The sequence below is a fragment of the Sagittula salina genome (assembly GCF_017813235.1).
In the GTDB taxonomy this organism is placed as follows: Bacteria; Pseudomonadota; Alphaproteobacteria; order Rhodobacterales; family Rhodobacteraceae; genus Sagittula; species Sagittula salina.
The window spans coordinates 1-45,990 of sequence record NZ_JAGISH010000022.1; the positions used below are offsets into that span (position 1 = coordinate 1).

40 protein-coding genes and 3 pseudogenes are annotated in these 45,990 nt (G+C 65.1%); 28 read left to right on the forward strand and 15 right to left on the reverse strand.

What is annotated here, in order from left to right; translation table 11 throughout:
- Positions 1-396: 396 nt before the first annotated feature.
- The 5 genes from J5474_RS21475 to J5474_RS21495 all read right to left on the reverse strand — a co-directional run bounded on the left by J5474_RS21475 (position 397) and on the right by J5474_RS21495 (position 7,214).
- A complete protein-coding gene (locus tag J5474_RS21475) occupies positions 397-1,050 on the reverse strand; it encodes a class I SAM-dependent methyltransferase (RefSeq protein ID WP_209363947.1) in 654 nt (217 codons plus the stop codon).
- A gap of 210 nt (positions 1,051-1,260) precedes the next feature.
- Entirely contained in the window at positions 1,261-1,995 is a 735-nt protein-coding gene (locus tag J5474_RS21480; protein WP_209363949.1) for a hypothetical protein, read from the reverse strand.
- Positions 1,996-2,078: 83 nt separating this feature from the next.
- Positions 2,079-4,031, reverse strand: a complete 1,953-nt coding sequence (locus J5474_RS21485; protein WP_209363951.1) for a glycosyltransferase family protein — start codon at positions 4,029-4,031, stop codon at positions 2,079-2,081.
- A 26-nt stretch (positions 4,032-4,057) separates the two neighbouring features.
- Positions 4,058-4,855, reverse strand: a complete 798-nt coding sequence (locus J5474_RS21490; RefSeq protein ID WP_209363953.1) for a class I SAM-dependent methyltransferase — start codon at positions 4,853-4,855, stop codon at positions 4,058-4,060.
- A 241-nt stretch (positions 4,856-5,096) separates the two neighbouring features.
- Positions 5,097-7,214: an ATP-binding protein gene (locus J5474_RS21495; RefSeq protein WP_209363955.1), complete on the reverse strand. Its 2,118-nt coding sequence runs from the start codon at positions 7,212-7,214 to the stop codon at positions 5,097-5,099.
- A 303-nt stretch (positions 7,215-7,517) separates the two neighbouring features.
- Between J5474_RS21495 and J5474_RS21500 the strand changes: the two genes are divergently transcribed.
- From J5474_RS21500 to J5474_RS21585, 18 genes are all read left to right on the forward strand, one after another.
- Positions 7,518-8,372: an SDR family oxidoreductase gene (locus J5474_RS21500; RefSeq protein ID WP_209363957.1), complete on the forward strand. Its 855-nt coding sequence runs from the start codon at positions 7,518-7,520 to the stop codon at positions 8,370-8,372.
- 206 nt (positions 8,373-8,578) lie between these two features.
- A complete protein-coding gene (locus J5474_RS21505; RefSeq protein WP_209363959.1) occupies positions 8,579-9,403 on the forward strand; it encodes a manganese catalase family protein in 825 nt (274 codons plus the stop codon).
- Between the two features lie 27 nt (positions 9,404-9,430).
- The gene (locus J5474_RS21510) at positions 9,431-9,874 is read left to right on the forward strand and encodes a DUF892 family protein (protein ID WP_209363960.1); all 444 of its coding nucleotides are present in this window, start codon (positions 9,431-9,433) and stop codon (positions 9,872-9,874) included.
- Between the two features lie 112 nt (positions 9,875-9,986).
- Positions 9,987-10,595: an exopolysaccharide biosynthesis protein gene (locus J5474_RS21515; protein WP_209363961.1), complete on the forward strand. Its 609-nt coding sequence runs from the start codon at positions 9,987-9,989 to the stop codon at positions 10,593-10,595.
- Between the two features lie 688 nt (positions 10,596-11,283).
- A complete protein-coding gene (locus J5474_RS21520) occupies positions 11,284-12,633 on the forward strand; it encodes an ABC transporter substrate-binding protein (RefSeq protein WP_209363962.1) in 1,350 nt (449 codons plus the stop codon).
- Between the two features lie 60 nt (positions 12,634-12,693).
- The gene (locus J5474_RS21525; protein WP_209363963.1) at positions 12,694-13,998 is read left to right on the forward strand and encodes a carbohydrate ABC transporter permease; all 1,305 of its coding nucleotides are present in this window, start codon (positions 12,694-12,696) and stop codon (positions 13,996-13,998) included.
- On the forward strand, positions 13,995-15,209 hold the full coding sequence (locus tag J5474_RS21530; RefSeq protein ID WP_209363964.1) for a carbohydrate ABC transporter permease: 1,215 nt from the start codon (positions 13,995-13,997) through the stop codon (positions 15,207-15,209). Before J5474_RS21525 ends, J5474_RS21530 begins: the two co-directional genes overlap by 4 nt.
- A gap of 136 nt (positions 15,210-15,345) precedes the next feature.
- Entirely contained in the window at positions 15,346-16,611 is a 1,266-nt protein-coding gene (locus tag J5474_RS21535; protein ID WP_209363965.1) for an MGH1-like glycoside hydrolase domain-containing protein, read from the forward strand.
- A complete protein-coding gene (locus J5474_RS21540) occupies positions 16,593-17,615 on the forward strand; it encodes an ABC transporter ATP-binding protein (RefSeq protein WP_209363966.1) in 1,023 nt (340 codons plus the stop codon). Before J5474_RS21535 ends, J5474_RS21540 begins: the two co-directional genes overlap by 19 nt.
- 762 nt (positions 17,616-18,377) lie before the next feature.
- Positions 18,378-19,781 (forward strand): F0F1 ATP synthase subunit beta, encoded by a 1,404-nt coding sequence (gene atpD / locus J5474_RS21545; RefSeq protein WP_209363968.1) that lies wholly within the window; start codon positions 18,378-18,380, stop codon positions 19,779-19,781.
- Complete coding sequence (locus J5474_RS21550) at positions 19,778-20,233, forward strand: F0F1 ATP synthase subunit epsilon (protein WP_209363970.1); 456 nt, start codon at positions 19,778-19,780, stop codon at positions 20,231-20,233. Before atpD ends, J5474_RS21550 begins: the two co-directional genes overlap by 4 nt.
- Entirely contained in the window at positions 20,230-20,499 is a 270-nt protein-coding gene (locus tag J5474_RS21555) for an AtpZ/AtpI family protein (protein ID WP_209363972.1), read from the forward strand. Before J5474_RS21550 ends, J5474_RS21555 begins: the two co-directional genes overlap by 4 nt.
- The gene (locus J5474_RS21560) at positions 20,496-20,759 is read left to right on the forward strand and encodes an N-ATPase subunit AtpR (RefSeq protein ID WP_209363974.1); all 264 of its coding nucleotides are present in this window, start codon (positions 20,496-20,498) and stop codon (positions 20,757-20,759) included. The genes J5474_RS21555 and J5474_RS21560 overlap by 4 nt, the downstream gene beginning before the upstream one ends.
- Positions 20,744-21,427, forward strand: coding sequence for a F0F1 ATP synthase subunit A (locus tag J5474_RS21565; protein WP_209363976.1), 684 nt, complete (start codon positions 20,744-20,746; stop codon positions 21,425-21,427). The genes J5474_RS21560 and J5474_RS21565 overlap by 16 nt, the downstream gene beginning before the upstream one ends.
- On the forward strand, positions 21,424-21,672 hold the full coding sequence (locus J5474_RS21570; RefSeq protein WP_209363979.1) for a F0F1 ATP synthase subunit C: 249 nt from the start codon (positions 21,424-21,426) through the stop codon (positions 21,670-21,672). The genes J5474_RS21565 and J5474_RS21570 overlap by 4 nt, the downstream gene beginning before the upstream one ends.
- A complete protein-coding gene (locus tag J5474_RS21575) occupies positions 21,669-22,388 on the forward strand; it encodes a F0F1 ATP synthase subunit B family protein (protein WP_209363981.1) in 720 nt (239 codons plus the stop codon). Before J5474_RS21570 ends, J5474_RS21575 begins: the two co-directional genes overlap by 4 nt.
- The gene (locus J5474_RS21580) at positions 22,375-23,919 is read left to right on the forward strand and encodes a F0F1 ATP synthase subunit alpha (RefSeq protein ID WP_209363983.1); all 1,545 of its coding nucleotides are present in this window, start codon (positions 22,375-22,377) and stop codon (positions 23,917-23,919) included. Before J5474_RS21575 ends, J5474_RS21580 begins: the two co-directional genes overlap by 14 nt.
- Positions 23,916-24,767: a F0F1 ATP synthase subunit gamma gene (locus J5474_RS21585; protein WP_209363986.1), complete on the forward strand. Its 852-nt coding sequence runs from the start codon at positions 23,916-23,918 to the stop codon at positions 24,765-24,767. Before J5474_RS21580 ends, J5474_RS21585 begins: the two co-directional genes overlap by 4 nt.
- 22 nt (positions 24,768-24,789) lie before the next feature.
- Here J5474_RS21585 and acuI read toward each other — a convergent pair whose 3' ends face one another.
- The 5 genes from acuI to J5474_RS21610 all read right to left on the reverse strand — a co-directional run bounded on the left by acuI (position 24,790) and on the right by J5474_RS21610 (position 29,411).
- Positions 24,790-25,782, reverse strand: coding sequence for an acrylyl-CoA reductase (NADPH) (gene acuI, locus J5474_RS21590; protein WP_209363988.1), 993 nt, complete (start codon positions 25,780-25,782; stop codon positions 24,790-24,792).
- Between the two features lies 1 nt (position 25,783).
- A complete protein-coding gene (locus J5474_RS21595; protein ID WP_342454081.1) occupies positions 25,784-26,389 on the reverse strand; it encodes a TetR/AcrR family transcriptional regulator in 606 nt (201 codons plus the stop codon).
- A gap of 114 nt (positions 26,390-26,503) precedes the next feature.
- Entirely contained in the window at positions 26,504-27,160 is a 657-nt protein-coding gene (locus tag J5474_RS21600; protein WP_209363991.1) for an alpha/beta family hydrolase, read from the reverse strand.
- A complete protein-coding gene (locus J5474_RS21605; protein WP_209363992.1) occupies positions 27,153-27,932 on the reverse strand; it encodes a TIM barrel protein in 780 nt (259 codons plus the stop codon). The genes J5474_RS21600 and J5474_RS21605 overlap by 8 nt, the downstream gene beginning before the upstream one ends.
- Positions 27,933-28,175: 243 nt before the next feature.
- Positions 28,176-29,411: a Tm-1-like ATP-binding domain-containing protein gene (locus tag J5474_RS21610; protein ID WP_425342910.1), complete on the reverse strand. Its 1,236-nt coding sequence runs from the start codon at positions 29,409-29,411 to the stop codon at positions 28,176-28,178.
- Positions 29,412-29,624: 213 nt separating this feature from the next.
- On the opposite strand from J5474_RS21610, the gene J5474_RS21615 reads away from it, so the two are divergent.
- From J5474_RS21615 to J5474_RS21650, 8 genes are read left to right on the forward strand one after another with little or no spacing between them, the layout of a single operon-like run.
- Positions 29,625-30,560, forward strand: coding sequence for a tripartite tricarboxylate transporter substrate-binding protein (locus J5474_RS21615; RefSeq protein ID WP_209363993.1), 936 nt, complete (start codon positions 29,625-29,627; stop codon positions 30,558-30,560).
- A 49-nt stretch (positions 30,561-30,609) separates the two neighbouring features.
- Positions 30,610-31,143: a tripartite tricarboxylate transporter TctB family protein gene (locus tag J5474_RS21620; RefSeq protein ID WP_209363994.1), complete on the forward strand. Its 534-nt coding sequence runs from the start codon at positions 30,610-30,612 to the stop codon at positions 31,141-31,143.
- 7 nt (positions 31,144-31,150) lie between these two features.
- Positions 31,151-32,755: a tripartite tricarboxylate transporter permease gene (locus tag J5474_RS21625; RefSeq protein WP_209363995.1), complete on the forward strand. Its 1,605-nt coding sequence runs from the start codon at positions 31,151-31,153 to the stop codon at positions 32,753-32,755.
- On the forward strand, positions 32,736-33,992 hold the full coding sequence (locus tag J5474_RS21630; RefSeq protein ID WP_209363997.1) for a cytochrome P450: 1,257 nt from the start codon (positions 32,736-32,738) through the stop codon (positions 33,990-33,992). Before J5474_RS21625 ends, J5474_RS21630 begins: the two co-directional genes overlap by 20 nt.
- Before the next feature lie 12 nt (positions 33,993-34,004).
- Positions 34,005-35,294, forward strand: coding sequence for a type I glutamate--ammonia ligase (locus tag J5474_RS21635; protein WP_209363999.1), 1,290 nt, complete (start codon positions 34,005-34,007; stop codon positions 35,292-35,294).
- A complete protein-coding gene (locus J5474_RS21640) occupies positions 35,294-35,998 on the forward strand; it encodes a type 1 glutamine amidotransferase (protein ID WP_209364001.1) in 705 nt (234 codons plus the stop codon). Before J5474_RS21635 ends, J5474_RS21640 begins: the two co-directional genes overlap by 1 nt.
- The gene (locus tag J5474_RS21645) at positions 35,998-36,753 is read left to right on the forward strand and encodes an IclR family transcriptional regulator (protein WP_209364003.1); all 756 of its coding nucleotides are present in this window, start codon (positions 35,998-36,000) and stop codon (positions 36,751-36,753) included. The genes J5474_RS21640 and J5474_RS21645 overlap by 1 nt, the downstream gene beginning before the upstream one ends.
- A gap of 38 nt (positions 36,754-36,791) precedes the next feature.
- Positions 36,792-38,144 (forward strand): aspartate aminotransferase family protein, encoded by a 1,353-nt coding sequence (locus tag J5474_RS21650; RefSeq protein WP_209364005.1) that lies wholly within the window; start codon positions 36,792-36,794, stop codon positions 38,142-38,144.
- A 127-nt stretch (positions 38,145-38,271) separates the two neighbouring features.
- Here the strand turns inward: J5474_RS21650 and J5474_RS21655 are convergent.
- Positions 38,272-38,574 (reverse strand): annotated as a pseudogene (locus J5474_RS21655) (integrase core domain-containing protein); the annotation flags it as partial.
- 141 nt (positions 38,575-38,715) lie between these two features.
- On the opposite strand from J5474_RS21655, the gene J5474_RS21660 reads away from it, so the two are divergent.
- Entirely contained in the window at positions 38,716-41,229 is a 2,514-nt protein-coding gene (locus tag J5474_RS21660; protein ID WP_209364007.1) for a cation:proton antiporter, read from the forward strand.
- Between the two features lie 316 nt (positions 41,230-41,545).
- Positions 41,546-42,047, forward strand: a pseudogene (locus tag J5474_RS21665) (transposase); the annotation flags it as partial.
- Between the two features lie 255 nt (positions 42,048-42,302).
- Here the strand turns inward: J5474_RS21665 and J5474_RS21670 are convergent.
- The 4 genes and pseudogenes from J5474_RS21670 to J5474_RS21680 form a co-directional block, all read right to left on the reverse strand.
- A pseudogene (locus J5474_RS21670) lies at positions 42,303-43,154 on the reverse strand (acetyl-CoA C-acyltransferase); the annotation flags it as partial.
- Between the two features lie 86 nt (positions 43,155-43,240).
- A complete protein-coding gene (locus J5474_RS21675; protein WP_209364009.1) occupies positions 43,241-43,978 on the reverse strand; it encodes an RNA polymerase factor sigma-54 in 738 nt (245 codons plus the stop codon).
- A 601-nt stretch (positions 43,979-44,579) separates the two neighbouring features.
- Positions 44,580-44,774, reverse strand: a complete 195-nt coding sequence (locus J5474_RS23210) for a DUF6538 domain-containing protein (RefSeq protein ID WP_342454082.1) — start codon at positions 44,772-44,774, stop codon at positions 44,580-44,582.
- A 465-nt stretch (positions 44,775-45,239) separates the two neighbouring features.
- Positions 45,240-45,990: IS3 family transposase (locus J5474_RS21680; protein WP_245216645.1), on the reverse strand; the 751-nt coding region annotated here is incomplete at its 5' end.

Here is a 45,990-nt window from a genome sequence, read left to right on the forward strand (position 1 = left end):
CAGCACCTCAGCGCCGCCGGTGAAGGCGTATCTACGACCACCAAACAAAAGGCGCAAGCGATTTCTTCCAGAAACGCGGACTTCGCGTCTTAGCCCCAGTAAACCAAGCGCAAAATCATAAGCTTAGCCGAAGACTTTTTTCATCGCATGGCGCAGCAAGCGGATCTCATCCGAGGATCGGCGCTCCACACGATGGGAATCGGCCATCTTTCGGTGGTCCGAGAAGATTCCGTGAACGCCGGGCTACGCCTCCCGAGGCCCGGACGGGAAGACCTGCGCTTCCACTTCCCTGGCCAGGACTACGAATGAATGGGGCTCCCCTCCCCTCGCCGCGCCTGCGCAATGGGCGTCCGACGTTTTGCACCCCGTCGGCATCCCGTGGACGCAGCGCGCGGTTCAACCACGCTTCCGGAAGTGGAATACCTGGTTGAAGACGAAGTACTTCCGCCGGTCCCGCAGGAAAAGAAGCAGAAGATGCAGGGCGCCATCGGTTCGCCACCCTTCGTCGTAGTCGACGAGGTCGAAACCATGCTCCGCGGCCTTGCGATTCAGCCAAGCCTTGTTGTCGTCATAGTAGGTGATCCAACGATGACGATCCATTCCGTCTTCGACGTCAAAGACGAACTGCTTTGACATGCCTCCGCGAAAGAGACCCTTCAGATAGATGAAGTGTTGGGTATTGGGCAGTGAGATGACGACATCGCCACGGCAGTTACCGAAGATGTCATCAACCAGCCGCTGCTTGTTTTCGACATGTTCGATCACATCATTGGCGATGACAAGATCCCAACCTCCGGTTCCCTCCGGCTTCGGGAGTCCGTGCTCTAGGTTGTGGTACAGCGTATCGCCGCTGAACTTCGGGTCCGCCGCGTTGTGGAAATCGAGTATGTACTTGCGGTCCACGGCCAGCTTGTCCAGCAGAACAGACCGACGGCCGCCCACATCGATCCCGTGGTTCCAATGGCCGCCGCTCAAAAACCGAAGCGTCATTTGATGACGGTCTATTTCCTTCGGCAGCCATGGCCGAACGTATTTCTTGAAAAAACGCATGTGCCTCCCGTACCCCCGGGCACCCCCCTGTCCCGGGCGCCTCGGTGTCCTCCAACGCTGAAGCGAGAAATGCACGGTTCTCAAGGCAATGCAACATCGCATCCCCGTGTTTGCCCGAACGCGCCCTACCTGCATGAAGTTGCAGGGGCAAGTCCGATGGGCCGCTTGGTATGGGGGCAGCGCCGCTATGAACCTGCCCCCATACCAATCTCAGACCGTGGACCTGGTCTCTTCGAGCGCGCGTAGCCACAGATCGCCGTAGTCCACGTCCTCCCAGCCCTCCATCCACGGGCCGCCCCGGGTGTAATGGATGACGCGCGGCACGTCGCCGGTTTTCGGGCTGTGGCCCTCGAGCCAGTTCCAGTCCTTCGACACGCCGCCGATCTCGTCGTCTTCCAGCCAGCAGAAGCGATGCAGATCGCGACCGGGGACAGAATTCAGCAGCTCCACCGTCAGTTTCTTGTTCGACGGATGATTGCGGTTGAAGACCATCATGCTCGACCAATTCTTGCGCGCGTAGAGCAATTGCAGCTGACCGTCCATCTTGGTGGATTCGACAGGCGCGTGGTTGTGCTTCACGCACATAACCGCCTTGGTCGGATCCAGTTCGGCGACCAGTTCGGCCACATCTCCAGTCCAGAGGAAGTCGCAATCGCAGAACAGCACCCAGTCGCTTTCGATGCTGTCTCGGTCCGCCAGAAGCGGCGCGAAGAACCGGGTGATCGCGAATTCCGTGGCCATCGGGGCTTCCGATATTGCATCCCAGAGACGCCCGTCGCGTGTCTCCGTCTCGCGATCATAAAGCCCGTCCTTACGCAGATCCGCGAGCTTCAGGGCGCGTACATCGAGGTCTATGGAGCTGTTCTTCCGAATGGAATGCACACAGACATTGTAGGCATCCACTTCGCGCGGGTCCCAACCCACGTAAACCGCGAGAGACGTCATGTTCAAAATCCTTTCGAGATTGCATCAACATTTGTGCCCGTAGCGCCGGATCCCTTTCCGGTCCACCGATAAGGGCGATTTTCTCAAAGCCGGGCTTTTTTCCGCGCCTTCCTGCGATCCGCAACCCACTTGGCGAAACGATCTGGAAGCCCGGCCAGCTTCCCGCGTTCGGTCCGTTTGGCCCGCTCTTCTTTCAGCATGTGGGCAAGTGTTGCAGAAATTGCCACGCCCCGGTCCAGACGTGGGGGCGTGCGTTGTGCGAGTTCCTGTCCGAACTGCGCATAAAAGGTCTCGTCGACGGCTTCCGCATAGGTCTCCCGCAGACGCGCCGATTGGGTTTGGAAAGGCGCCAGACCCTCTGGCTCCGCCAGGGCCGCGTTGACCGCATCGAGCGGCCGCGCCTCGATCCCCTTCAGTTCTACCGGCTGGCCCGTGTCATAGACGAATACCGGCTTATCCGCGGCGGCGGCATCAATCACGAAACTCGACGGCGAAGTGACCAGCAGGTCGATCCCGGGGACGATCCGGTTCAACGGCATGTCGGCAATGGCGCTGATGGTCTCGTCCAGAAGGCGGGTATTCTCTAGCCCAAGTTCTGCATAAGGCAGAATACTGTCAGCCGGATGCGGGCGAACAATAAACATCGTGCGTGGATTGCGCTCACACAGGCGCTGCAGGGCGGCGATGAATCCGCCCGTACCGTCCGCAAGCCCCCACCGCCCGCGCAGGTTCTTCGATCCCAGCATGACGACCCGATCATAGGACTCCTGCGGGAAACCGAACTTCAGATCGAGCGACGCGAAAGCGCCCAGCAATTGGTCACAGAACTTCGGGCTGCCGAACAATGCGTTCTGAGCATCGTCCAGAACGCCCCAGGGCAATTCCATTCCGAAAACCGAATGGCGGCTGTCATGCAAACGGCTCTGCTCTTCGCGCCCCCAGGTCACGACCCTTTCAGAGGCGAAGGCAACCATGTGATCGGGGAACGGTCGCGGCCAGATCCCGTGTTGCAACAGATACGTGGGGCAACCATGCATTCGTGCGCGAGTGACGAGGTCGAAGGCCTGAAGATGTTTGCCCCTGAGGTTCGATTCCCCGCCCGAGATGAAAACGCTCCCGGCGATATCCTGCCACGGCAGTTCCTCGGCATGCTTGTAACGGATGACCGGCACATTGCACCGGCGCAGGAAAGCGCAGACCGCCGTCTCCAGCAGCGGATCAAGCCCACCGCGACGGATCAGCACCCGCGCCCTGTGGCGGGGAACCACGTCCAGCAAGGGCCGGATCAGGGACCATTCCTGCGAAAAGTGCATGCTGAACGTAATATCCAGATCGCCAGCGGGCGCGAAGTCCCGCCTTTTGGCCGCGCGGTAGGCCACATCGACCACCGCGCCGATGGCAGCAATGGCTCCTTCAGGGAACGGCCCCGACTTCTCCAGAAGCAACAGATGCTTCGAATGAGGGTCGCGAAAGATATCCGCCTTGCGCCAGTAGGCTGCACAAGCACCTTCCCCCTCCGTGGTGTCCCCGCGCACGGGCAAGCTTTGCTCCAGTCGAAAACCCGCTGTGCCGAAGGCCTGCAGCCACGTATTCAGCGGCAATAGCGAAGCACAGTCATCAGTCTTTCCCGAACCGGGGCTTGTCGACACGGAGACCAACACGTACCGCTCCGTCAGCGCCGAGAGGTTCGCCAAAGCTGCCGGCAGGTGCTCGCGATCGATGCGGTGAAGGGTATCAAGGCACGTTGTCAGCCATGCCCCCTGACCTTCACGGCGCTGCCGGAGCCTGCCTGTCACCCCCGGATCCACTCGCGTCAGGTCAAGGTGATCACCTTCCGGCCCCGCACCGTTGCGGATCGGGACGTGCTGCGTGTCGACCCCCTGCGCCCCCGGATCGCAGCCCGATCCCACCGAGAGGTCGAGGCAATGGCCCAACCCCCGCGCAGAGCATAGGGCCGCGATGCGCGCATGGGTCTCCGGGTCCGCAGGCCTTGTCTCGTTCCCGGCCAGGGAATAATCGGTCACGCTGGCATACATGTGGCGGCCTTCGCTTTCGACGGTGGTCAGGGCTTCGCCTGCACGCGGGAATGCGTGGGAGACGTCTGCGGGAACTTTTCGAAGACACACACGGAGTCGTAAACGTGCACCGAGTTGCACGCCAGCGACACCTGCGGGTGGCGCGGTGGGGTCACGTGATACCAGCGATGCATGTCGTCGATTACGTCACGGACATAGTTGAAGAAGTTCGCCTTGCGATGAAAACCGCCGCCGAAGGATTTCCAATACGCGGTGTGCAGGTCCTCGATCATGTAGCAGCCGTCATCGACCAGCAGCGGAAACAGCGTCTCGAGGGAAACTTCGATATGTTTCATGACGTGGCTGCCGTCGTCGAGGATGATATCGACGCCGCCCATCTCCTCCACCACGCCGCGCAGGAAATCGGGATCGTCCTGCGATCCGATCCGCACCTGCCCGTCGATGCCGTCGAACCGCGCGCAGGCCGGGTCGATGTCGACGCCGTAGATGATCGCATCGTCTCCGAGGTATCGCCGCCACATCGACAGCGATCCCCCCTGCGAAACGCCGATTTCCAGAAAGCGGACCTGCTTGCCGCGCCAACGCGCGAAATAGCGTTCGTAGATCGGCAGATAGTGGTGCCATTTGTGGATGAGCTGCGCGCTGCCCGCCACGTAAATATCCAGCAGGTCACCGGAATACCCGTAGCGTTCTTCGACATCGCGCCGGATATCGTCACCATCAAAGGCAAGGTCGTCGTGCTTCAGATATTTCTCGAAGAGATCATGATACAGTTGCGACCGGCGCCGGATCGACCGGGGAACGAGGCGTTTCACGAGTTTCATCGAGCAACTCCGAAGGATACATGGGCCTCGTTGGTTTCACGTTTCTGCCCCGCCTTCCAGTCCTTTTCAACCTCCGGCAAAGCGTCGCCCGGCGTCAAAGCCCTGCACCGCATGGCTCTCGCCCCTCCGCGAAGCGCGGGGAAATCGCCGTCGCACCGCACGCCATGTCGGGCCGACTGGCGCCGGGCTGCCAAACAGCTCGCAATCCGGCCACAGCGCCCGGCGGGCGAGCGGACGCCGTTCAGTCCGCCAGCAGGCTACGCACCCTCGACGTCAGGACATCGACATCGAAAGGCTTGTGCAGCACCTCGATGTCAGAGGTACTGCTGCCGGCCCCCATGGCGGTGCTTTCGTCATAGCCCGTGGCAAAGATTACCTTCAGCCCGGTCCGGATTTCGCGCGCGATCTCTGCCAACTGTCGCCCATTCATACCCTTGGGCAATCCGATATCCGTCAGCAACAGGTCGATCGCCGCCTCGGACTTCAGGACCTCAAGCGCTTCGGGACCGCTGCCAGCCTCGATCACCTCGAACCCGCAATCTCTGAGCGCATCCACAACCACCATCCGCACGAGCACTTCGTCCTCGACCACGAGAATTGTCGCACCCGTCGCGGCCGGCGGCAGCGGCGTTGCGCGATCGGTAGCCACCGCGACGGGCTCTTCGGCGATTTCGGAGCGCGGCAAGAGAAGGTCCACACTCGTGCCCTGCCCCAGCTTCGAGCGGATCGAGGCATGGCCGCCGGTTTGCTGCACGAACCCATACACCATTGAGAGTCCAAGGCCCGTCCCCTCCCCCATCGGTTTCGTGGTGAAGAACGGATCGAAGGCCCGCGCAATGTCCTGAGCGCTCATACCGGAACCGCTATCCGTTACGGAGATCAGGACGTAATCCCCGGCCACAAGCTTCAGTTCGGCAGCCTCCGCCGGGGCCAACCGGCGGTTGGTGAGAGAGATATTCAGCTGCCCCCCCCCCGGCATCGCATCACGCGCGTTGATACACAGATTAAGCAGGGCACTCTCCAGCTGGTTCTGGTCGACAAGCGCCCGCCAGAGGTCTTCCTCGGCAAAGGTCTGAACCTCGATATGCCGCCCAACCGTCCGCTCAACCAACTCTTCCATGCCGCGGGTCAGGTGCAGCAGGTCGGTGACCTTCGGATCGAGGGACTGGCGACGCGAAAAGGCCAGCAGGCGCTGCGTCAGCGTCGCGGCGCGCCCGGCGGCGGATTGGGCCGCATTGATGTAACGTTCCAGATCGTCCGGCCGGCCCTGCTCGATCCGGGTCTGCACCATGTCCAGCGACCCGCGGATCGCTGCAAGCAGGTTGTTGAAGTCATGCGCAACGCCGCCGGTAAGCTGCCCGATGGCCTCCATCTTCTGGGCTTGCCGCAGTTCTTCTTCCTTGGCGATCAGTGCGGCAGTCTGTTCCGCGACGCGTTGCTCCAGCGTCTCGTTCAGCCGGAAAAGCTCATCCGCCACGCGGTCCCGCTCCGCCTCCACGGCAAGCCGTTCGCTGATATCGATCAGCACGCCCGGAAATGTGACCGCGGCCCCGGCTTCATCCATTTCTACCCGGCCGCTGGCTTCAAGCCAGTGATATGTCCCGTCGGCGCGCAGGACGCGGAATTGCTGCGCATAAGGACCGCCCGTGTCCAGCGCCTTGCGGATGTGCGCCATCAGGTAGTCCTTGTCGTCGGGATGCACGTTCTGCACGATGATCTCGACGCTCAGCGCATCACGGTCCTGCGCCGCGTCGAGCCCCATCGCACCGCAGAACGAGTCGTCGACCACAAAGGAATCCGTGGGGATCTCCCAGACCCACGTCCCGACGATCGCGCCCGCTGCCAGCGCAAGATGCACCCGCTGTTCGTTCTCGCGCGCGCGCTTTTCGCTCGCCCGCAGTTCTGCCTCCGCCCGCTTGCGATCGGTGATGTCGCGGAACAGTACCGCCACCTGGTGAAGGCTTGCCGGTTCCACGCGGGTCGCGGCCACTTCGATAAAGCGCCCCACCTCGGAAAACTCCCGCTCGAAGCGGATCGGCTTTCCGGTATCCAGCACCGTGCGAAAAAGCTTCACCCATTCCCGCCCATCGTTCGGCGCGACGTCAAACACGGTCTTGCCGACGATACCGGATATCCCGGTGTGGCGGGCGTAGCCCGAGTTCGCCTCGATATGGACGTAGTCCGTCAAGGGCCCATCCGGACCGTCGGTGAACTGGATGACGCAGAAACCGTCGTCGATCGCCTCGAAGAGGACCCGGTAGCGTGCTTCGCTCTCCAGAAGAGCGGCCTTCAAATCGCTGCGGCCGGCACCCTCCCCTCCCCTGGACATGGTTCCGTCGAGAAAGGGAATGCGTATCAAGATCTGCGGCCTCCACACTGAAGTTACCCCACAAATATACGTTTGGTGGAGCTTGGCAAACAGTATGCGTGCATAGCGCGACCGCGGCGACCGCAATCAGGGAAAAAGATGCGATTTCCCGCCGCTTAGCCGCCCCACTTTCAGCACGCGCGGCGCCAAGAGATCACTTCGATCTGGCTCGCTGCCCGGCCAACCCGCCGCCGACGTCCCCCTCTTCCGCCTGCCGCCTGTCGATGGACGGCGATCGGAACCGCCGAACATCCCGGTCGTTGTCGGGTCAGACCGTCAAAACAGGAGCCAGCGATGAGCAACCATCCCGAAATCCCCGCCCAGACGCAGGAATCGATGCCCGCAGCCGAGCACCGCATGGATCCGGCCCCGGACTTCCGCCCGCGCCATCCCGGCGTCGGCAAACTGAAGGGAAAGGTGGCCATCATCACCGGCGGCGATAGCGGCATCGGCCGCGCGGTGGCCGCGCTTTTCGCCCGCGAGGGCGCCGACATCGGCATCATCTACCTGAACGAGGACCGCGACGCCGAGGACACCGCCCGCATCGTCGAGGAAGAAGGCACAAACTGCAAACTCGTCCGGGCCGACATCGGTCAACGCGATCAGGCATTCGATGCCGTGAACCAGATCGCCGCGCATTTCGGCGGCCTCGACATCCTCGTCAACAACGCTGCCCAGCAATTCCACGAACCGGACCTGCGCAACATCAGCGAGGAACAACTGCGCCAAACCTTCGACAGTAACGTGATGGGCTATTTCTTCTGCACGCAGGCGGCGCTCGACCACCTGCCCGACGGGGCGGCCATCGTGAACACCGCCTCGGTCAACGCGTTCAAGGGCAACGCGCATCTGGTCGATTACTCCTCGACCCGCGGCGCGATCACAGCGTTCGCCCGCTCCATCGCCACGCAACTGGTGGAGCGCAACATCCGCGTGAACACGGTGGCGCCCGGGCCGATCTGGACGCCCTTCATCCCCGGATCCATGCCTGCGGACATGGTCGAAGGTTTCGGCGAGCAGGTTCCCATGGCCCGTGCAGGCCAACCATGGGAGGTGGCGACATCCTACCTCTTCCTCGCCTCGGACGATGGCAGCTACTTCACCGGCCAGACCTTGCATCCGAACGGCGGGATCATCGTCGGCAGTTAAGCCCCCCGGCGCACGGCCGGAACGTACAATCAGCGACAGCGCCACCATTGGACGCCCGACTGCCAAGGCCGGGCGCTCCTTTTTTCCAAAATACCGGCTTCAAAGGCTGGCACCATTCCGCCGGTCCGAATGCCCGCGCGTCAGTCGTCGGAACGGCAAATCCAGATGGGTGTTTTTCTTCTGCCCGACAACTTAAGGAGTTCGATATGTTTCATCATTCAAGCAAGCTGCAATACAAGGTTCGCGTCGACACCCCGGATCCCCAGTTCGCGAAATACCTGCAGCAGGCCATCGGCGGCGTCGAAGGCGAAATTCGTGTCGCCATGCAGTACTTCTTTCAGGCAATGGGGGCGCGCGGCGATGACAAGTACCGCGACATGCTCATGATGACAGCAACCGAAGAGCTGTCGCACATCGAGTTTCTTGGCCACGCCGTGGCGCTGAACCTCGAAGGCGCGCCGCTCACCGTTCAGGAAGAGGCCGCGAAGGATCCGGTCGTCAACGCGATCATGGGCGGCGCCAACCCGCGCCACATCCTGTCTTCCGGGCTTTCGGCCATGCCGGTGAATGCCAATGGCGTGCCCTTCGACATGAGTCACGTCTATGCCACCGGGAACCTTGGTGCCGACATGCTGGCAAATGCCATGGCCGAAAGCGGTGGGCGTGTTCTGGCATCGCGGCTTTACAACATGACGGACGATGCAGGCATGAAGGACATGCTCTCGTTCCTCATCGCACGCGATACCATGCACCAGCAGCAATGGATGGCGGTGATCGAGGAACTCGGCGGCATGGAAAAGCAGTTGCCCATCCCGAACTCCACGCCGGAAGAACACGAGGCGACAGAACACTCCTACTACTTCCTGAACACCTCGCTGGACGAACCTACTCCCGAAGGCCGCTGGACCGCTGGTCCCTCCCTCGACGGGCGCGGCGAATTCAGCAAGCGCGACAAGCCGGAACCGTTGGGTCAGAAGCCCAGCCTCGGCAAGGCGCGGCCAAATTCCGGCACCCAGAACGAACAGCAGTAACCCCCTCGATCCAGAAGGAGACCAACCATGGTGACCACAGTTGGAACGGAAAACCAGCAATCTGACCTGCTGCGCAACCTTATGCTGCTCGAACGCGATGCCATCGCGGCTTATGACAGCACGCTCGAAAAGATCGACAACCCGGATCACCGGGCGAGGATCGAGGAATTCCGTCGCGATCACGACGATCACATCCGCGCCCTGAGCGAGTTGGGCCGGAGCATCGGTGTGCCTCTCCCGGAGGAAGGCGACATCAAGGAATGGCTGACGACCGGCAAGGTCGCCCTGGCCAATCTGTTCGGTGACGACGCCGTGATCGGGGCAATGAAGACCAACGAGGACGACACCGTTTCCGCCTACGAAAATGCGTTGTCAAACGCGGTGATCGACGCCACCTGGCGTCCGGTTCTCGAAAAGGGTCTGGCGGATGAACGCCGCCACCGCGCCTGGATGGAGCAGGCCGCCGCCTGAGGCTGAAACAGGACCGGGTTCATCCCGGTCGCGGACCGGCGCAGGGTGCGCCGGTCTTTTCATGCCTGTGGCGGGGACCGATCCTGGCGCTGTCCCCTGGAGGAGCAGAAAGATGCAGAAAGACGGCGCACTCGGCGACGTCATCGCGGAACTGGAAAAGGCGGCGAAAGAGTCGCGCAATGGCCGTATCGGCGTGGGTCAATTGGTCGACGCGCTCGACCAGCGCGGCTACGGCGCCGTCCTGGCGGTACTCCCACTGATCGAAATCACCCCCCTCGGAGGCATCCCCGGGGTGCCCACGGCTCTCGCCCTTCTGCTCGCGATCATCACAACTCGCTTGCTGATGGGGTACGAGCACTTCTATGCGCCCGACTGGTTACGCCGACGGCAGCTGACGGCGGCAAAAGTGCTGAAGGCCCTGAAATGGCTGAAACCGATTTCTGCCCGTATCGATGCCACCCTGAACAAGCGCCTGTCACGCTTCGCGGGATCCGCGGGGCGTCGGGCCGCCGGCATCGTGATCCTCGGCCTGCTGCTCACCGTGCCGCCTCTGGAACTGGTACCTTTCGCGACGACCGGCCCGATGGTGGTCATAGCACTCTTTGGCCTCGGCATGCTCTACCGCGACGGACTCGTGATGCTTTCCGGCTTCGCAGGCGCGCTCTTGGCGGTTCTTGGTGGGCTGTGGGGCGCAGGCACGTTCGGGGGCGCAGCGCCCTAGCGCGACCGTCCGCGCTGGCCCTCTGGATCACGGGCATCCAAAATCACGGGCCAGAAAACGGCCGCCCGCCCTCGGATCAGAGCGGTCGGCCGGCCGTCTTCGGCTGGATTCCCGCCATGCCGAGATGTTCGACGATCTAGCAGACGATGTCGAAACCGCCCTTTGGCAGTTCGGCGGGGGCAACACCATTTTGGCAAAATGACACCCTACCGGCCGTCTCAAGAACACCACCGCGTAGTCTCGCCAATGCATCCCAATTTGGACACGGCGTCGGTCAACGGCAGAATGTTCGGAATCATATCGCGCCCGGCAGGGGCAGCGCCCCGCCCTCGGCGCTGCAATGCAACCGATCGGCCAGCGGTTCTCCCCACCGGTCACTTATTTATTGGTCAACAGGTCAGAGAAATCACCAGCAATGGCATTTGAACCTTGCCGGAAGCGATTTGGGACGCTCCAGTTAAACTTGGAGGAGAATCGTTTGCCTGCTATTAGCCAGACCCCCTGGCCCGACGCCGCGCTACGGTGTGTGATCACTTCGTATCCGTCCCTGACGATGCGGCGCCGATGGGCCATCGAATGCGTACATCGGTCACGATGTCGCCGGGGGCGGCTGCAGCACGGCGGCGCTGCGAGCACGCGGAGGGCAACGCTGAAAGCCCCAAAACAATCAACCAACAGGGAGGAATCCATGACACGCTTCAAGAGAGGCATGTGGTCGGGTGCGGCCATGGCGCTCGTGCTGAGCGCCACCACCGCAGGGGCCGACACCATCCGGTTCTGGACCACCGAGGAACAACCCGAACGGCTGGCCAAGCAACAGGCCATGGCGGAGGAATTCGCCAAGGCCACCGGCAATGCAGTCGAGGTCATCCCCGTCACCGAAAGCGATCTCGGGACCCGTGCGACCGCCGCCTTTGCGGCGGGCGACCTACCGGACGTGATCTATCACACGTTGCAATACGCCCTGCCGTGGGCGGAGGCGGGCATTCTCGATACAGACGCCGCGACCGACGTGGTGGAGAACCTCGGTGCCGATACCTTCGCTCCGGGCGCGCTGGCGATGGTGGCGGTGGATGGCGGACAGGCCTCCGTCCCGGTTGACGGCTGGACGCAGATGATCATCTACCGCAAGGACCTGTTCGAGGAGAATGGTCTGGAGGCTCCGACAACCTACGGCGCGGTCGAAACGGCCATCGACGCGTTGCACAACCCGCCGAAGATGTTCGGCTTCGTCGCCGCCACCAAGGTGGACGAGAACTTTATGAGCCAGGTGCTGGAGCACGTCTTTCTGGCCAACGGTGTGACCCCGGTCGGCGACGCCGGGTTCGCGCCGCTCGATGAGGCGAAGACCATCGAGGTGCTGGAGTTCTACAAGAAACTGGCCGCGGCCTCGCCGCCGGGTGACCTCTATTGGGACCAGTCGCGTTCGCTGTATTTCTCCGGCAACGCCGCGATGATCATCTGGTCGCCCTTCATCCTCGACGAACTCGCTGGCCTGCGGGACAGTGCACCGCCCACGATCAACGACGATCCCGCTTCCCCCGAACTGGCGTCGAAGACCGGGATCGTGACGACCTTTGCCGGCCCCTCGAACCCCGATGGCGCGGCCTGGGGCGACCTGCGCTACTTCGGCATCACCTCCGACGCCGACACCGACGTGGCGATGGAGTTCGTCGAATTCTCCATGGGCGAAGGCTACATGGACACGCTGTCCATCGCACCCGAAGGCAAGTTTCCGGTTCGTCGCGGGACCGCTGACACCCCCAACGAATTCGTCGAAGCCTGGGCCACCCTTCCCGTCGGCGTGGACCGCAAGGCACCGCTGGGCGACTTGTATGCGCAGGACATGATCGACGAGATCGTCGGTGGCCTCGACACCGCGCAGCGCTGGGGCGTGGAGGAAGGCCAGCTGGCGCTGGCCTCCAAGATGATCAACAGCCAGGTCATCAATCGCGTAGTGCGGGAGTACATCGACGGCACCATAGACGCCCCTGCCGCCGTGGCGAAGATGAACGACGAGCTGAGCAAGATCGAGTGATCGCGCCCGGCGGGGCGGGCCTTCACTGGCCCGCCTCCCCTCAGTAGCCGGGGCGATACCATGCCTGACCACACCAGACCCGCAGGCCCCACGACTGGCCCCACGACTGGCCCAACGACTGGCCCCACGACTGGCCCACCCGCCGCGACCGGCCCGTTGGCGCGTCGGGAGGCACGTCTGGCCTGGTCGCTGCTTGCGCCGACGCTATTCGCCGTCGCCGCCGTTGTGATCCTGCCGCTGCTTGCGGTGTTCTGGATCAGCGTCAAACCGGTCCAGCTTGCCGATCTGCGCGCCCCCGCCCCGGTTGCGCGAGAGGACTTGCGTGGGCGTCCCGAAGCGGCCGGTGACGAGGCTACCCTGCGCTATCGCCTGCGCAACTCCAGCCAGGACCAGACGATCAGCCGCGTGGCCCTGACGGACATCTGGACCGATGGGTTGACGGCAAGGGAGATCGACCCTCGCTGCACGCTTGAGGGTTCACACTTCCGCTGCAATTTCGGCGATTGGGAGGGCGGCTATCGGGAAACGCTGGAGATTCCCGTGATCGTGGACCAAGCCTATTTCGACAACGGTACGGACGTGGACGCCACCGCCGTCATCCTTACCGGCGACGCACAATCGGTCTTGACCTCGAACGACTTCACCCTCGGCAATTTCAGGGCGATCTTCGACGGCGGCGAGTTCTGGAGCGTCCTGGGTGTGACGCTCTTTTACACCGTGTTCGGCACTATCGGTACACTGGTCGCAGGGCTCTTCGCCGCCTTGCTGCTGAACCACTCATTCCGCGGGCAGGGCATCCTGCGCGGGCTCTACCTGTTTCCCTATGTGGCGCCGGTCATCGCCGTGGCCTTTGCGTGGCTGCTGCTGCTCGACCCGTTCTCGGGGTCGTTGAACGCGCTCCTGGTGCAGATGGGCGTGACCGGCGCGCCAATCAATTTCTTCGGCCAGAAGCCGCTAGCGCTTGTCACGGTGACCGCCTTCGAAATCTGGCGCTATTTTCCGCTGTCATTCCTTTTCATCCTCGCCCGGATGCAGTCGATCGACACCGACATGTACGAAGCCGCCGAGATGGACGGCGCCTCGCCATTCCAGAAGTTCTGGTATCTCAGTCTGCCGATGCTGCTGGGCATTCTGTCGGTGCTGTTCCTGCTGCGCTTCATCTGGACCTTCAACAAGTTCGACGACATCTTCCTGCTGACGGGAGGCAACGCGGGGACGCGGACGCTGACGGTGAACGTCTACGAACAGTCCTTTGCATTGTCGAACATCGGCGCGGGCGCAGCGGTGGCAGTGGTGATCTTCGGCTGCCTGCTGTTGTTCTCCGTCTTCTTCTTCAAGTTCATCAGCCGGGAGGAGGGCCTGTGAAAGTGCTGCGCCACGGATACGTCACCGCGCCAGTCCTTGGCGCGCTCTGGATGATCATCGTCGCCACGACCGTTTCGGTCGCCATGTCCTTTGCTACCGGGGCGGCCTTCCGGCCCTCGGTGATCGGGGCGCTTCTTCTGGGCGCACTCCTTGGCGTCGCAGCGCTGCACCTGCAATCGCTTCGGACCACCCCGGCGCTTGGTGTGGTGGCGACGGGGGTGCTGCTTGCGATGGGTGTCGGGCCAGCGGTCACGGGAATCGGCGTTTCTTTCCTGTCGCTGGCACTGACAGCGCTGGCAATCGGGATCGGCTTCGGGTGGCCGCTGGCGCGCTTCGTGCAGGACATGCCCACGGGGCACCTCACCCGCCACGAGTTCGAGGGCGCGCTGATCCAGTTTCTCATGGCGACCGGCTATATCGTCTTCACCGCCATCGTCGTCATTCCCTTCTACGTCATGGTGATGACCTCGCTGAAGAACCAGGCCGAGTTGATTCAAAACCCGCTGGATTTCTCCATCGACCTCAGTCAGGGTTGGGGGCTTTTCCGTTCCTACATCGAGCTGATCCGCGACTTTCGCTTTGGCGAATACCTCTGGACCTCCTTTTATATCTCCGTGCTGACGGTGCTCATCACGCTAGCCTTCGCCATCCCCGGCGCCTACGCCGTGGCACGGCTGAGGTTCCGCGGGCGGGCGCTGTTCTCGCGATCGATTCTGCTGATCTACATGGTGCCGATGATCGTTCTCGCCCTGCCGATCTACATCGCCTTCTCCATGACCGGCTTGCGAAATTCCATCGCCGGGATCGTGATGATCTACCCGGTTACGACCATTCCCGTCGCCCTTTACATGCTGCAGGGATACTTTCGCGGGCTGCCCGCCGAGATCGAGGAAGCTGGGCTGATGGACGGGCTCACGCGCCTGCAGGTGATCTGGAAGATCACCATGCCCCTATCGCTTCCCGCGCTGGCCTCCGTGTCTCTCTACGTCTTCATGATCGCCTGGAACGAGTTCCTGCTGGCCTTCATGCTGCTTGACGACCCGTCAAAGTTCACCCTGACACGCGGCATCGCCTCGCTGAACTCCTCCGAAATCCCGCGCCAGCACCTGATGGCCGGCTCGGTCATCGCCACGCTGCCGATCATGGCGATCTTCCTCGGGCTGGAGCGGTTTATGACAAAGGGCCTGACGGCTGGCAGCGTGAAAGGCTGAAGAATGGGACAAAAAGCAATTGAAAGGCTCCGAATTCGACCTGTAGCCGCGCCACTGGCGCCTCATCCCCACGGAATTACCGGTTTGAATGACGAATGCGTCGGGAAAACGCCCGGCGCCGGGGGGGCGTGGCCAAATGCCTGATCTCGATACCAGGGCCCGCGCCATTCTGGCGCGCAACGACCGTGGCGGCTACACCGTGCCGACTGCGGGACTCTATCCCTACCAGTGGAACTGGGACAGCGTCTTTGCCGCCATGGGTTTTGCCGAACACGACCTTCCGCGCGCCTGGGCGGAGATCGAAACGCTTTTCTCCGGCCAATGGGCAAATGGCATGGTGCCGCACATCCTGTTCCACAAGGTAGATCCCTCGTACTTCCCCGGACCGGACGTCTGGGGCGGCACCGGCCCTCTGCCCTCCTCGGGGATCTCGCAACCGCCCATCGCCGCCACCTTCATCCGTGCGCTGTACGAGCGCGACCGCCCCGCCGGTGAGGCCCACGTTCGCGCGCTGGTTCCGAAACTGTGCGACTGGCACCGATGGTTCTTTGACTGGCGCGGCGAGGATGGCGCGATCTGTGTCAGCCACCCCTGGGAAACGGGCCGCGACAACACGCCGGACTGGGACGCGCCATTCGCCGCGATCCAACCGGAGGGGATAGACGACTACGCCCGGCGCGACACCTCCCATGTGGCAGAGGACGAACGCCCCCGCTCCTACGATTACGACCGCTATCTCTACCTCGTGAAGATCGGGCGGGAGAGCCGTTGGGACGAGGCGCATATCAAATCCGCCTCCCCCTTCCGCGTCGCGGACCCGACCATGACTTTCACGCTGTTGCGCGCCAACCGCGATCTGCTGGCGCTTTGCCAGGCGATGGGAGAACCGAACTGCGAAATCGAAAGCTGGATCACAGCCCTCGCTGCGGGATCGGAGCATCTATGGAACCCGGATATCGGCTCCTACGACTGTCTCGACATCCGAACGGGGCGTCATTCCGGGGTGATCTCCAACGCCTCGCACCTCGCGTGGTACGCGGGGGTCGGCGGCGACCGGATGCTCGGGCATTACGACCGGATCATGGGTGCCGTGCGCTTCGGCATGCCCTCTACCGACCCCGGGCACCACGCCTATGAACCCCGCCGCTACTGGCGTGGACCGGTCTGGGCAATGATGAACTGGCTCATCGCCATCGGGCTGGCCGAAGCCGGCCACGCCGCCCGCGCCGAGGCGCTGCGCCGCAACACCGCCGATGTCATCGCGACCGGCGGCTTCGCCGAATATTTCGACCCGCGCGATGGCAGCCCGGCAGGCGGGCGCGATTTCACATGGACCGCCGCCACCTGGCTGGCCTGGGCCTCTCCGACGACGAAAGGGATCACATGTCCAGCATCGAGTTGAAATCGATCGAGAAGTGGTTCGGTAACGTGCAGGTCATCAAGGGCGTCGATCTGAGGATCGAAGAAGGCGAGTTCATCATTTTCGTCGGCCCGTCAGGCTGCGGAAAATCGACCCTTCTGCGGATGATCGCCGGCCTCGAGGAGACATCGCGCGGCCAGATCATGATCGACGGCCGCGACGCCACCGCCGAGGCACCGTCTAAACGCGGCCTGACAATGGTCTTTCAGAGCTACGCGCTTTATCCCCACATGTCGGTGCGCGACAACATGGGTTTTTCGCTGAAGGCCGCTGGCGCGCCGAAAACCGAGATCGACGAGAAGGTGAACCGGGCCGCCGAGGTTCTGAAACTGGTGCCCTACTTCGACCGGCGCCCGAAGGACCTTTCCGGCGGGCAGCGCCAGCGGGTGGCCATCGGCCGTTCCATCGTGCGCGACCCGACGGCGTTCCTTTTCGACGAACCGCTGTCGAACCTTGACGCAGCGCTGCGCGTGGAGATGCGCTACGAAATCGCCAAGCTGCACCATTCGCTCGGGGCCACGATGATCTACGTCACCCACGACCAGGTGGAGGCAATGACCCTCGCGGACCGGATCGTGGTGCTGGAGGCGGGGCGCATCGCGCAGATCGGCACCCCTAGGGCGCTCTATGAACGGCCCGAGAACCTCTTTGTTGCGCAGTTCATCGGCAGTCCGAAGATGAACGTGTTCCCGGCCGGCGCCGTCGGGCAGGACGAGGCTGGACGCGGCGCAGCCAGCCTCGGCGCCCGTCCCGAACATATTACGGTGGTCCCTCACGGCGCGGGCGCGCTTGACGGCGTGGTCGACGTGGTGGAATACCTTGGCGCCGATACCTTCCTCATCGTTGACTGCGGCACAGCGGGCCAGATCACGGTGCGCATCAAGGGCGACACAGACCTGGCACCCGGAACGCCGCTCGGCCTTGCCTTCGCAACGGGAAAAATCCACAGGTTCGACGCCAGGGGCCAGGCTCTGCACAGCATGTAACCCACATGGTTTCTCGCCGCCCCCGCCCGATGCCGAGCCACAGAAGGTGCATCCCGCCGCGACCAGAGCGCGGTTGGACTTCCTCAGCGCTCCAATGCCGCGACCGCCACGCGGACGCATTTTTCCAGCCAGCTCCGCTGCCCGGACGCGGCCGCCTCGCCGCCCGGCAGTGTGTGAGAGCGAACTCATCACGCAAACTTCGAGCACTGCTCATTGTTGGACGCGTATAACCTCACTGCGGCAAAAATTCACGGCAACCTGAGACGGCAATCGCACCTGCAGGATTCGCGGCGTCTGGAACCTCGCGCTTTTGCAGCGCACGGAGGGGCGCCGCCGGGCGGAGGAGGCTTGACTGGCGAAGCCCACCGGCGGCCCGACGGACCCCGAGCAAACGTCTGGCCCGGAGGGCAAAAACGTCGGAAGGCGCCCCCCCGACCCGCGCCTGAAGGCAAAATTGCATTCGGTGCGCGCCCGCGACGATCGGCCACGCGGGGCCGCGCGGCCCCTGCCACAAGCGTCTTCATGCATCAAACGCCCACCGAGGCACCCTGACGGCTGGGCCTTCCCGGCAGGTTTTATCCGCGCCGCTTGCCGTGCCGCGCGCTTTCCGCATCATGACCAGTGACGGGTCTCCGATTCCAACGACCTGAACGCGCGGCTTTGTCATGCTGCCGCGCCTGGCGGAAGGATTGACATGCACGGGATTTCACGGCTCTGCGAACTGATTACGGCCCGACCCGAGACCAGGGAGGGCAGTACGACATGAGCGACGCCGCCCATGTCGTGGCCGTGCGCGGGCCGGTGATCGACTTCGCCTGCGAGGGCGCGCTTCCCGCCGTGGGCACTGCGGTGATCGTCGATCTCGAAGGCTACGACATCACTTGCGAAGTGCAGGCGCACCTCGGAGATGGCCGCTTTCGCGCCATTGCCTTGCAACCGACGCAAGGGCTGTCGCGGCGGATGCCCGCCACGCTCACCCATAGGCCGATCACCGTGCCGGTGGGCCCCGCGACACTGGGGCGGCTGCTGAATGTTCTGGGGGATCCCGGGGACGATGGCCCTGCCCTACCCGCCGACACACCGCGCCGCGCCATCCATCAGCCGGTCCCGCCGCTCTCCCGCGCCAAGGCCGCGATCGAGGTCTTCTCTACCGGGATCAAGATCCTCGACCTGCTCGCGCCCTTGGCACAGGGCGGCAAGGCCGCGCTTTTCGGCGGTGCGGGTGTGGGCAAGACGGTTCTGGTGACCGAACTGATCCACGCGATGGTAACAGGCTACGATGGCGTTTCGGTTTTTGCCGGGGTGGGCGAGCGGTCCCGCGAGGGGCACGAGATGCTGCACGACATGGGGCAATATGGCGTGCTCGACCGCACCGTTCTGGTTTACGGCCAGATGAACGAACCGCCCGGCGCTCGCTGGCGGGTTCCGCTGACCGCGCTGACCATCGCGGAACACATCCGCGACGAGGACCGGCGCAACGTGCTGCTGCTCATGGATAACGTCTTTCGCTTTGTCCAGGCGGGGGCGGAGGTCTCCGGACTGCTCGGGCGGATGCCGTCCCGCGTAGGCTACCAGCCCACGCTGGAGACCGAGGTTGCGGGCCTGCAGGAGCGCATTGCGTCGGGTCGCCATGCCGCCATCACCGCGATCGAGGCCGTCTATGTGCCCGCCGACGATTTCACAGACCCGGCGGTGTCCGCAATCAGCACGCATATGGACAGCACCGTTGTGCTGTCGCGTGATCTTGCCGCGCAGGGCATCTACCCGGCAATCGACCCGTTGCACACCACCTCCGTGCTGCTCGATCCCGCCATCGTGGGCGCGGATCACGCCAGAACGGCGGCCGACGTGCGCGAGATCATGGAACGCTACGAGGAATTGCGCGATGTCATCGCCATGCTCGGGGTCGAGGAACTGGGGAGGGAGGAACAACTGATGGTCGGACGCGCCCGCCGCCTGCAACGCTTCCTGACTCAGCCCTTCTTTGTGGCGGCCCCGTTTACCGGGATGGAGGGGCGCAGCGTGGCTGTCGCGGACACAATCGCCGGCTGCCGCCGCATTGTCGACGGTGGTTGCGACGATTGGGCAGAGGCTTCGTTCTACATGATCGGCGACCTTGGCGAGGCGGAGGCGCGCGAAGCGGCCCGCCGCAAGGGCGCGGCATGACCGCGCTCTCGCTCATCGTGGAGACGCCGCTTGAACGGGTGGTCGAGGTCTCCGGCGTGGCGTCGCTCAGGGGGGAGGACGCCAGCGGCGGCTTTGGCATCCTCCCCGGGCACGCCGATTTCGTCACCGTCATCGACGCGGGCGTGCTGCGCTGGCGGGGCACTGCGAACCCGTGGCGGTTTTGCGTGCTGCGTGGCGGGGTCTTTTCCATGACCGGCGGCCAGGCCGTGCACGTCGCCTGCCGAGAAGCGATCACCGGCGATGACCTTGCCAACCTTCAGGTCGAGGTCCGCCGCGCCCGGGCAGAGATCGAGGATGCCGCCCGCAAGGCCCGCACAGACAGTGCGAAACTGCACGCCCGGGCCATCCGCCGTCTGATGCGCGGGCTGGCGCTCGGCCCTGACTCGCTGGCCGGCGAACTCGTGCATCTCGACGGGGAGGACGCACCATGAGCGACCCCCGCTCCGAGGAAGCCGCCCGCCGCGCCGATGCCCGCGCCCGCGCCGGACGCGAAGACCCCGAGCCCTCTCTCGCCCGCCGTTTCGGACAGATCGGCGTGCTGGGCTGGCTCATCGTCCTGCCGATCCTCGCAGGAATCTATGCGGGGCATCGGCTAGACCGCTGGCTCGGCACCGGCATCATGCTCTCCGCCGCGCTCCTGCTGGTGGGGGCGGTGCTGGGCCTTTGGCTGGCCTTCAGATGGATGCACGACCAATGACGACGCTTCTATGCCTCGCCGCCGGCCTCGTGGGCCTGGCAACCGGATGGCTGCACTTTGCCACGCTGGCACGCGTGACCGACCTGCTGCTGGAAGGGCGGCTTGCGGGCGTGGCTCTGCAACTGGGCCGCTTCGGCCTGACCGGCGGTTTTCTCGCGCTTTGCGCAGGGGCGGGCTGGCCGGTACTGCTGTCGGGCGCGGCGGGGATCATGGCGGGGCGCGCCCTCGTTCTGTGGAGGGCGCAATGGACAACCCGCTGACGACAACCACCGCCTTCACCCTCGGCTCAGTTGCGGTCACCTGGCCCGTCGTCACCACCTGGGGCATCATGGCAGCGCTGACGCTGGCCTCCATCCTCGTCAGCCGCCGCCTGTCGCCCCGGCCGGGCCGGGTGCAGGCGGTGGCGGAACTGCTGGTGGAGACGCTCGATTCGGAAATCACCGCCACCATCCCCGGCGACCCCGCCCGTTTTCGCGCGCTGATCGGCACCCTGCTGCTGTTTATCCTGATCGCCAACCTTTCCTCCCTCGTTCCGGGGGTGGACCCCCCCACCGCGCATCTCGAAACCGACGCGGCGCTGGCTGCCATAGTGTTTGTCGCCAGCGTCGGCTGGGGCATCCGGACGCAGGGCGTCGGCGGCTGGCTCGCGGGCTTCGCGCGTCCCAGCTGGGTCATGCTGCCCCTCAACCTTGTCGAACAGATCACCCGGCACCTGTCGCTTACCGTGCGCCTCTTCGGCAACGTCATGAGCGGCGTCTTCATCATCGGCATCATCCTCTCGCTCGCGGGTCTGCTGATCCCGATCCCACTCATGGCGCTCGACCTCCTGACCGGCATCGTGCAGGCGTACATCTTCGCCACCCTCGCGATCGTCTTCATCGGCTCCGCCGTTTCCGGCAAAGAGCCCCCCGAAAAGGACCCTTCATGAATGATATGATCCAGATCGTCAGCATCTTCTCCGCCGCGCTGTCCGTGGGCCTCGGTGCCATCGGCCCCGCGCTGGCCGAAGGCCGCGCTGTGGCCTCCGCCGTCGACGCCATCGCGCGACAGCCAGAGGCCGCTGGCACCATCTCTCGCACGCTCTTCGTCGGCCTCGCCATGATCGAGACGACCGCCATCTATTGCCTCGTACTGGCGCTCCTGCTGCTGTTCGCGAACCCCTTCGTGGCATGACCTTCGACTTCACCACCTTTGCGCTGCAACTGGTCAACGTCCTGGTGCTGCTGGCGATCCTGCGACACTTCCTGTTCCGCCCGGTCGCCGACATCATCGCCCGCCGCAAGGCCCAGACGGAGGCCGCGCTCGATGCGGCCGCGCAGGCGCGGACAGAGGCAGAGACCGCCACCGCGCAGGCCCATGCGCAAGCCGCCGAACAGACCGCCGCCCGTGCCGCCATCCTCGAAGCCGCCACGCGGGAGGCCGGTAGCCGTCGCGCCGAACTGCTGGATAAGGCGCACGAGGAGGCCGCGCAAATTGTGGCGGAAGGCCGCGCCGCCCGCAGCCACGAGCGCGAGGCGGAAGACGAGCGTGCCCTGACCCGGCTGCGCGACCTCTCGGTGGCCGTGGCCCGGCAGGCGCTGGCGGCGCAACCGCCGGACATGCAGGGCTACCTCGACCGCCTCGCCGCGACGCTGGCGGCCATGCCTGAGGGGGATCGCAAGGCCCTGCTGAGCGGACCGCTGACACTGGTCTCCGCCGCACGTTTGCCTGACGCCCTTCTGCGTCAGGCGCAGGCCGCGCTGGCCCCCTACGGCGCCACGGCAACCCCCGCCACAGATCCCGCGCTGATCGCCGGGATCGAACTGCGGTCTCCCAGCGGCGTGCTGCGCAACTCGCTCGCCCACGACCTCGATCTGCTGGCAAAGGCCCTGCACGATGACCGCGCCTGAAACTGGGCCTGAAACGGGGCCTGAAACGGGACCTGAAACACCCTCCGATCCCGTCCTGACCGCGCTGAAGGACCGGCTCGCCCGCACCCAGCTCGGCCCCGCGGCGGAGGAACGCGGCACCGTGATCGCCGTGGCCGACGGGCTCGCCCGGCTTGCCGGCCTTCCGGGTGCTGGCCTGAACGAAGTCCTCACCTTCGCCACCGGGGCGCGTGGCTTCGTGCTCTCGCTCGAGGAAGACGAGGTGCAGGCCGCCTTCCTCGACAGTGCCGAGGGCATCAGCGCGGGCGATACCGTCACGCGCACTGGAGCCGTGCTGTCCGTCCCGGTGGGCGAGGCGCTGCTGGGCCGGGTGCTGGACCCATTGGGCGGTCCGCTTGACGATCTGCCTGCGCCGGAAACGAGCGCGACTCTGCCCGCCGAACGCCCCGCTCCCAGCATCATCGACCGCGACTTCGTCTCCGAACCGCTGGCCACCGGGCTTCTGGTAGTCGACGCGCTGTTTGCCATCGGGCGCGGTCAGCGCGAGTTGATCGTAGGCGAACGCCAGACCGGGAAGACCTCCATCGCCGTGGACGCCATCCTGAACCAGACGGATGGCGATGTGATCAGCATCTACTGCGCCATCGGCCAGCGCAGCACCGCCACAGCCCGCGTCATCGACACGCTGCGCCATTTCGGAGCGCTGTCGCGCACAATAACCGTGGTCGCGGACCCGGCGGGCGAACCGGGGCTGCGCTGGCTGGCGCCCTTTGCTGCCACCGCCATGGCCGAATGGTTCCGCGACCGTGGGCGGCAGGTGCTCATCGTTTACGACGACCTCACCAAACACGCCGCCACTCACCGCGAACTCGCGCTGCTCGCCCGCCAGCCCCCGGGGCGCGAGGCATATCCCGGCGACATCTTCTACCTGCACGCGCGGTTGCTGGAACGCGCAGGGAAACTGTCCGGCGCGCTCGGCGGCGGCTCTCTCACCGCGCTGCCCATCGCGGAGATCGACGCGGGCAATCTCTCTGCCTATATCCCGACGAACCTCATCTCCATCTCCGACGGACAGATCGTGACCTCCGGCGCGCTGTTCGCCGCCAACCAGCGCCCGGCGGTGGACGTCGGCCTTTCGGTCAGCCGTGTCGGCGGCAAGGCCCAGCCCGGCGCGATGAAGGCCGTGGCCGGGCGGCTGCGGCTCGATTACGCGCAGTATCTGGAGATGAAGATGTTCTCCCGCTTTGGCGGCTTTGGCGACGCTACCACATCGGCACGGCTGAAACGCGGAGAGGCCATAGCAGCGCTTCTGGCGCAGGATCGCTTTCAGCCGATGCCGCTTGCGGTGCAGGTGGCGCTTCTGGCGGCGCTCGACGCGGGCGCGCTGGATGGCGTGCCCGAAGACCGCATTGCCGCGCTCAAGCCCCGGCTGCCTGCCGCCCTCACCGCCGAGCCGGCGCTGGACGGCTTGCGCGCCGATCCCGCGACACTGTCGGAGGAAGCCCGCGCCGCCTGCACCGCGCAGGTCACGCGCCTGCTGGAACAGCCATGACGGAGCGGCTTGAAGACGTCCGCCGCCGCCGCGCCGTGATCGACGACATCGGAGAGGTCGTGGGCGCGCTCAGGGCCATTGCCTCGGGCCGCGTGTCGGAGGCCCACGGCGCCCAGCGCGCCATCTCCTCCTATGATGCGCAGGTCTCGGACGCGCTGTCGCGCCTTGCCGCCCCCGCCGCCATTGTACAGCAAGGGCCGGGTCTCGCACTGGTGGTGGGCGCTGCGCAGGGGTTCTGCGGCGGCTACCCCGCCCGCGTGGCAGAGGCGGCGCTGCAACTGCCGCCCGACACCGGCCTTCTGGTGATCGGACAGCGCACCCGCGCCATGTTGGAGGTTGCCGGGTCTACACCGCTCTGGTCCGCCGACATGCCCACCGCCGCGCGCTTCGTCCCGCCGCTGGCCAGCGCCGTTACCGACGCGCTGCTGCACTTCGGAGAGGATCACCCCGGCCCGATCCGCGCGCTGTCGGGTCACGACGCGCCCGGTCTGCCGGTGAAGGAATGGCAGGTCTGGCCGCCCGAAGCGTCCGATGACGCGCCCCGAAGCCCCCCCGCTCTGCCGTTGACCACCCTGTCCGTGCCCGCCCTGATCCGCGCCCTCCTGGCAGAGGCCCTCTTTGCCGAGGTCGCCCGGACACTGATGACTGGACTGCAGATCGAGAACCGCGCCCGGGTAGAGGCCATGGCCCGCGCGCAATCCAGCCTCAAGACGCGCCGCGCCGAGGTCGACCAGCAGTACCGGCAGGCCCGGCAAGAGCAGATGACCACCGAGGTCATCGAACTCTCGACCGCCGGGCAGGCCGCGGGAGGCCGGGCAGCGGGCGGGCAGACAGCGGGCGGGCGCTAGGCATCCCGCCCGCCATCAGATCTCAGCCCAGTTCGGGCGCCACCGGCACGACGATGCGCCCGCGCACCTGACCATCGAGGAACTTCGGCGCCGTCTCGATCACCTTGTCCATGGGCACCTCCACCGAGGCTCCGCCCAGCTTTTCCAGATCCAGCTCCGCCGCCAGAAGCCGCCACGCCTCCCGGCGTTTCTCGGATGGGCACATCACGCTGTCCACACCCGCAAGCGTCACACCGCGCAGAATGAAAGGCACCACGGATGTCGGCAGGTCCATCCCCGCCGCCAGTCCGCAGGCCGCTACCGTGCCGCCGTAGCGCATCATCGACAGCAGGTTCGCCAGAACCGTGCTGCCCGCTACATCGACGGCCCCCGCCCAGCGCTCCTTGTTCAGCGGGCGCACCTTGCCGGACAGTTCCGCCCGATCGACGATGGACGTGGCCCCGAGCCCCGTCAGGTAGTCCGCCTCCGATGCGCGCCCTGTCACCGCGGCGACGTCAAAACCTCGGCCGGCCAACAGCAGCGTCGCGACGGACCCGACACCCCCCGCAGCACCCGTCACCGCCACCTCTCCAGAGGCGGGCACCACGCCGTGCGCCTCCAGCGCCATGACACACAGCATTGCCGTGTAGCCCGCCGTGCCGATCTCCATCGCCTGCCGCATGGAGATCCCTTCCGGAAGCGGCACCAGCCAGTCGCCTTTCACCCGCGCGGTCTTTGCCAGCCCGCCCCAGTGTACCTCTCCGACGCCCCACCCGTTCAGCACGACGTGATCGCCCACCGCATAATCGGGGTGCGCGCTTTGCGTTACCACCCCGGCAAAGTCGATCCCCGGCACCATCGGAAACTTGCGCACCACGGGTGCCGTGCCGGTAATCGCGAGCGCGTCCTTGTAGTTCAGCGTCGACCAGGCAACGTCGATCCGGACATCGCCCTCCGGCAGCATGTCCTCTCCGACCTGCGTGAGTTTGACGCTCTGCGTCTCGTCGGTCTTCTCGATCAGGATTGCATCGAACATTTCAGTCCTCCTTGTCTGTCCCTGCTTGCCGCTGGGGCGTTTCGTCCCGCGCAACCAGCGCGAGAAACGTTTCTGCAAAGTGGCGGAGCGGGTCCGGCCCGCGCTCCATTCTGGCGCGCAATACAGCCCCCTCCCAGCCGGTCCAGAACAGCGACGCCAGCGCCTGAGGATCGGCACCGGGACGCAGCGCGCCCTCGCGGGCGGCCTCCTCCAGCAGCACCGTGGTGCGCGCCTGCCAGTCGGCAAGCACCTCGGCCAGCCGCGCGGCGTAACCGTCCGGCAATGCGCCGGTTTCCTGCCCAAGCACGCCGACCAGACAACCGCGCGTATACCCGTGCCGGGCCATTCCCGCCTCCGCCGCGCGGGTAAAAACGCGGAGCCGTTCCAGCGCCGGGGCAGAGCCCCGAAAACACCGCTGCAATCGCTCCGCAAAATAGTCATGGTAGGCGTCGATCACCGCGGCGCCGAAACCCGCCTTCGACCCGAAATGATGGTAAAAGCTGCCCTTCGGGACACCCGCGGCTTTCAGCAAGTCATCGACGCTGGTTGCCGGGTAGCCGCGCTCTGTCAGCCGCTCAAGCCCGGCACGGATCAGCCGAGTCCGCACTTCCGAACTCTCCGGGGCGGCCTTTGGGCGTCCACGCTTGCGGCGGCCCTCAGGGGTGGCATCAACATGCATGGCTAATTTGTAGACCGCCTCGTCCAGAAATGTCCAGAGCGGTCAGAGCGCCGCGATCCACGTTGCCGTACCGGCCGCCGCCTCGGCAATCAGATCCGCCTGAGTGCGTCCGGTCACCCGCTTTCGCGGTTTGAAGTCGTGATCGCCATCCTGCAGCCATTGCAGGCTGACCGCTTTCGACAACCGGTACCCCGCCACCTCCTCCGGCGTGCCAAAGGGGTCGCGCGTGCCCTGAACGATCCGCACCGGCCTTTCTGCCCTCGCCAGATGCGCCACGCGCAGTTTTTCCGGTTTCCCCTGGGGGTGAAACGGGTATCCGAGGCATAGCACACCCGCGCAATCCGCCCCCTCCGCGATCATGCTGGCGACCCGGCCGCCCAAGGACTTCCCGCCAAGGATCACCCGCCCCGATCCCGGCAGCGCCTCCAGCGCCGCTCGATACTCGTCGCAGAGCATCTCGACCTTGGGCGGCGGCCGCTTCGGCCCGCCCTCCCGCCGCGCCGCCATGTAGTCGAACTCGAACCGGGCCACCCGCAGGCCATGCGATGCCAGCGCCTGCGCCATTTGGTTCATGAACGGCGTATCTATCGCCGCACCTGCGCCATGCGCCAGCAGCACCGTCACCGCGCCCTCTGGCCCGCCTTCTGGCCCGCCTTCTGGCCCGCCTTCTGGCCCATCAAACAGGAACTGTTCAGCCATCGGCCACACCCGCCCGGATCAGGTCAAACGAGGCGCGCAGCCCCTTCACCAACGTGTCGTGCGGCAGTTTCTGGATCTCGGGGGCGAAGATCTCCATGCTCACCGGCCCCGCGTAGCCCGCCGCCATGAGCGCCGCGACCTGCGCCACTGTTCCCAGCCTGTCGTCGCCACTCACCAGCCCCCGGTCGCGGTCCGTGCGGCCGTCGCCGTCGATGCCGGAGACATGCACCATCCCGGTCTGCGCCGGGAACAGCGCGGCCTCCCCCGCCAGCGCGTGATGAAAGGTATCATGCACCAGCCGGAAATGGTGCTGCCCGCCGACGGCCTCGATCGCCTGCTCCGCTTGCGCTTTTGTCTGCAGCACCGTGGCGGCGAACCCCAGCGGTTCCACCAGCGCAATCATCTGCGCCTCCTGCAGCATCGGCAGGATCTCTGCCAGCACGCGCCGGTAGTCGCGCCCGCTGCCGTCGGCACATGGCACGAGACTGATCGCCTCCGCCTCCAGGTCCTGCGCCAGCGCGATGAGCCCGGCGACCTCCTGCAGCACCTCCATACCGCCGGAATCAAACCGCGACACCTGCCCTAGGGTCAGCACCCGCAGCCCGGCCCGCGCCATTTCCTCCGCCACCAGCTCCGGGCGAAAGCCCTCAAAGAGCGCACGACCGAGATCGTTGCGGAACTCGATCCCGACGCAACCGGTCTCCTGCGCGAGCGCAATCATCCCCCGCCAATCGAGCCGTGGCGCCGTCATGTGGTTAAGTGCGAATTCCATGGCCTGTTCCTCCCTGCGCGCCTTTCGCGCGGGGCCGAGCCTCCGCCGCAGGGCGCTCCGGGTCAACGGTGGAAATGGGTAATACCCGGCCGGGCACATGGGCGTTATCGACCGGAATTCTGGTAATTTCCGGTCTATGCGCGCTCAGGCGCCTTTGCGCGCGTCACGCCGGCACCAATTCGGTGATCCGCAGGGCGGGAAACCACAAGCGCCCTGCCTCTAAAGGCAAAGATGAATTCGGATCTAACTGGCTGTCTCGATAACGCCCGCCGTGCGCCAGGCATCAAATTGCTCCAGCACTGCGGCTGTGAAAGCCTCGTCGTTGATATGCGCGTCAATCTCTCGCAGCGACACGTTCGGCGGGCACGCTGCACGCATTTCCTCCACGAAAACCGCGAGCCCGTCTGCGTCATGCAGTGGGCCGCCCGCCCTGTCCCACTCATTGCCACCCTTCAACGGCAGCAGGAAAATGGTTTCGTTGCGAGCCGTTGCGAGCTTTGCACAGATTTCCCGCGCCATCGCGCGGCGCTGTTCCCCCGTCATCAGAACCGACGACAGCAGGCGGTTGTGCGCGTGCACCTCCTGCCCGCGCAGCGCTTCAGGCGGCTCCTGCCACCCGACAAAATCCACAAGGTCATAGCACCCTATCGACACCATCTGCGGAATGCCCGCGCGGCCCGCGTTCGTCATCCGGTCCGCGCCGGCTGTGATCTGCGACCCCATCAGGTGATTGCCCACCTCCTGCGGCGCGAAATCCAACACGCAGGCAAAGGCCCCCTCCGCCGCAAGAGCCTCGAACGCCCGCCCGCCCATGCCGGTTGCGTGGAACACAGCCACCTCGAAGCCCCGTTCCTCCAGCGCCGGTTTCAAGGCTGCCATATAGCGCAGAACGGTTTTCCCAAACGAAGTCATGCCGATCAGTGGTCGCTCCACGCCAGGTTTCCGTACTGCCCGCGCGGCCCCAAGCACGGCACCGGCCGCCTGCGAAAGAGACGCCTTGCAGACCGCGTTCAGGCCATAGAGCCCCCCCGCCCAGAGGATCATCTGGATGTCCGCCGCCAGTCTCTCCGCCGGGATCAGCGGCGAGAAGGCCACGGTGGAAACCACGTATTTCGGCACGCCCAGCGGCAGTGCCGCGCAAAGATCCAGCGCGAGATCCGTGCCCATCGTGCCGCCCAGTACAATCACACCGTCGAACGCGCCCACCTGATACAGCCGCTGTGCCAGCGCCGTCGCTCCGCGCGCCATGATCTGCATGGCGAAGTTCTCATCCTCGCCCGCGATGGCCTCTGCCATACTGCTGCCGGCAGCCTCTGCCACCTCATGTTTGGAATGATCGCATGGGCTTTCGGGGTCGCCCAGCACGCTCACATCCACCGTTCGCACCCTGCCCCCCTGCCCGCGAATGACCTCTGCGAGGTAGTCCAGCTCTGCGTTCTTCGTGTCGTATGTCCCGACCACGAGGATAGTGCGATCCATGCCGTCCATGCCTTGCTCCCGCGTTGCCCGCGCCAGCGCGCAAGGTTCGTTATTCAAACCGATCTTCTCAAAATCATCGCAACCTGCGTCTTGGTCTGTCAATCGCCCGCAGGCCGATCAGGAATTTGTTGACAGGATCAACCAGCCGGTCATGATGAATTCATCACCACAGGTTCGAATAACGAACCGGCCAGCTGTCACAGGGAGACAGAGATGAAACGCAGCCTGACCGCGGGACTTGCCGCGCTTTCCATGACCTTCGCGGGGGCGGCACTTGCCGAATACCCTGAAAAGCCCGTCAGCTTCATCGTGCCATGGCCGCCCGGTGACCTTGAGGACGTGCTGACCCGCATGATCGCGGAAGACTTCCAGGCCGAATACGGCGTCGCGGCTGCGGTGGTGAACAAACCCGGCGGCGGTGGCGGCCCCTTCCCCGGCGCAATCGACGTGGCCAATGCCCCCGCCGATGGCTACACCGTCGGATCCTTCGTGCCCGCCGTGGCGCTGATCGGCCACCAGATCGACATCCCCGATCTGACGCCCGAAAAATTCGACCCCGTGGGCATTTTCCTCACCTATCCCTTTGTCATCGCTGCCTCCGGCGACGCGCCCTATTCCACGATGCAGGAACTGGCCGACCACGCCAGGGAACACGACGTGGTTCTGGGCCATTTCGGCGACGTTCTGACGCCGACGCAGGTAACCAAGGCACTGGCGAAGAAAATGGAATTCGAATGGGCCTCGGATGCCGCCTTCGACGCGCTTGACTGCAATACGCTGGCCTCGGGCGATGCGGACGTGATCAACACCACGCTGCAACTGATCCTGCCCTGTCTCGACCAGGTAAAGGTGCTGGTTTCCATCACCGGGGAGCGAATTTCGAAGGTCCCGGACACGCCGACCATCGGCGAGGTCGACCCCGAGCTCGACATTGCGCTGTGGAACGGACTGTTCGTGACCAAGGACACGCCGCAGGACGTGCGCGACAAGATCGCCGCCGTGGCGTCGAAGACAGTGATGTCGGAGCGCGCCCAGAAGGTGGCGGAGGAAACCGGCGCGCTGGTCTACTGGATGGACGCGACCGAGAGCGCCGACATCATCGAGACCGACAAGGCGACGCTCGCCACCATCGGCGCCGCGCTGGAATGACCTGACGCGGGGGCCTTGCACGGACCCCCATTGTCCAAGGGATGCAGCCATGAGCCTTGAAACCGATCTTCGGGCCCGCACGCGCGGCGCCGGACAGATTCTCTTTGTCGCAGCCTTTCTCGGGCTGTCGGTGATCCTGCTGAGCCAGATCGCCGCGCAGACCGCCTGGATCGAGAAGGCGCGCAGCTTTGCCGCGCAACCGCGGTTCTGGCCGGCGGTGGCACTGGGGACGATGGTCGTCTCACTGGCGCTGCACCTCTGGCAGATGACGCGCCGCCGCCCCCGCCGGGAGGACTGGCAGGAGGCGCGGCGCTGGCTGGAGCCGGTGGAATATGCGGGCTGGTTCATGGCTTACGTCTTTCTCGTGCCGTGGATTGGCTTCCTGCCCATGAGCCTCGCGCTCGCCTGCGGGCTGTCGTGGCGGCTGGGCTATCGCTCCGTGCGGTGGATGGCGCTGGCGGCGGCTTTCGCGCTTGGCACCGTATTGCTGTTCAAGGGGATGCTGGGTGTGAAGATCCCCGGCGCGGTTCTCTACGAAGCGCTCCCCGACGGCTGGCGCGGCTTCGCGCTGCAATACCTGTGAGGCGCTGATGGACATTTTCCTTGCCGCGATCGAGGTGCTGGCCCGCTGGGACGTGCTGCTGGCCCTGCTGGTTGGCAGCATTGGCGGCGTGGCCATCGGCGCGATCCCCGGTGTCGGCCCTGCCGTGGCCATCGCCATCCTGCTGCCCGCGACGTTTTCCATGGACCCGATCGTCGGGCTGACCGTGCTTCTGGGCATCTACGGGTCGAGCATGTACGGCGGGTCGATTCCCGCCATTCTCATCAACACCCCCGGCACGGCGGTCAATGCCCTGACCACATATGACGGTTTCCCCATGACGCTGCGCAGCGAAGGCCGGAGGGCGCTGTCACTGGCCTATTCGGCCAGCTTTTTCGGCGGCATCTTCTCTGTCATCTGCCTGATCGCCCTTTCGCCCGTGCTGGCGAAGGTCGCGCCGATGTTCGGCGCGCGCGAAATCTTCCTTGCGGCCCTCCTTGGGGTGATCCTCGTCATAACAGCACACAAGGGCCAGATGCTGATCGCCGCAGCACTCACGGGGTTCGGCATCTTCCTGTCCACCGTTGGGCTGGAGCCGGTGAAATACACCCGCCGCTTCACTTTCGATCAGTCGTGGCTGGCCTCCGGCATCAACCTGATCGTGGTGGTGCTGGGACTCTTTGCCCTGTCGCAGGCGTTTTTGCTGCTCACCATGGATGACGAAAAGATCCGCACGCCCCGCGCGCGCGGCTCACTCCTACAAGGCTTCCGAGAGCTGGCGCGCCACCCGCGCGTGGCATCGATTGCGGCCAGCTTTGGCGTGGTCATGGGAATGGTGCCGGGCGTGGGAGAGTTCACCGCGCAGTTCCTGTCCTACACCTCGGCCCGCAGGCTGTCGAAGACGCCTGAGGCCTTCGGGCATGGCTCCTCCGAAGGGTTGATCGCCTCAGAGGCAGCCAACAACGCCGTCCCCGCCGCCGCCATGATCCCGCTCCTCGCGCTCGGCATCCCCGGCGAAGCGCTGACCGCCATGATGCTGTCGGTCTTCTACGTGCACAATGTCGTGCCGGGGCCCGGGCTGTTCCAGACGCAGATGGATTTCGTCGTGGCCCTCTACCTCGCGCTGCTGATCCTGAACGTGCTGGTGGTCGTGTTCCTGCTGGTTTCCACCGGCTGGCTGGTAAAACTGACACAGATCCCCAACCGCTTTCTGGGGATGTGCGTGCTGATGCTGTCCTTCGTCGGCGTCTACTCGATCCGCAATTCGGCGGTGGATTGCTGTATCGCGGCTGTCTTCGGTCTATTCGGTTACGCGCTGAAGCGGCTGAACATGCCCATCGTGCCGATTATCCTCGGCATGGTTCTGGGAAACATCATGGAGGTCAAACTCCGCGCCGCCATGAACCGGGTCAAAGTGCCCTGGGATTTCATCGACCGCCCCATCGCCTTTCTGTTGTTCTGCGTGATCGTGATGATCCTCGCCTCGACGCTTTGGCGGACTATCCGCGACTGGCGCACCCCCGACCGCCGCAGTCCCGCGCGCAAGGCGTCCGCCCGTTTCATCCGCCGCATCGCGGGCCGTCAGACCCGCCATTTCGACGACCGCCTCAAAATCCAGCGCCGCCGGAGGACATATGACCATATGGGTTCCTGAAGACGACGGCTTTGCCGATCTCGGATCGCACGATTCCTTTGCGGATGGCGCGCCCTACAACACCTTCGCCCGGATGCGGCGCGACATCCCCTGTGCCTGGTCGGACTTCGAGTACGGGCGCGGCTACTGGTCGATCAGCCGGCACGATGACATTGTCAGGATGATCCGCGACACGGAAACGTTCACCTCCGGTCATGGCATCCGCATGGAGGATCAGACCGAGGAGGAATACCTCGCCCGCCGCACCTTTCAGGAGGTCGACGGGGCGGCACACCGCAAGGTGCGCATGAAAGTGGCAAAGGCGTTCTCGGCCCCCGTCATTGCCGGCTTCGAGGATCAGGTGCGCACGCTCTGCGGGCCGATCCTGGATCGGGCGCTGGCCATGGGCACGTTTGATGCCACCCGAGAAATCGCACGCGAACTGCCGATGCGGATGTTGGGCCAGATTCTCGGCACGCCAGAGGAGGACCTGCCTTGGCTGGTTGAAAAAGGCGACGCGCTGATGGCGAACGCAGACCCGGATTTCACCCAGCACGTCGTGGACCGCTTGGAGACGGACGCCTACAGGCTCATGCCCTTCAATTCGCCCGCCGGAGCGGAGCTATATGACTACGCCCGCGACCTGATGGATCGGAAGAACGCCACAGGCGACACGAATGGCATCCTGCACATGGTCCTGCAGCCGGACGAGACCGGCGAGACAATTTCCGACAGTGAATTCCGCAACTTCTTCTGCCTGCTGGTGGCAGCGGGGAATGACACGACGCGTTATTCCATCGCGGCGGGCATTCAGGCACTGGCGCGACAGCCCGGCCTGCTGCAGGCTTTGCAGACGGGCGATCTCTGGGGCACCGCGCCCGACGAAATCGTTCGCTGGGCCTCCCCCGCCACCTATTTCCGGCGTACGGCCACCCGCGACGTGGAGGTACACGGACAACTGGTCCGCAAGGGCGACAAGGTGATCTACTGGTTCGCCTCCGCCAACCGCGACGAGGCGATGTTTCCCGATCCCTACCGGCTCGACCTCTCGCGCAGGCCCAACCGGCAGCTCGGCTGGGGCCAGGGCGGGCCGCATGTCTGTTTGGGAATGCACCTCGCGCGGCTGGAAATCCGCGTCCTGTTTCAAGAACTCGTCGCCCGCATTCGCGCCATCGAGCCCGCCGGTCCGGAGGCTTTCGTCCGCTCCAACTTTGTCGGCGGCCTCAAGCGCCTGCCCGTGACCGTCACGCCAAGCTGAGAACCCATCCATATGCAAGACCGCCTCCGCGCCCTCTTCTGCGACCACCTGTCAATCTGTCGGGGCAAGTATCTGCCCGGTTCGAAAATCGGCACCGACTCCAGCCGCTTTGCCCGCGCGACATTCGCCGTGCATTACGACCGTGACCTGCTGCTCGACGCGCCCCACACGAAGGTTCGCGAGGGCGCGCCCGACATGGAGCTTCGCTGGCAGGCCGACGACATCCGCCCGGGCTGGGAGGCGGGCACGCAAGTGGTGCTGGGCGATCTGCACGACGAGGACGGTCCGCTGTCGCTTTGCCCGCGTGGCGCGCTGAAGCGCGCGGTGGCTGACTGGCAGCGCCACGGGCTGACGCCGAAACTGGGGATCGAACTAGAGGCCTTCGCGCTGCAGGGCGACCCCTCCGGACGTTTGCGCCCCTACGATGCGCCCGGCGGCGTGGTTTACGGCACCGGACCCTTTGCCGACCCGATGCATATCAACGACGCGATCTGGCGCAAGGCAGAGGAGCTGGGCTTCCGGCTCGACATGATCACCGCCGAATACGACAGCCCGCAGTTCGAATACACGCTGACCTTCGACGACGCGTTGAAAGCGGTGGATGATATCGTGCTGTTCCGGCAGATGGCGCGCGAAGTCGCCCTGAACCACGGTATCGTCCTGACCTTCCTTCCGAAACCGATCCCCGAGCTGGGCGGTTCCGGGATGCACATCAACCTCAGCTTCACCGACGCGCAGGGCAACAACGCGCTGGCGAACGGACCGAAGGGCGGGCCGGAGCACCTGAACGACCTGGCGCGCGGCTGCCTGTCGGGGCTTGTGAAGCACCACAAGGGGCTGGCCGGGCTGGTCGCCCCCACCGCCGGCAGTTACCTGCGACTGCAACCGGGCGCCATGTCGGGCTACTGGCAGAACTGGGGCGGCGACCATCGCGGCGTGACCACACGGATCTCCGGCGAAGGCGGGGACAAGGCGCGGCTGGAACACCGTATGGCCGATGCTTCCGCCAATCCCTACACCGCCGCCGCCGCCGTATTGCAGGCTGCGCGACTCGGGTTCGATAACGCCTACCCCCTGCCCCCGATGGAGACCGGAGACGGCTTTGACAAGACCGACGCCCGTGTCGGCACGGCCCCCACCCTGCGGCACGCGATGCGCGACCTCGCCGCGGACACGGCGCTGGCGCGAGCCGTGGGCGTGGAACTGGTGGAGCATCTGATCTTCATGAAAGAGCGCGAGTTCCGCAAGACCCGCGATCTGGAACCCAACGCGCTTCTGGATTTCTACGTGTGGTTCCTGTGATGCACATCGCCATCCTTGTCACCAACACGGATTTCAGCGCCTTCGCCAGCGCACGCCCCGACGACGGCGAAAAGTTCGCGACACTGCTTGGCACAGTACGCCCGGACTGGCGGTTTTCACCGTTCTGGGTGTGCAAAGGAGAATTCCCGGCTGACCCGGCGCGGTTCGATGGGCTTCTGATCACCGGCAGTCCAGCCAGTGTGACCGAGGACGCGCCGTGGATGTTGCGCCTGATGGATGTGGTTCGCGCAGCCATCGCCCGCCGTCAGAAACTGTACGGCGCCTGCTTCGGCCATCAGCTGATTTCCCGGACGCTAGGCGCCGGGATCATCCGCAACCCGCAGGGCTGGGGCCATGGGCTGCTCCGCGTGCGCCGGGCCGCTCCGATGCCCTGGGCCTACGGGTCGAACTCCATTCCGGTTTACGGCTCGCATATCGAACAGGTCGCCGCCGCACCCGCCGGCACCCGCACCGTCTACACCGGTGAGGGCCTGCCCGTGGCGGGTCTGGCGATGGGCGATCACCTGTACACCCTGCAACACCATCCGGAGATGACCCACCGTTTCATCTGCGATCTCGTGGAGGAATACGCCGATGTCGTCGGCACCGAGGTCACGGCGCGCGCCCGCGCAAGCCTGCACGAACCGGCGGACCACGGCTTTCTCGGCGAGGAAATTGCCCGCTTTTACGAGTGGGGGCGCTGATGGGGACGATCACCAAGGCGCTGGACCTGCTGGACCACTTTTCAAATACGAGACCTGAGATCGGACTGGCAGAATTTGCCCGCCTAACGGGCCGCGACAAGGCAACCGTGCACCGCCACCTCACGGAATTGGCTCATAATGGCTTTCTCGAACAACACCCCGGCACCCGGGCCTACCGCCTGGGCCCGGCACTCCTGCGACTGGCGGCAGTGCGCGAGGCGTCCTTCCCCGTTCGCAAGCTGCTCCACCCCATCGTCACCGCACTCGCGGAAGCCACCGGAGAGCTGGCCCATGCCTCTCTCCTCCAGGGGGAAGCGCTGTCGCCCGTTGTGCATGCCGACCCGCATCAGCACGGCATCCACGTGCATTTCGACGAATCCGAGATGCTACCCCTGCACGCCACCTCCTCAGGCCTTTCGGTACTGGCATTCGCCCCGGAGGCGCTGCAGGCCCGAATCCTCGCCCGCCCGCTGGCCCACCACACGGGCCAGACCATCACCGACCCCGCCCGCCTGCGTGCGCTGCTGGCCGAGGTCCGCAAGAGTGGTGTTGCTCAATTGGAAGGGGCCTTCGATGCGGAGGTGACATCGCAGGGAACGGCGCTTTTTGGCGAAGGCGGCGTGATTGGCGCTTTGTCGGTCGCCGTGCCGTCCGTTCGGGCAACGCCGGAAAAGCTGGCCGATATCGCCACGAAACTGCGCACAGCCGCCCGCGAAGCCTCGCGCTCGCTTGGCGGGTTGACGCAAAGGTATTGAAACAGGGACGGCTCCGCGCCCCGCATTTGAGGTTCGACATGAAAGACGCCAATTTCCTCAAGGAAAACAACGCCCGTCACCTGTGGCACCCGATGGCTCACCCGGCGGACAGCCTCGCCAATCCGCCCGACATCATCGTCGAAGGCGACGGCGTGGAGATCACCGATGTCGATGGCCACCGCACGGTGGATGCTGTGGGCGGGCTGTGGAACGTGAACCTCGGCTACTCCTGCGCACCGATCAAGGACGCCATCGCCGCCCAGCTCGACCGGTTGCCCTATTATTCCCTGTTCCGGGGCACCTCGAACGACGCCGCGATCGAACTGTCGTGGTTGTTGCGTGACTTCTTTGCCCCTGACGGGCTGACACGCGCCTTCTTCACCTCCGGCGGCTCGGATTCGGTGGAGGTCGCACTGCGTCTCGCCCGCCAGTATCACAAACTGCGCGGCGAGGGTGCGCGCGTCAAATACCTCTCACTGAAAAAGGGCTACCACGGCACGCACACGCTGGGCGCCTCGGTCAACGGCAATGCCAACTTCCGTACCCAGTACGAACCGCTGATGCCCGGCTGCTTCCACATCCCGGCTCCGTTCCCCTACCGCAATCCGTTCAACGAATCCGACCCGGAGCGGTTGGCCCAGCTGTGTTTGAGCGCGCTGGAGGATGAGATTGCCTTTCAGGGTGCCGAAAGCATAGCCGCATTCATCATGGAGCCGATCCTGGGCGCGGGCGGCGTCATCCCACCTCATGCAAGCTTCATGCCCGGGGTGCGCCAGATCTGCGACCGGCACGGCATCCTGCTGATCGCCGACGAGGTCATCACTGCCTACGGCCGCACCGGGGCCTGGTCGGGATCGCGGCTCTGGGGGGTGCAGCCGGATCTGATGAGCACGGCAAAAGCGATCACCAACGGCTACTTTCCTTTCGGCGCGGTCATGCTGTCCGACCGGGTGGCCGAGGTTTTCGAACAGGACCGCACAGCCAAGGGCAGCATCGGTTCGGGGTACACGTATTCCGGCCACCCCGTCGGCGCCGCTGCTGCCATCGCCTGCCTGAAAGAGACCGAGCGCCTGCAGGTCAAGGACAACGCAAGCGACCGTGGCGCGCAGCTGTACGCCGGGCTTCAGGCACTGGCCGAACGGCATTCCATCATCGGCGACGTCCGCGGCGGTCACGGGCTGATGTGCGCGCTCGAACTGGTCTCTGATCACGGCTCCAGGACACCAATCGACAAGGCCACCATCACCCGCGTACACCGCGCCACTTACGAAGCGGGCACCATGGTACGCGTATCGGGCCCGAACATCATCCTGTCGCCCCCGCTGGTCCTGACGGAGGAGCATGTGATGACGATCCTAGCCTGTCTCGACACAGGACTGGCCAGCGCCTGAGCCTGCTGTCATTAGCCAACGATATACGGAAAGGTGATACCCCCAAGTGTAGAAAATTTGAACTCGATCCACCAAGCTCTGGCTGGCACTTGATGCTCGCCCCCATGGAAGTAATACCCAGGCAGGTGTTCAGTCCCGGCATCTGGTGGATCGGATCAAGGCTGAATCTGTCCGGCTCTGAAGTCCAGGCTTTGCAGATGTATTCGTAGGGCGTGAGCCCGCTGAGGGTCTTGAGCCTTGGGGCGAAGTTGTACGCAGCCATGAAATCCGCGAGATGTGTTCGGAGCTGATTGTGGCTGTCGTAGTGGAAGCGTTTGACGGCGGCGTCCTTGATTGTCCGGTTCATCCGCTCGACCTGGCCGTTGGTCCAGGGGTGGCTGGGCTTGGTCAGGCGGTGATCGATGCCATTCGCTTCGCAGATCATGTCGAAACGCATTTGCCGGGAACAGGCAGTGTTGCGATTTCGAGGCAGGAGCACTGTTCAGAACCGGAGGGATACCCGGCCAGGCTGTACCGCCCGCCTGCCGCAAATCGCAGGTGCGCCGCCGCCTCTTTCTGCTATTTCCCGGGCATGGACATCACCCTCGTCACCACCGTCATCGCCTCGCTGTTCCTCGTGATCGGCGTGGCCGAACCCTTCGCCGCGCGGCTGCGGCTGCCCTATAGCGTGATCCTCGCGGTGCTGGGCACCCTGATCGGCGCCGGGGCGACATTCTTCCTGCGCACCGAGCTGACCGACGCGCTGAACCCCATCGCCGCGGCAATCCTCGGCCTGCCGATACGCTCCAACGTGTTCCTCTACGTCTTCCTGCCGACGCTGCTGTTCCAGGCCACGCTGGGCATGAACCTGCGCCGGATGCTGGACGACTGGGTCCCGATCCTGGTGCTCGCCGTGGTGGCGGTGGTGGTCGCCACGCTCACCGTGGGCTACGCGCTCTCGTGGGTCAGCTCCCTGCCGCTGGCGGCCTGCCTGCTGATCGGCGCCATCGTCTCGACCACCGACCCCTCGGCCGTGGTCTCGATTTTCCGCTCGATCTCGGCGCCGCGGCGGCTGGCGCGGATCATCGAGGGAGAGAGCCTGCTGAACGACGCCGCTGCCATCGCGCTTTTCGGCCTGTTCATGGGCTTCGTGATGATGGGCATCCCCGACCCCGAGCTCGGCGACGCGCTGGCGCGCTTCCCCGTGCTGATCGCGGGGGGCGCGGCGACCGGATGGCTGGCGGCGCGGATCGCGGTCTGGCTGATGGCGCTGTTCCACCGCCACGAGCTGGCGCAAAGCTCGATCTCGGTTGCGCTGCCCTACCTCGCCTACATCCTGGCCGAGCAGAGCGTCGGCGCCTCGGGGGTGATCGCGGTGGTCGCGGCGGGGCTGACAATGAACCTGGCCGCCCCCGGCCGTCTGCCACCGCAGGCCTGGGCTAACCTGCGCGAACTCTGGGGCGTTCTGGCGCACTGGGCCGGCGCGCTGATCTTCATCCTCGCCGCGCTGCTGATCCCGCGCCTGCTGGAATCGGTACGCCTCACCGACTTTCTCTTGATCGGCGTCGTCGTGCTGGCTGCCGTGGTGGCGCGCAGCGCGGTGCTCTTCGGCCTCCTGCCCCTGCTGACCCGGCTGAAGCTCTCGCCCCCGGTCGAACGCCCCTACCGTGCCGCGATCCTCTGGGGCGGGCTGCGCGGCGCGGTCACCCTTGCGCTGGCCCTCGCCGTGACAGAGAGCGTACGGGTGCCGGACGACGTGCAGCGCCTGGTCGGCATCCTCGCCACCGGCTTCACCCTGTTCACCCTGCTGGTCCAAGGTACCACGCTACGCTGGATGATCGGCCGGCTCGGGCTCGACCGCCTGTCGGCGATCGACGAGGCGCTCTCGCGCCAGGTCGTCGCGGTGGCGCTGCAGACCGTGCGCGAGGACGTCGCCCGCACCACCGAGAACTACGAGCTGGAGCACGATACTGTGCGCTCCGAGGCCAAGCGTTTTGGCGAACGGCTGGAGGCGGCGGTGCGGCTCGCCGAGGAAAGCACCGACATCCTCGACCGCGACCGTATCGCGCTGGGGCTGATCGCGCTGGCGGGCCACGAGCGCGACAGCATCCTCGCCCGGGTCCGCGAGGGCACGATCTCGGCGCGCATGGCCGACCTCGTGATCTCCGACGCCGACCGGCTGATCGAGGGCGCCCGCACCCAGGGCCGCAGCGGCTACCAGCGAGCCGCGCGACGCAGCGTCGTATACGGTCGCGCCTTCCGCGCCGCGGGGCTGCTGCACGGCCGGCTGGGAATCTCGGGACCGCTGGCCTCGATGACCGCCGACCGCTTCGAACTGCTGCTGTCGCAGCGCCTGATCCTGCGCGATCTCGGCACCTTCATCGACGGCCGCATCCGGCGCATCCACGGCCGACGGGTGGCGGAGTTGCTGCACGAGCTCTTGGCACGCCGCATCGAGGCGGTGGAGACCGCGCTCCAAGGCTTGCGGCTGCAGTACCCGGGCTACGCCGAGGAGCTGGAGCGCCGCTTCATCCGCCGCACCGCCCTGCGGCTGGAGGAGCGCGAGTACATCGCCATGCGCGAGGACGGGCTGATCGGCGCCGAGGTCTACACCACGCTGGTGCAGGACCTCGCCACTCGCCGGCAGGCCGCCGAGGGCCGGCCGCGGCTCGACCTCGCGGTGCAGCGCACCGCCTTCGTGCGGCAGTTCGCGCTGTTCGCCGATCTCGACGGGCCGGTGGCCAGGCGGCTGGGCCGCGCGCTGGCCACCCGCTACGTCGACCCCGGCGAGGTGGTAATGCGCGCCGACAGCCCCGCGCGCAGCGTCTTCTTCATCGCCTCGGGTGCGCTCGAGCTGGAGAGCGCCGGTCAGAAGTGGCGCCTGGGCCGCGGCGAGATGTTCGGCCAGATGGCGATCCTGACCAACCGCGCCCGCCGCGCCGACGTGCGGGCCATCGCGCCGACCACGCTGCTGGTGCTGGACGAGGATCGCTTCCGCCGCCTGCTCAAGCGCAGCCGCGCCTTGCGCGAAGCGGTCCGCTCAAGCGCCGAGAAACGCGGCATCGATGCCGCCGACCTGCTGCCACGCGAAGCCGGGAGCGGGTGAGCCAGCCATCGCGTTCGGATCCGGCCGGCTGCGACCCAAGGGGGGCACCTGCGCGCTACCTCTCGGATACCACTCCACAACCCAACCACGCCGTAGGCGCGGCTATTGCGTGCTGCATACCAGGCTGAAAGCTCCCCCCGCGCTCGCGCTGAATCCCGGCACCGTCCCGGCTGGTTTTGACGGGTCGCGCCGCACCAGGCCCAATGGCGACCAGCCGAACGACCCTGGGACCACAACATTGGGGCCTATCGGAGGCTCTGACGATGTGACCGCCCCTGGACGGCGTCAATGTGCCAAGGTGGGTCCGGACAGTGTTTTACCCGCCGAAGCCGTTGGCAGGCTGAAAGTACGGGCTGAGGCCCTCACCCATCTGCAGGCAGAGATCAGCAGGCTCGACTGGCGCGCCACAGAGAACGAGGTTGCACCGCAGGTGACGACAGTGCCCGGCATCGGTGCCCTGATCGCCACGGCCATCGCCGCCATAGCCCCGCCACCGGAGACATTCCGGAAGGCGCGCGGCTTCGCAGCTTGGCTCGGCCTCCCGCCGCGACGGCATTCCAGGGGCGGCAAACAGAGGCTCGGGGCCACGACCAAGATGGGCGAGCGATCCCTCGGACGGCTTCTGACCATCGGGGCCAACAGCGTTATCATCAAGTGGCATGTCCATGCCGCGGCCCAACCCGGCACTTGGCTGGGAGCGATGCTGACGCGGAAGCCACCGTTGTTGGTGCGGGTCGCCCTGGCGAACAAGATGGTGCGGATCGTCTGGATCCTGATAGCTGGGCGGTGTCTACCAGTCTCCGGCCACGGCAGCGTAAGCCAGTCGTCGGTCGCGAGAAGGTCGGAGCGGAAGAGGGCAAGGAGCAGTCTGGCGAAACGCTCGTGAGACGGGGTCGGGAGAACCAGGGTGCGACAGAGTGCCTTCGAACACACGGCTTTGATCTGGACCCGACCTTCGAAAACCATACGGGCCCGCCGCGTGCAAAGAGCCGCAACAGAAGCCGGACACATGTCAGAACCCAGCGATTTTCCAGAACCAACTCCGTAAAATCCCTCTTGCGCATGGCGCGGTCACCCATGACCCGCGCGATCGGGGTAAGACCGTGGCGCCGCGCTGCCTCTGCCGAAGCCAGGATCAGCGCAGCCGCCCCGTCGTTGACGCCCGAGGCGTTGCCCGCCGTCACGCTGCCGCCGTCGCGGAACGGGGCGGTTAGCCGGGCCAGCGCCTCCGCCGTGGTTTGCGGCCGCGGATGCTCGTCCTCCGACACCACCAGCGGTGGCCCCTTGCGCTGCGCGATCTCGACCGGCGCGATCTCCCGCGCCAGGCGGCCCGAAGCCATCGCCGCCGCGGCCTTCTGTTGCGAGCGCAGGGCGAAGGCGTCCTGGTCGGCGCGGGCGACGGCGAAATCCGCAGCCACGTTCTCGGCGGTCTCCGGCATCGACTCCGTGCCGAACTCGGCCTGCATCCTCGGGTTCACGAAACGCCAGCCGATGGTGGTGTCGTGGATCTCGACCTGCCGTGAAAAGGCGCTCTCGGCCTTCGGCATCACGAAGGGCGCGCGGGACATGCTCTCCACCCCACCGGCGACCACCAGATCGGCCTCGCCTGCACGGATGGCGCGGGCGGCGGTCAGCACCGCGTCCATGCCGGAACCGCAGAGTCGGTTGATCGTGGTGCCGGGCACGCACACCGGCAGGCCCGCCAGCAAGAGCGCCATCCCTGCGACGTTGCGGTTGTCCTCTCCAGCCTGGTTGGCACAGCCGTAGATCACCTCATCCAGCGCGGCCCAGTCCAGCCCGGGGTTGCGCGCCATGAGCGCGCTCAGCGGATGCGCGGCCAGGTCGTCGGCACGAACCCTGGCCAGAGCGCCGCCGAAGCGGCCGATGGGGGTGCGGATGTAGTCGCAGATGAAGGCGTCGGGCATGGGGTTTCTCCTGTCTGGCGCAGCGCGCTACGCCGTACCGGATGCGCCGCATGGATCGTGCCGGACTCAGGCCCAGGGCGGCGCAATCAGGCAGGAAGCGCGGCGCGGCGGATCCTCTGGCGCTGCGCCGAGGAGGGAATGCCCATCTGCGCACGGTACTTGGCCACCGTGCGCCGCGCGAGGTCGATGTTCTCTTCGGCCAGCGCGCGCACTATTGCGTCGTCCGACAGCACGCTTGCCGGAGCTTCGGCTTCCACGAGTTTCCGGATACGGTGCCGCACGGCCTCGTTCGAAACGGCCTCGACGTCGCTTTTTCCCACCGCTTCGGGGAAGAAGTATTTCAGCGCCACCAGCCCGCGCGGCCCCATCAGGTATTTGTCGGCGATGGCACGGGAAACCGTGGACTGGTTGACGCCCACGGTCTCTGCCACGCGCTGCAGAGACAGCGGCCGCAGGTGGTCGACACCATGATGAAAATAGTCCCGTTGGTAGGTGACGATGGCACGGGCGACCTTCAGTATCGTGACCGCCCGACGGTCGAGCGTGCGTACGATCCAGCTCGCGTGCTTCACGCGCTCCGTGATGAAGGCCCGCGTGTCGGGTTCCGTCGCTTCTGCCCGTATCCGGGCGTGGTACGCGCGGTCGACCAGCGCGCGGGGCAAAAGCGCGTCATTCAGGGTGACTGAAAAGCCACCCTCCGGCGCTTCTGCCACCAGCACTTCCGGCAAGGCGGGCTGAACCGGATCACAGTCGTATTGTCGGCCGGGAGCCGGGTTCAGACGCGACAGCCGAGCAAGCATGTTCCGAACAACGGTCAAAACCACGCCAGCTTCTCCTGACTTGCGGCGAGATGCTCCCCGGGAAGAGGGCGCTGGGAAGCATGAATCGGCCTGCGCCATTTGCCTGCAATGAACCTGTCTCGAGAAAAGAATTTCTTGAATTCGACGCCTTGGGCAGCATCGCGTACCCGCCAACTGGAAATCCACATTTCGTGCATCAGTCGTGGCGAACCGGCAAGACACTGACAGCAATGGACAATTCCAACTTCGGTCGTTCTTTCCCGCAGCCGAGGGACCGAACGATGCCATTTGCGCCAGGACAGGCAGCTCGCTCCACTGCCTTGGACATTACAAGAACACGGGGCACACATGCAGTTCAACTTCACCGAATCCCGTCGGCCCAAGCTTTTGACGAAGGAGTTCACCCGGACGGGAAGGCCGGTTGGCCAAGACCACTGTCGCAAACCTCGTCGAGGCGGTTCCCGCGACGATCCGGGTCAACGGAGTTCTCCTGATTGGAACCGCTGGCTGTTCACCCAGGACCCAGGTGGCCACTCCCTCGCACCTTACGCCGCGATGGGGGAGCGGCAGCTCCAATTCTGTCGCCGGTCGATGGTATCGCCGATGACTGGCATTCCCCGTGCGGTCATGAGTGCTGAAACACGCTACCGACAGGTGATCGTGTCCATCTCGGCGAAGATCGGCTGCGCGGCGAGTACGAGACCCTGGAGGACGAATAGCGGTGCCGCAGGTCCCGGGGAACACGACGGCTGAAGTAGAAGATTCCCGCCTTCACAAAGGAAAACGGAACAGATGTCGGGGTGATTGTGGTCTTCGCCATGGTCTACGCCTCTGCCAAGTCGTGTGATAGCTGAGGAATAACAGTGGCTTATCTGATGCGATGGTGCCCCCACACGGAGTACCTATAATCAGGTTTTTTCCAACGAAAACAGCGATGACGTGCCCCACGAGCGCAGTTTTAACGACCGTTGCAGATCAATGCGTTACGATGTGGGTGCTCCACGCCCATGCCCGCGCTCACCTCACCCTGGCCCCGTCCATCGCATGACCGCCCGCGTCGAAATACCGGCGCATCTCGTCGGCTCCGATATGCATGCACCGTCGGCATTGGCAGCGAGGGAGGATCTGCGCGGCGACGAGGGCAAAGCTCTCAGGCGGGGCCTCTATGTCGTTCTCTGCGCGGCATTTGGCGCAGCGGAAGTATAGGCGGTTCACGGTCCCTCAGAGGTGGTCCTGGAAATTCGACCAGTTTGCCGCCGTGCTAAGCTATAGCTTTGGTTTCATTTCAGGCGGCAACCTTCAGGTCCGGAGTTCGTCTACCATAGGCCTCGTCCGGCGTCATGATCCCATGTGATGAGTGCGGGCGTCTTTCGTTGTAGTAGCTGATCCAGCCACCGATTCCGTCCCGGGCTTCGGAACCGGTTTCGAAGGCGTTCAAGTAGACGCATTCATATTTGAGGGATCGCCAGAGCCGTTCGATCATTCGGTTGTCGATCCAGCGTCCCCGGCCATCCATCGAGATTTTCACCGTCGCATCGCGCAGGACGTCGGTGAAATCGGTGCTGGTGAATTGGGATCCTTGATCGGTGTTGAATATCTCGGGGGTGCCGTATCCTGCCAGCGCTTCTTTCAACGCCTCGACGCAGAACCCCGCGTCCATGCTGTTCGAGAGCCGCCAGTTCAGCACCTTCCGGCTGTGCCAGTCCATGATGGCAACGAGGTAGAGAAATCCCCGGCGCATAGGGATGTAGCTGATGTCCGCGCACCAGACCTGGTTGGGCCGGGTGATGGGCAAGTCCTTCAGAAGATATGGGTATATCTTGTGCTCCGGGTGCTTCTTGCTGGTCTTCGGCTCTTGGTAAATCGGCACCAAACACATGAGCTTCATCAGCCGCCGCACACGATGTCGTCCACATCTGTGGCCCTCCCGCTGCATGTGGCGGGCCATTTGTCGGGACCCATGGTAATCCCCCCCGAAACTAAGGGGCTGCATAAGTAGAGTTTTCTCGCCAAGATGAACGAGGAGATTCTGAATG

Bases quoted from the DNA above. Each gene is read 5' to 3' on its own strand.
- J5474_RS21475 (WP_209363947.1), bottom strand. From the start codon at position 1,050: ATGCGTTTTTTCAAGAAATACGTTCGGCCATGGCTGCCGAAGGAAATA.
- J5474_RS21480 (WP_209363949.1), bottom strand. From the start codon at position 1,995: ATGACGTCTCTCGCGGTTTACGTGGGTTGGGACCCGCGCGAAGTGGAT.
- J5474_RS21485 (WP_209363951.1), bottom strand. From the start codon at position 4,031: ATGTATGCCAGCGTGACCGATTATTCCCTGGCCGGGAACGAGACAAGG.
- J5474_RS21490 (WP_209363953.1), bottom strand. From the start codon at position 4,855: ATGAAACTCGTGAAACGCCTCGTTCCCCGGTCGATCCGGCGCCGGTCG.
- J5474_RS21500 (WP_209363957.1), top strand. From the start codon at position 7,518: ATGAGCAACCATCCCGAAATCCCCGCCCAGACGCAGGAATCGATGCCC.
- J5474_RS21505 (WP_209363959.1), top strand. From the start codon at position 8,579: ATGTTTCATCATTCAAGCAAGCTGCAATACAAGGTTCGCGTCGACACC.
- J5474_RS21510 (WP_209363960.1), top strand. From the start codon at position 9,431: ATGGTGACCACAGTTGGAACGGAAAACCAGCAATCTGACCTGCTGCGC.
- J5474_RS21515 (WP_209363961.1), top strand. From the start codon at position 9,987: ATGCAGAAAGACGGCGCACTCGGCGACGTCATCGCGGAACTGGAAAAG.
- J5474_RS21520 (WP_209363962.1), top strand. From the start codon at position 11,284: ATGACACGCTTCAAGAGAGGCATGTGGTCGGGTGCGGCCATGGCGCTC.
- J5474_RS21525 (WP_209363963.1), top strand. From the start codon at position 12,694: ATGCCTGACCACACCAGACCCGCAGGCCCCACGACTGGCCCCACGACT.
- J5474_RS21535 (WP_209363965.1), top strand. From the start codon at position 15,346: ATGCCTGATCTCGATACCAGGGCCCGCGCCATTCTGGCGCGCAACGAC.
- J5474_RS21540 (WP_209363966.1), top strand. From the start codon at position 16,593: ATGTCCAGCATCGAGTTGAAATCGATCGAGAAGTGGTTCGGTAACGTG.
- atpD (WP_209363968.1), top strand. From the start codon at position 18,378: ATGAGCGACGCCGCCCATGTCGTGGCCGTGCGCGGGCCGGTGATCGAC.
- J5474_RS21550 (WP_209363970.1), top strand. From the start codon at position 19,778: ATGACCGCGCTCTCGCTCATCGTGGAGACGCCGCTTGAACGGGTGGTC.
- J5474_RS21555 (WP_209363972.1), top strand. From the start codon at position 20,230: ATGAGCGACCCCCGCTCCGAGGAAGCCGCCCGCCGCGCCGATGCCCGC.
- J5474_RS21560 (WP_209363974.1), top strand. From the start codon at position 20,496: ATGACGACGCTTCTATGCCTCGCCGCCGGCCTCGTGGGCCTGGCAACC.
- J5474_RS21565 (WP_209363976.1), top strand. From the start codon at position 20,744: ATGGACAACCCGCTGACGACAACCACCGCCTTCACCCTCGGCTCAGTT.
- J5474_RS21570 (WP_209363979.1), top strand. From the start codon at position 21,424: ATGAATGATATGATCCAGATCGTCAGCATCTTCTCCGCCGCGCTGTCC.
- J5474_RS21575 (WP_209363981.1), top strand. From the start codon at position 21,669: ATGACCTTCGACTTCACCACCTTTGCGCTGCAACTGGTCAACGTCCTG.
- J5474_RS21580 (WP_209363983.1), top strand. From the start codon at position 22,375: ATGACCGCGCCTGAAACTGGGCCTGAAACGGGGCCTGAAACGGGACCT.
- J5474_RS21585 (WP_209363986.1), top strand. From the start codon at position 23,916: ATGACGGAGCGGCTTGAAGACGTCCGCCGCCGCCGCGCCGTGATCGAC.
- acuI (WP_209363988.1), bottom strand. From the start codon at position 25,782: ATGTTCGATGCAATCCTGATCGAGAAGACCGACGAGACGCAGAGCGTC.
- J5474_RS21600 (WP_209363991.1), bottom strand. From the start codon at position 27,160: ATGGCTGAACAGTTCCTGTTTGATGGGCCAGAAGGCGGGCCAGAAGGC.
- J5474_RS21605 (WP_209363992.1), bottom strand. From the start codon at position 27,932: ATGGAATTCGCACTTAACCACATGACGGCGCCACGGCTCGATTGGCGG.
- J5474_RS21610 (WP_425342910.1), bottom strand. From the start codon at position 29,411: ATGGATCGCACTATCCTCGTGGTCGGGACATACGACACGAAGAACGCA.
- J5474_RS21615 (WP_209363993.1), top strand. From the start codon at position 29,625: ATGAAACGCAGCCTGACCGCGGGACTTGCCGCGCTTTCCATGACCTTC.
- J5474_RS21620 (WP_209363994.1), top strand. From the start codon at position 30,610: ATGAGCCTTGAAACCGATCTTCGGGCCCGCACGCGCGGCGCCGGACAG.
- J5474_RS21625 (WP_209363995.1), top strand. From the start codon at position 31,151: ATGGACATTTTCCTTGCCGCGATCGAGGTGCTGGCCCGCTGGGACGTG.
- J5474_RS21630 (WP_209363997.1), top strand. From the start codon at position 32,736: ATGACCATATGGGTTCCTGAAGACGACGGCTTTGCCGATCTCGGATCG.
- J5474_RS21635 (WP_209363999.1), top strand. From the start codon at position 34,005: ATGCAAGACCGCCTCCGCGCCCTCTTCTGCGACCACCTGTCAATCTGT.
- J5474_RS21640 (WP_209364001.1), top strand. From the start codon at position 35,294: ATGCACATCGCCATCCTTGTCACCAACACGGATTTCAGCGCCTTCGCC.
- J5474_RS21645 (WP_209364003.1), top strand. From the start codon at position 35,998: ATGGGGACGATCACCAAGGCGCTGGACCTGCTGGACCACTTTTCAAAT.
- J5474_RS21650 (WP_209364005.1), top strand. From the start codon at position 36,792: ATGAAAGACGCCAATTTCCTCAAGGAAAACAACGCCCGTCACCTGTGG.
- J5474_RS21660 (WP_209364007.1), top strand. From the start codon at position 38,716: ATGGACATCACCCTCGTCACCACCGTCATCGCCTCGCTGTTCCTCGTG.
- J5474_RS23210 (WP_342454082.1), bottom strand. From the start codon at position 44,774: ATGGCGAAGACCACAATCACCCCGACATCTGTTCCGTTTTCCTTTGTG.